The sequence below is a fragment of the Halomonas elongata genome (assembly GCF_029081005.1).
Lineage (GTDB): Bacteria > Pseudomonadota > Gammaproteobacteria > Pseudomonadales > Halomonadaceae > Halomonas > Halomonas elongata_B.
The window spans coordinates 1-57,671 of sequence record NZ_JAJQTQ010000001.1; the positions used below are offsets into that span (position 1 = coordinate 1).

Annotated in this window: 47 protein-coding genes (1 of these 47 running past the window's edge); 12 read left to right on the plus strand and 35 right to left on the minus strand. The window is 63.6% G+C overall.

Going from position 1 to position 57,671, the window contains the following annotated elements:
* From LU493_RS00005 to LU493_RS00025, 5 genes are all read right to left on the minus strand, one after another.
* Positions 1–1,640, minus strand: a 1,640-nt coding sequence (locus LU493_RS00005; RefSeq protein WP_428994504.1) for an Ig-like domain-containing protein, incomplete at its 3' end; no start/stop codon positions are given.
* A gap of 585 nt (positions 1,641–2,225) precedes the next feature.
* The gene (gene yghU, locus LU493_RS00010; RefSeq protein WP_275285722.1) at positions 2,226–3,101 is read right to left on the minus strand and encodes a glutathione-dependent disulfide-bond oxidoreductase; all 876 of its coding nucleotides are present in this window, start codon (positions 3,099–3,101) and stop codon (positions 2,226–2,228) included.
* Between the two features lie 191 nt (positions 3,102–3,292).
* Positions 3,293–4,567, minus strand: a complete 1,275-nt coding sequence (locus LU493_RS00015; RefSeq protein ID WP_275285723.1) for a dicarboxylate/amino acid:cation symporter — start codon at positions 4,565–4,567, stop codon at positions 3,293–3,295.
* A 74-nt stretch (positions 4,568–4,641) separates the two neighbouring features.
* Entirely contained in the window at positions 4,642–6,654 is a 2,013-nt protein-coding gene (locus LU493_RS00020) for a pyridoxamine 5'-phosphate oxidase family protein (RefSeq protein ID WP_275285724.1), read from the minus strand.
* Between the two features lie 17 nt (positions 6,655–6,671).
* The gene (locus LU493_RS00025; protein ID WP_275285725.1) at positions 6,672–7,502 is read right to left on the minus strand and encodes a glutathione S-transferase family protein; all 831 of its coding nucleotides are present in this window, start codon (positions 7,500–7,502) and stop codon (positions 6,672–6,674) included.
* On the opposite strand from LU493_RS00025, the gene LU493_RS00030 reads away from it, so the two are divergent.
* Positions 7,480–8,394 carry a LysR family transcriptional regulator gene (locus LU493_RS00030; RefSeq protein ID WP_275285726.1) on the plus strand — a complete coding sequence of 305 codons (915 nt, stop codon included), beginning with the start codon at positions 7,480–7,482 and terminating at the stop codon, positions 8,392–8,394. The two genes, LU493_RS00025 and LU493_RS00030, sit on opposite strands and share 23 nt — an antisense overlap.
* Positions 8,395–8,516: 122 nt before the next feature.
* On the opposite strand, the gene LU493_RS00035 is transcribed toward LU493_RS00030, so the two are convergent.
* The 4 genes from LU493_RS00035 to LU493_RS00050 all read right to left on the minus strand — a co-directional run bounded on the left by LU493_RS00035 (position 8,517) and on the right by LU493_RS00050 (position 12,236).
* Positions 8,517–9,386 (minus strand): putative RNA methyltransferase, encoded by an 870-nt coding sequence (locus tag LU493_RS00035; RefSeq protein ID WP_275285727.1) that lies wholly within the window; start codon positions 9,384–9,386, stop codon positions 8,517–8,519.
* 118 nt (positions 9,387–9,504) lie between these two features.
* On the minus strand, positions 9,505–10,410 hold the full coding sequence (gene bla / locus LU493_RS00040; RefSeq protein ID WP_275285728.1) for a class A beta-lactamase: 906 nt from the start codon (positions 10,408–10,410) through the stop codon (positions 9,505–9,507).
* Between the two features lie 184 nt (positions 10,411–10,594).
* Entirely contained in the window at positions 10,595–11,542 is a 948-nt protein-coding gene (locus tag LU493_RS00045; protein WP_275285729.1) for a DUF808 domain-containing protein, read from the minus strand.
* A gap of 490 nt (positions 11,543–12,032) precedes the next feature.
* The gene (locus LU493_RS00050) at positions 12,033–12,236 is read right to left on the minus strand and encodes a cold-shock protein (RefSeq protein ID WP_275285730.1); all 204 of its coding nucleotides are present in this window, start codon (positions 12,234–12,236) and stop codon (positions 12,033–12,035) included.
* 492 nt (positions 12,237–12,728) lie between these two features.
* Between LU493_RS00050 and LU493_RS00055 the strand changes: the two genes are divergently transcribed.
* Both LU493_RS00055 and LU493_RS00060 read left to right on the plus strand, forming a co-directional pair.
* Positions 12,729–12,983 carry a transposase gene (locus LU493_RS00055; protein WP_275285731.1) on the plus strand — a complete coding sequence of 85 codons (255 nt, stop codon included), beginning with the start codon at positions 12,729–12,731 and terminating at the stop codon, positions 12,981–12,983.
* 5 nt (positions 12,984–12,988) lie between these two features.
* A complete protein-coding gene (locus LU493_RS00060) occupies positions 12,989–13,798 on the plus strand; it encodes an IS3 family transposase (protein WP_275286010.1) in 810 nt (269 codons plus the stop codon).
* Between the two features lie 74 nt (positions 13,799–13,872).
* Here LU493_RS00060 and guaA read toward each other — a convergent pair whose 3' ends face one another.
* Positions 13,873–15,450, minus strand: coding sequence for a glutamine-hydrolyzing GMP synthase (guaA, locus tag LU493_RS00065; protein ID WP_275285732.1), 1,578 nt, complete (start codon positions 15,448–15,450; stop codon positions 13,873–13,875).
* Positions 15,451–15,648: 198 nt separating this feature from the next.
* Positions 15,649–17,118, minus strand: a complete 1,470-nt coding sequence (gene guaB / locus LU493_RS00070; RefSeq protein WP_275285733.1) for an IMP dehydrogenase — start codon at positions 17,116–17,118, stop codon at positions 15,649–15,651.
* 201 nt (positions 17,119–17,319) lie between these two features.
* On the opposite strand from guaB, the gene LU493_RS00075 reads away from it, so the two are divergent.
* Positions 17,320–18,387, plus strand: a complete 1,068-nt coding sequence (locus LU493_RS00075; protein WP_275285734.1) for an AbrB family transcriptional regulator — start codon at positions 17,320–17,322, stop codon at positions 18,385–18,387.
* A 39-nt stretch (positions 18,388–18,426) separates the two neighbouring features.
* Here LU493_RS00075 and LU493_RS00080 read toward each other — a convergent pair whose 3' ends face one another.
* The 4 genes from LU493_RS00080 to LU493_RS00095 form a co-directional block, all read right to left on the minus strand.
* On the minus strand, positions 18,427–19,527 hold the full coding sequence (locus LU493_RS00080; RefSeq protein ID WP_275285735.1) for an alpha/beta fold hydrolase: 1,101 nt from the start codon (positions 19,525–19,527) through the stop codon (positions 18,427–18,429).
* 316 nt (positions 19,528–19,843) lie between these two features.
* Positions 19,844–21,418, minus strand: coding sequence for a GMC oxidoreductase (locus tag LU493_RS00085; protein WP_275285736.1), 1,575 nt, complete (start codon positions 21,416–21,418; stop codon positions 19,844–19,846).
* Entirely contained in the window at positions 21,415–22,017 is a 603-nt protein-coding gene (locus tag LU493_RS00090; RefSeq protein WP_275285737.1) for a hypothetical protein, read from the minus strand. The genes LU493_RS00085 and LU493_RS00090 overlap by 4 nt, the downstream gene beginning before the upstream one ends.
* 12 nt (positions 22,018–22,029) lie before the next feature.
* The gene (locus LU493_RS00095; RefSeq protein ID WP_275285738.1) at positions 22,030–23,760 is read right to left on the minus strand and encodes an alkaline phosphatase D family protein; all 1,731 of its coding nucleotides are present in this window, start codon (positions 23,758–23,760) and stop codon (positions 22,030–22,032) included.
* Between the two features lie 135 nt (positions 23,761–23,895).
* Between LU493_RS00095 and xseA the strand changes: the two genes are divergently transcribed.
* Complete coding sequence (gene xseA / locus LU493_RS00100) at positions 23,896–25,260, plus strand: exodeoxyribonuclease VII large subunit (protein WP_275285739.1); 1,365 nt, start codon at positions 23,896–23,898, stop codon at positions 25,258–25,260.
* Positions 25,261–25,516: 256 nt separating this feature from the next.
* On the opposite strand, the gene glrR is transcribed toward xseA, so the two are convergent.
* From glrR to LU493_RS00130, 6 genes are all read right to left on the minus strand, one after another.
* Complete coding sequence (gene glrR, locus LU493_RS00105; RefSeq protein ID WP_275285740.1) at positions 25,517–26,908, minus strand: two-component system response regulator GlrR; 1,392 nt, start codon at positions 26,906–26,908, stop codon at positions 25,517–25,519.
* A gap of 14 nt (positions 26,909–26,922) precedes the next feature.
* The gene (locus LU493_RS00110) at positions 26,923–27,468 is read right to left on the minus strand and encodes a hypothetical protein (protein ID WP_275285741.1); all 546 of its coding nucleotides are present in this window, start codon (positions 27,466–27,468) and stop codon (positions 26,923–26,925) included.
* A 1-nt stretch (position 27,469) separates the two neighbouring features.
* Positions 27,470–28,954: a sensor histidine kinase gene (locus LU493_RS00115; RefSeq protein WP_275285742.1), complete on the minus strand. Its 1,485-nt coding sequence runs from the start codon at positions 28,952–28,954 to the stop codon at positions 27,470–27,472.
* Between the two features lie 804 nt (positions 28,955–29,758).
* Positions 29,759–31,072, minus strand: a complete 1,314-nt coding sequence (argA, locus tag LU493_RS00120; RefSeq protein ID WP_275285743.1) for an amino-acid N-acetyltransferase — start codon at positions 31,070–31,072, stop codon at positions 29,759–29,761.
* Positions 31,073–31,369: 297 nt separating this feature from the next.
* Positions 31,370–32,635 (minus strand): inorganic phosphate transporter, encoded by a 1,266-nt coding sequence (locus LU493_RS00125; protein ID WP_275285744.1) that lies wholly within the window; start codon positions 32,633–32,635, stop codon positions 31,370–31,372.
* A gap of 55 nt (positions 32,636–32,690) precedes the next feature.
* Positions 32,691–33,371, minus strand: coding sequence for a TIGR00153 family protein (locus LU493_RS00130; protein ID WP_275285745.1), 681 nt, complete (start codon positions 33,369–33,371; stop codon positions 32,691–32,693).
* Between the two features lie 108 nt (positions 33,372–33,479).
* Between LU493_RS00130 and LU493_RS00135 the strand changes: the two genes are divergently transcribed.
* Positions 33,480–34,346 (plus strand): inorganic triphosphatase, encoded by an 867-nt coding sequence (locus LU493_RS00135; protein WP_275285746.1) that lies wholly within the window; start codon positions 33,480–33,482, stop codon positions 34,344–34,346.
* Between the two features lie 30 nt (positions 34,347–34,376).
* Positions 34,377–35,261, plus strand: coding sequence for an ion transporter (locus LU493_RS00140; RefSeq protein WP_275285747.1), 885 nt, complete (start codon positions 34,377–34,379; stop codon positions 35,259–35,261).
* A 237-nt stretch (positions 35,262–35,498) separates the two neighbouring features.
* Here the strand turns inward: LU493_RS00140 and LU493_RS00145 are convergent, their stop codons facing one another.
* The 3 genes from LU493_RS00145 to LU493_RS00155 form a co-directional block, all read right to left on the minus strand.
* Positions 35,499–36,272 (minus strand): 5'-nucleotidase, lipoprotein e(P4) family, encoded by a 774-nt coding sequence (locus LU493_RS00145; protein WP_428994505.1) that lies wholly within the window; start codon positions 36,270–36,272, stop codon positions 35,499–35,501.
* A gap of 268 nt (positions 36,273–36,540) precedes the next feature.
* Positions 36,541–37,047 carry a DUF192 domain-containing protein gene (locus LU493_RS00150; protein WP_275285749.1) on the minus strand — a complete coding sequence of 169 codons (507 nt, stop codon included), beginning with the start codon at positions 37,045–37,047 and terminating at the stop codon, positions 36,541–36,543.
* 383 nt (positions 37,048–37,430) lie between these two features.
* A complete protein-coding gene (locus tag LU493_RS00155; protein ID WP_275285750.1) occupies positions 37,431–38,324 on the minus strand; it encodes a LysR substrate-binding domain-containing protein in 894 nt (297 codons plus the stop codon).
* 122 nt (positions 38,325–38,446) lie between these two features.
* Between LU493_RS00155 and LU493_RS00160 the strand changes: the two genes are divergently transcribed.
* The gene (locus LU493_RS00160) at positions 38,447–39,148 is read left to right on the plus strand and encodes an FMN-dependent NADH-azoreductase (RefSeq protein WP_275285751.1); all 702 of its coding nucleotides are present in this window, start codon (positions 38,447–38,449) and stop codon (positions 39,146–39,148) included.
* Between the two features lie 219 nt (positions 39,149–39,367).
* Here the strand turns inward: LU493_RS00160 and LU493_RS00165 are convergent, their stop codons facing one another.
* From LU493_RS00165 to LU493_RS00200, 8 genes are all read right to left on the minus strand, one after another.
* Positions 39,368–40,099, minus strand: a complete 732-nt coding sequence (locus tag LU493_RS00165; RefSeq protein WP_275285752.1) for a GntR family transcriptional regulator — start codon at positions 40,097–40,099, stop codon at positions 39,368–39,370.
* 94 nt (positions 40,100–40,193) lie between these two features.
* Positions 40,194–41,681: a pyruvate kinase gene (gene pyk, locus LU493_RS00170; protein ID WP_275285753.1), complete on the minus strand. Its 1,488-nt coding sequence runs from the start codon at positions 41,679–41,681 to the stop codon at positions 40,194–40,196.
* Positions 41,678–42,988 carry a glycerate kinase type-2 family protein gene (locus LU493_RS00175; protein ID WP_275285754.1) on the minus strand — a complete coding sequence of 437 codons (1,311 nt, stop codon included), beginning with the start codon at positions 42,986–42,988 and terminating at the stop codon, positions 41,678–41,680. The genes pyk and LU493_RS00175 overlap by 4 nt, the downstream gene beginning before the upstream one ends.
* A 290-nt stretch (positions 42,989–43,278) precedes the next feature.
* Entirely contained in the window at positions 43,279–44,166 is an 888-nt protein-coding gene (locus LU493_RS00180; RefSeq protein ID WP_275285755.1) for a 2-hydroxy-3-oxopropionate reductase, read from the minus strand.
* A gap of 247 nt (positions 44,167–44,413) precedes the next feature.
* Positions 44,414–45,190 (minus strand): hydroxypyruvate isomerase, encoded by a 777-nt coding sequence (gene hyi / locus LU493_RS00185; protein WP_275285756.1) that lies wholly within the window; start codon positions 45,188–45,190, stop codon positions 44,414–44,416.
* Between the two features lie 91 nt (positions 45,191–45,281).
* The gene (gene gcl / locus LU493_RS00190) at positions 45,282–47,060 is read right to left on the minus strand and encodes a glyoxylate carboligase (protein ID WP_275285757.1); all 1,779 of its coding nucleotides are present in this window, start codon (positions 47,058–47,060) and stop codon (positions 45,282–45,284) included.
* Between the two features lie 352 nt (positions 47,061–47,412).
* Positions 47,413–48,249, minus strand: a complete 837-nt coding sequence (locus LU493_RS00195) for a bifunctional allantoicase/(S)-ureidoglycine aminohydrolase (RefSeq protein ID WP_275285758.1) — start codon at positions 48,247–48,249, stop codon at positions 47,413–47,415.
* Complete coding sequence (locus LU493_RS00200) at positions 48,246–48,779, minus strand: ureidoglycolate lyase (RefSeq protein ID WP_275285759.1); 534 nt, start codon at positions 48,777–48,779, stop codon at positions 48,246–48,248. Before LU493_RS00200 ends, LU493_RS00195 begins: the two co-directional genes overlap by 4 nt.
* Before the next feature lie 379 nt (positions 48,780–49,158).
* Here LU493_RS00200 and LU493_RS00205 point away from each other — a divergent pair, with 379 nt between their 5' ends.
* Positions 49,159–50,607: a YfcC family protein gene (locus LU493_RS00205; RefSeq protein WP_275285760.1), complete on the plus strand. Its 1,449-nt coding sequence runs from the start codon at positions 49,159–49,161 to the stop codon at positions 50,605–50,607.
* Between the two features lie 149 nt (positions 50,608–50,756).
* Here the strand turns inward: LU493_RS00205 and puuE are convergent, their stop codons facing one another.
* The gene (puuE, locus tag LU493_RS00210; RefSeq protein WP_275285761.1) at positions 50,757–51,692 is read right to left on the minus strand and encodes an allantoinase PuuE; all 936 of its coding nucleotides are present in this window, start codon (positions 51,690–51,692) and stop codon (positions 50,757–50,759) included.
* Positions 51,693–52,291: 599 nt separating this feature from the next.
* Between puuE and LU493_RS00215 the strand changes: the two genes are divergently transcribed.
* The 3 genes from LU493_RS00215 (at position 52,292) to LU493_RS00225 (ending at position 56,053) form a co-directional block, all read left to right on the plus strand.
* Complete coding sequence (locus LU493_RS00215) at positions 52,292–53,032, plus strand: aspartate/glutamate racemase family protein (RefSeq protein ID WP_275285763.1); 741 nt, start codon at positions 52,292–52,294, stop codon at positions 53,030–53,032.
* A 241-nt stretch (positions 53,033–53,273) separates the two neighbouring features.
* Entirely contained in the window at positions 53,274–54,533 is a 1,260-nt protein-coding gene (locus LU493_RS00220) for an NCS1 family transporter (protein WP_428994506.1), read from the plus strand.
* Between the two features lie 74 nt (positions 54,534–54,607).
* The gene (locus tag LU493_RS00225; RefSeq protein ID WP_275285765.1) at positions 54,608–56,053 is read left to right on the plus strand and encodes an NCS1 family nucleobase:cation symporter-1; all 1,446 of its coding nucleotides are present in this window, start codon (positions 54,608–54,610) and stop codon (positions 56,051–56,053) included.
* 333 nt (positions 56,054–56,386) lie between these two features.
* Here LU493_RS00225 and LU493_RS00230 read toward each other — a convergent pair whose 3' ends face one another.
* Positions 56,387–57,127: a GntR family transcriptional regulator gene (locus LU493_RS00230; protein WP_275285766.1), complete on the minus strand. Its 741-nt coding sequence runs from the start codon at positions 57,125–57,127 to the stop codon at positions 56,387–56,389.
* A 123-nt stretch (positions 57,128–57,250) separates the two neighbouring features.
* On the minus strand, positions 57,251–57,671 hold the final stretch of the coding sequence (locus tag LU493_RS00235) for a urate hydroxylase PuuD (protein ID WP_275285767.1). Its footprint extends 866 nt past the window's final position; 421 of the gene's 1,287 nt are visible here — the last part of the coding sequence; its start codon lies beyond the right edge, outside the window — the gene reads right to left on this strand; it ends in the stop codon at positions 57,251–57,253.

The following is a 57,671-nucleotide window of genomic DNA, read 5'->3' on the forward strand; positions in this document are numbered from 1 at the left end:
TCGGCACTCACGAAGCCATCATCGGCTTCGGCAATGGTCAGCGTCGGCGCATCGGTACCGTCATCGCCTCCGGGACTAGAGGCATCCACCGTCACCGCGCCCAGCTCACCGTTGTCGCTGGTATTGCCGGCTTCGTCGGTCTGACGGGCGAGTACGTCGCCCGTGGCATAATCACCCTCCGGCACGGTGAAGCTGCTGCCACTACCGACCGTCCAGGAGCTGCCACCATCGGTGGAATACTCCCAGGTGGCACCGTCTTCCAGGTTCCCTACATTCACGGTGCCATCGCTGGTGATACCGTCACCATCCGTACCGGTATCGTTGGCGAGCACGAGAACCGGTGCCTCGGGAGCGATGGTATCGGTATATTCCACTACAGCGGGATCGCTTTCGTTACCTGCCGCGTCCGTGGCGGTAGCACTGACCTCACCACTCGGCTGAGCACCATCCGAGGTCGCTTCGAAGCTGCCGTCATCTCCCGCCACGACCTCGCCGGTCGTGCCATCCGGGAAGGCCACCGTCACGGTACTGCCAGCCTCGGATTCACCGCTGGCCGTGACCGTTCCGTCGTCATTGGCGACGACGTTCAGCGTCGGGGCCTCGGGGGCGATAGTATCGGCATATTCCGCTACAGCGGGGTCGCTTTCGTTACCTGCCGCGTCCGTGGCGGTGGCGCTGACCTCACCGCTGGACTGAGAGGCCTCGGATGTCGTCTCGAAACTGCCGTCTTCCCCGACCTCGACGTCAGTGGTAGTGCCGTCCGGGAAGGTGACCGTCACGTTGCTGCCAGGCTCTGCTTCGCCGGATGCCGTCACCGTGCCGTCATCATTGGCGGAAAGCGTCAGTGTCGGCATTTCCGGCGCAGTAGTATCCGGCGCGGTGACCGATGTCGGGTCGGATTCGTTGCCCGCACCGTCGGTCAAGGCCACATCCAGGTTTTCGCCATTGCTCTGCGGCTCGTCCAGTTCGAACTCGAAGCTACCATCGTCATTGACGGTGCCGTCGCCAACCACTTCCCCGTCAGGGCCTGTCACGGTCACCGTAGTGCCGGGTTCCCCTCTCCCCTCGATCACTCGGCCTTCGCCACCGAGTGAAACATCGACAGGAGGCTCGGGCGGCGTCTCGTCCGGCCTACCACCTCCACCACTGCCGCCGCCACCAGCGGCGGCGGCCAGGCCAATGGCACCGGCACCACCCAGGATGGCGATCGGCACGAAACTACCACCGCCGCCGCCACCCTCATCCACGGGTTCGGCGCCCATCATCTCGAAGCCCGCCATTTCTCCCTGGGGCACATACTGTGCCTGGACCAGGCCATCCGCACCGGCAGAAGATAACGAGACTTTCAGGAGCTCGCCCTCTTCATCGACCAGATAGAGTTCGTTTTGCACAGGGGTTTGCCCAGACGCCTGCCCGTCGCCAGTTTCACCAGTGTTGGCGTAAAAGTCCGAAAGTTTGAACGTCCGCCCATCCACGGTTTCGATGACAAGATCATTCCCTTCTCTTGTCATCGTCAAAACTTCTTCCGGCGTGAGTTGGATCGCCACCTTCCTCGGGGACGTCAGCACGAGTTCATCTTGAGCGTCCCAACCAGAAAACTGGGAAACCTCGTCATTCAAACTTGAAGTCTTGACAATCATGTCTACACCCCCTGCAAAAATCCCGTGCCACTGGGGTGACACTGGGAAAGCCGCAACCCATGAGATACCGAGAACATGGCAAGCATCACGCACAACACACTATTTTATATGTTAACTTTTGTGTATCGCGCCACGTCATGTCTTATATAGAAGCCGTCGACCCCCTCCTTCCTTGCATCAGCCTAAAGGCTATCCCCTCCATTCCTTTTAAAACTAGCCCTAAATCACCAATACTCAAAAAATTAAAAGTTACTGAATGTAAGCATCAACAAAATACCAAAAAACAACACCTTAAGACCACCTAAAAACTTAATTATAATTAACCAAAAATATTCAGGATTTGTATTTATAAAAAAACGATGACATATCCATTTTTATTCTCAAGACAAAGGCTGGACACTTATCCATATCATGTGATCAGAATGGAAAGGCTCGCGTGACCGATACTAAATAACAGAACGATATACCCTAGTACCGTTCTCGAATCGGCTGACGATGACCGCGCATCGGGAACCAAGACACGTAATGAAAAAAGCCGGCGTGGGGAACGCCGGCCTTGCGGAAAACGGAAGTCAGGTGACCCGATCATGGCTGGGGAGCGAGTTTATCCTGCGTCTTGTGCTCGAAATCGCTGGCATCGTGGCGCTCGTGAAGCTGCAGCTCAGGCTCGCCGAAGGTTCGGTTGACCATACGGCCCCGCTGAACCGCCGGACGAGCATCGATCTCCCGCGCCCAGCGCACCACATGCTCGTAGGTGTGGACCTGCAGGAACTCGGCCGCCTCATAGAGACGGCCCAGCACCAGCTGACCATACCAGGCCCAATTGGCCATGTCGGCGATGCTGTACTCGTCGCCCGCCAGGTAGCGATGCTCCGCCAGGTGGCGATCGAGAACATCGAGCTGACGCTTGGTCTCCATGGCATAGCGGTCGATGGGGTACTCGAGCTTCACCGGCGCATAGGCGTAAAAGTGACCGAAGCCGCCGCCCAGGAAAGGCGCGCTGCCCATCTGCCAGAATAGCCAGTTGAGCGCCTCGGTTCGGGCCTTGAAGTCCGCCGGCAGGAACGCACCGAACTTCTCGGCCAGGTAGAGCAGGATCGCGCCCGACTCGAAGACCCGGGTCGGTTCTTCGGTACCGTGATCCATCAGCGCCGGAATCTTGGAGTTCGGGTTCACCTCGACGAACCCGCTGCCGAACTGATCGCCGTCGCCGATCTTGATCGGCCAGGCATCGTATTCCGCGCCTTCGTGGCCCTGCGCCAGCAGCTCCTCGAACATCACCGTGACCTTGACGCCATTGGGAGTGGCCAGCGAATAAAGCTGGAAGGGATGCTGGCCGACCGGCAGCTCTTTATCGTGGGTCGGCCCGGCGATGGGGCGATTGATGCTGGCGAACTGACCACCGCTCTCCTGGCGCCAGGTCCAGACCTTCGGCGGGGTGTACTCGGTATCTTGGCTCATGGGAATTCCTGTACGAGTGCGTTGCGGGCGCGACGATGCGTTCGGTCCACATCGCCGATCACCTCTGACAGGGAAAAGATAGCCTGTTAAAGGTTACCTTTCGACCCCTCGACACAAACAACGCCCACTCACTCATCGCATCCTCGGCGGCAGAGGATCGGGCCCTCGAAAAGACAGCCCGTACATGCCAGTCAGGACTTGCAAGCCGAACCGGTATCCGCGCTTCTCGGCTCGCCGATACGCTCTCCCTCGCTGCGGCCGATCAGCGCGGTGCCGACCAGATCGCCCGTCACGTTGAGCGCCGTGCAACCCATGCCGACCAGGGCATCGATGGCGGTGAGCAGTGCCACGGCCTGGATGGGCAATCCCACCTGGGAGAACACCGTGGCGATCATCACGATGCCGGCACCGGGCACCCCGGCGGTGCCCACCGAGATCAGCGTGCCGACCACCACGATCTGCAGCATGCTCGCAAAGTCCAGCGGCGCGCCTGCCACGTTGGCAGCGAACACCGCCGAGATGGCAATGCGGATCGCCGCACCATCCATGTTGAGGGTCGCGCCCAGCGGCAGACTGAAGCCATAGAGGCCACGCGACAGGCCAAGACGGCGAGCGGCGTCCAGCGTCAGCGGCAGAGTCCCGGAACTGCTCTGAGTGGCGAAGGCCGTCGCCATGGGCGTGCGTGCTTCGCGGAAGAAGGCTCGCACCGGCACGCCGAAGCCCTTCAACAGACCGATATAGACCAGCAAGTGCACGCCCAGTGCCACATAGAGCACCACGACCATGTCGCCGAGCGACAGCAGGGTGCCGATGCCCTGCTCGGCGACGGTCCCGGTAACGATGGCGAACACCCCGACCGGCACGACGTGCAGGATGCCGCCCATCACCTTGAGGGTCACGGCATTGAGCGCCTCGATCAGGCCGGCCAGTCGCTCGCCCAGTTCACCGTGCGTCTCGGACTGGCGCAGCCGGGCCACCGCGAGGCCGAATACCATGGCAGTGAAGATGATCCCGAGCAGATCCTGCCCGGCGAAGGCGCCGACGATGTTGGTCGGCACGATGCCGAGCACCACCGAGAGGATGCCGGGGTTCTCGGGCACCGACACCGAGGCGGCCCCTTCCAGCGACATCCCCTCCCCCGGCGACAGCAGACTGGCGACCGTCAGCCCGACGATGATCGCCAGTCCCGAGGTCACCAGATAGTAGAGGAACACCTTGCGGCCGATCCGCCCCAGGCTCCCGGCTCGGCCCTGATTGATGCCGGCCATCAGGGTGAACAGCACGATGGGCAGGATGATGAATTTCAGAAGCCGCATCAGCAGCTCGCCCAGCGGCGCCAGCGCCTCGCCGACAGCCGGCCCGCCGACCAGGCCGACCACGGCGCCCAGCACCAGGGCAATCGTGACCCGCAGGATCAGCGAGGCATCGCGATAGCCGCGCCACAGGGATGTCAAAGGCGTGGACATGGGGTCTCCTCAAAATGAACAGGCGCCGCGAACCATAGGCCCGCGGCGCCTTTCATGCAACGGATGCGCTCACCTCACAGGTCGACCTCGACCCGTCCATTCATGGGAACCGCGCAGCAGGTCAGCACATGGTCCTCGCCCGGGTTGACCAGCGGCCTGCGCGTATAATGCACGTCTCCAGAAAGCAGTCGTGTGGCACAAGTACCGCACTTGCCCGAGCGGCAGTTGTGGGAGGGGCTCAGACCGGCCGCCTCGGCGGTTTCCAGCAACGTGCCACTCTGCTCGGTCCATTCAGCCTGGGTCCCGGAATGGACGAAGGAAACCGTGGCACGCGTCGGCAGCACCACGGCCGAGGCCACCTCTTCAGGCTCATCGAGCTCGCCCGCACCGAAGAATTCATGGTGGATATGAGAACGATCGACCCCCACGTCGCGCAATCCCTTGTAAAGCGCTCGCATGAAGCCTTCGGGGCCGCACAGGTAAAACTGGTAACCGCCGAAGGGAAGCAGTTCAGCGAGAACCTCCATGCTCAGCCGCGCCTCGGTATCGTGCGTGTCGCCCAGCCTATCTCCCGCCCCCGGGGCCGAAAAGGCAGTGAAGAGATGCAGCCAGTCATGCTCGCGAGCGAGGGTCTCCAGATCGCCGCGAAACGCCCGGCTGGCGCTGTTCCGGGTGGCATGAATGAAATACACCTCGCGCCGAGGCGCACCGTTGCCCACCGCAGCCACTAGCCCATCGAGCATGGCCATCATCGGCGTGATGCCGACACCGCCGGAGAGCATGACGATAGGCTGAGTGCTGTCGTCCAGGACAAAATCGCCCGCGGGTGAGCCGATCTCGATGACATCCCCCTTGGCGAACCGGTCGTGCAATCGCCGGGATACCAGGCCGCCTTCTTCCCGCTTGATGGACAAGCGATAATCGCGCCCATTCGGACCCTGGGAGATCGTGTAGCTGCGCAGGATCGGACCGTCCTCGCCCCACAGCCGGAGCGGCAGGAACTGACCCGCAATATGCGGTTCGAGCGGCCCTCCGTCCGCAGGAGTCAGATAGAAGGAAGTAATGTCGTCGCTTTCCTGCTGTTTCGATGCGACCTGAAAACGGCGATATCCGTCGTTCTTGAGAGCAGCCAACTGCGCTTCATCCCAGGTGCCGGTATCCTCGAGCGCGGGCCACGGCTCGGCAAGTGGGGCGGTTACCGGCAAGGTGTCGGTCGCATGCTGGACCTCTTCCGGCACCACATCGACGATGCGTTCGGCCCCTTTGAAAGCGCTGGTGCGCCCCGGGCTCCAGTCGATGGTGGCTCGGCCGGTCAGCACGACCGCTTCACCGCTGACAAAGTCCGCGATGAAGAGCCCTACGCGACCATCGCTTTCGATGTTGCCAAGCGTGTTGAAGAAACGATTGCCGGAGAAATCCGGGAAGGAAAGCGAGCCGTCCTCGTTGATGCCGAGAAACCCCGGCCGCCCACCTCGGTGCGACGCGTCGAGTCCGGCGCTTCCCCCCTCGAGCGGACCGGCAGTACGGGACGCGATAAAGAAAGTATCGGCGGATTCGACGATGCGCCGAACCGCCGGGTCGTCCATGTTGCTGCACCGACTGGTGGCTACCGAGGGCTCGTCCCCGGCAGAGTCCATGGAGCGGACCTGAATGTATTGCGGGCAGTTCCCGAAGCTCTGGTCGACCGCGATGGTCATGGCGTCATCCGAGGCCTGTCGTACCCGGCCATTCAACCGATTGCGGCGCCGGTTGGACAGATTGACCCCCACGATACCCACGCTCGCTCCGGGCCCCCACTCCAGATTCAGCTCGTCCGATAGAATCGGGACACGTTGCAATGCCAGCGTATCCGGTGAGGGGGACGTCGAGTAGCCAGGCGGGCCGAAGACGGGAACGCACCAGGGACGCCCCGCCGAATCGAGCAGCCCGAGAAACAGCATCGGCAGGCTCTCGAAGAAATCGCGATGCTGCTGCGGCATCTCCGAACGCACGAAACCTTCCACCTTCTCGAGCCAGTCGCCGGGCACCTCGGCACGCGCCTGCACGGCTCGCTCGCCGGCATGAAAGACTGGACCGTCCTGTGCCATGACAGCGTTCCTCTCGATCAGCTGGTTTCGGGAAGAGGCGTACGCGCCATGCCGACAAAGCCCGGCTGCGCCTCGATTCGTGTCAGCCACGCCCGAATCGACGGGTAAGCATCGAGACCGACACCGCCCTCGGGCGCATGGGCGATGTAGCTGTAGCCGGCCACATCGGCGATCGTGATCGTTGATCCGGTCAGGAAATCGCGGCTTTCCAGAATCGGTTCCATGATCGCAAGCAACCGGTGCGACGCCGCCTTGGTCCCCTCGTGATCCAGTGGCGCATCAAAGACCGTCACCAATCGTGCCGCGCAGGGGCCATGAGCGATCTCGCCGGCGGCCACCGACAACCAGCGCTGCACTTCGGCGGCGGTCTCGGGATGTTCGGGCAGCCAGCCATGGCCGGTAGGGTAGGATTTCACCAGATAGATCAGAATGGCGTTGGAATCCGACAACGTCACGCCATTGTCATCAATGGCGGGGACCTGCCCGAAAGGACTGATAGCAAGAAACTCGGGCGTCTTGTGTTCGCCGTTCGGGACATCGAGATCGATCGGCTCATAGGGCAGATCAAGCAGCGCCATCATGAGTTCGACGCGATGGCAATGGCCGGATTTCGGGTGCCGATACAGCTTGATCGGGGTGGCGTGAGTCGGGAAATGCGAATTCATGCTTGAGCTCCTGTGTACGGGGGCTGAACACTCTCGCTTGACACGGAGAGCTGTCATCGAGGGTAAGGTGTTCCAGAAACACGCAGAAGATGGCAAAGTTGGAATCCTGGCTTCCATTTTACGGAAGCCCTGTTCCTTATCCGCGATTCCCTGGTGGTCCATGCCCGACAGACTCAAGACCATGGCCATGCTCGTCCGAGTCATCGACGAGGGCAGTATCACGGCCGGCGCCCGAGCCCTGGGAATGCCCACCGCAACCGTGAGCCGCCGAATTTCCGAGCTGGAAGCCGGCCTGAACGCCGAACTGGTCATGCGCTCGCCCAGGGGGCTGACCTTGACCGAGGCAGGAACGGCTTACGTGGCGGCTTGCCGACGCATTCTGGAAGAGGTCAACGAAGCCGAACGGAGCGCTTCGGGCGAATTTTCATCGCCACGCGGCACCCTGACCCTGACGGCACCGATCGTCTTCGGGCGCCTGCATGTGCTGCCGGTCGTCACGGCGTTTCTGCAATGCCATCCCGACGTCAATGTTCGGCTGCAACTCGTCGACCGCCTGGTGAGCCTCGGTGAAGAGCATATCGACATGGCCGTCCGTATCGGCCCACTACCGGATAGCGGCCTGATCGCCCGCCAGGTCGGTGAAATACGTCAGGTGGTCTGTGCCAGTCGCGCCTACCTCGACGAACACGGCAGACCCGACACGCCGCACGAGCTCAAGGACGCCTCTTGCATCACCCACGATCAATTTCTGGCCGATCAAGACTGGCATTTCGAAGCGGAGGGAACGTCTCTGCGGATTCCTGTTCATCCGCGCCTGTCAGTGAACACGGCCGAAGCGGCTCTGGATGCAGCGGAGGCGGGTATCGGCTTCACCCGCGTGCTCTCCTATCAGGCCGCGCCCGGAATCCAGGCCGGCCGCCTGGAAACAGTGCTGGAGGCGTGGGAACCAGCGCCCTGGCCGATTCATCTAGTTTACGAACGCCGGATGCTGATCCCGCAGAAGTTGCGAGCCTTCATCGACTTCGCCGTGCCCTGCATCGAGCACCGCGCCGCATCAATGTGGCGCACGCCATGACGGTGCCACTGGCGTAGACGGTGATTCGCTACGTACAGCGCGCCCAGACTGCTGTGATTGAAAACAGTCTCCAGCAGATTAGGACAGCGTCACCCACCGAGCGGCCATGACGTCGATGTTCTTCACGATCCGACGGACACAGCATCGCGATACAGACGCGTCAGCCGCACGTCCAGGGTGAGAGAAAGCGACGTCAGCGCCGCGGCCTTCTCGCGCCCCTCGGCGCTGGCGCGGTGCAGGTGCGGGGTCATGGCCAACAGGTCGGCGATGGGCTCGGCGCCCTCGAGCTCGATGGTATAGCGCAGCGTCTCGCCGGGCCGCCGCGTGAACCCCTCGGGCACAGCATCGTCGCCCTCACGTGACGGCCTCAGGGAAGGATAGATAATCTCGCGCAGCTCACGCAGGTGATCGGGACCAGCCTCGACCATCAGCAGCTCGCCGCCCGGCTTCAGCACACGCGCGAACTCCGAGTAGACGGGAAAGCCGAACAGGCACAACACGCGATCCAGGCTGTTTGCCTGTACCGGCAGGTGGGCGTTGGTGCCCACCACCCAAGTGGCGGCCTTCTGGCGCTTGGCGGCGGCGAGCACCGCCCACTTGGAGATATCCACGCCCAGCAAGGCCAGCGTCGACGCCCCGCCCTTCCCTTCGGCGGCCTCGGCCAGTTCGCGCAGATAGTAGCCTTCGCCGCAGCCGGCATCGAGGCAGCTCAGCGTGCCGCCGGCGGGCGCCTCGGCCAGCACGGAGCGGCTCACCGCCTCGGCGATGGGCCGATAGTGGCCGGCCTCGAGGAAGCGCCGCCGCGCCGCCACCATCGCCTTGCTGTCGCCGGGATCGCGAGAGCGCTTGTTCTGCACCGGCAGCAGGTGCACATAGCCCTGGCGGGCGATATCGAAGCTGTGCCCGGCCGCACAGCGCCAGGCGCCGTCATGTCGCTGAAGCGGGTCGCCATCCAGCGGGCAGGCGAGCGCCTCGAATGGTGTGGTGCTCATGGGGCGGCCATCCCCTTCCGTTCCTGCATTCGTTCCGCGATTCATGACGCTCTCATGCCGCTGCTGTGTTCATGGCCGAACCAACGGGCCACGCCCGAGGCCGCACCGTGGAACGACATTATACATCGGCGGCCAGCCGCCCGACGGCGGCGATGGTCTCGTCGCGCTGCTCCCCGGTCGCACTGGGCATCAAGGTATAGGCGACGGCGATCACCGCGCCGCGGTCGCCCGGCCAGCCGATGCCGATATCGCTGGCGTTGCCCTCGCCGTTGGTGCCGGTCTTCTCGCCGACCAACCACGACGACGGCATGCCGGCGCGCAGCCGGGCGTCGCCGACCTTGCCCTCGATCATCCAGGACGCGAGCTGGTGCCGCGAAGACGGCGTCAGGGCATCGCCGAGCATCAGGGTGCGTAGTGTCGACATCATGGCCAGCGGGGTCGTGGTGTCGCGCTCGTCCCCTTCGTGATCGTGAGTGTTCAGGTCGGGCTCGACGCGGTCCATCCGGGTGGTGTCGTCGCCGATGGAACGCAGAAAGGCGGTGACCGTCTCGGGACCGCCGACGCTCTCGATCAGCGCGTTCGCCGCCGCGTTGTCGCTCCAGGCCACCGCCGCCTGGCACAACTCGGCGATGGTCAGGCCGGGCTCGCCCAGCCGCTTCTCGGTGATCGGCGTCCAGCCAACGAGATCGCCCTCCTCGATCACGATGCGGCGATCCAGCGTCTCGCTGCCCTCGTCCACTCGGGCCAGAACCGCCGCGGCGATGAAGAACTTGCCGGTGCTGTTGAACAGGAACCGCTCATTGCCGCGATGGCTCGCTACCGCACCGGTGGCGACGTTCATCAGCGCCACGCCCACGCGGTCGTCATCCGAGCGCTCCAGTTCCGCCAACCGCTGATCGAGGTTGGAAGTGGCGGCGGAAGCGGTTGAGGTCGAGGTGGCGGCGAACGCCGGCTGGCCCGCGGCGAGCATGGCACCGGCGGCGGTCATGGTCCCGAGGACCTGGCGGCGTGAGAGGTTAGGCATGGGAGGCTCCTGAACAAGATAAGCAGAATCGGATCAAGCAGAGTAGCCGGGAGGGAACGCCGGCGCAAAAAAGAACCCGCCGTATGTACTGCACCCCGAAGGTTGGATTGGGTGTCCAACTTTCGGGGTGCAGTTCACTGATGGCGGGCTCTGAGAGGTCTGATACGTACTTCGCGGTTCGTACCTATTCGGCCTGCGCCTTCTTGGAGGGAATGAAGTGCAACACGCCCACAACGACCGAGCCCACCAAAAAGCCAATCAACGCAGAGCACAGCGTATTGAAGCTCCAGCCCAGCATGCCACCCAGGCCACCGGTTGCCTCGCCGATGCCCTGCTCGACATGGTGTACCCACGCATAGGGCGCGTTGAACCAGCCCGTGCCATCGGCCCCCAGGTTGACCAGTAGGATATGCCCACCCACCCAGAGCATGGCGACGGTACCCACGACCGAGATGGCCGTTAGCACCTTGGGCATGGCAGTCACCAGGCTTCGGCCCAGCTTCTTCATTCCCGAACTATCCCGCTGGGCGAGCTTCAGGCCGAGATCATCCATCCTGATCAACAGGGCCACCACGCCATACACCAGAATGGTGATGAAAAACGCGACCACCACCAGGCTCGCCAGCTGTGACCAGAATCCCTGATGGGAGACGGCGGAAAGCGCAATCACCATGATCTCGGCGGACAGAATCAGGTCGGTCCGAATGGCACCACTGACGATCTTTTTCTCGGCCTCCGGCCCCTTTTCTACCGACGGCTTTTCGTCATCATGCCTGCCGGAGAGCTTGTGCCAGACCTTCTCCGCGCCCTCAAAGGCCAGGTAGGTTCCCCCCACCATCAGGATGATCGGCAATAGCGCGGGCAAGAAGTGATTCAGCAGCAAGGCCACCGGCAGGATAAAAATCAGCTTGTTACGGATCGACCCCATCGCGATCTTCTTCACGAGCGAGAGTTCTCGCTCCGCCGTCACTCCCTGCAAGTACTGCGGGGTCACCGCCGCATCATCGACCACCACCCCGACCGCCTTCGCCGTCGCACGCCCAGCGGCGGCACTCACATCATCCAGTGATGCTGCGGACAACTTCGCCAACGCGGCGATGTCATCCAGTAGTCCTATCAAGCCGCCGATCATGGAAGCCTCCTGCATCAATAAAAGGTAAAGATAGTAAAGCACACGACTGCCGCCGAGGAGGATTACCACTTTTGCCCCAAGGGCACCGCCGACAATTTCTCACCGGCGGTTTCATCATCAAGGCACCTGAGTAATTGCGCTAGCCAGTATCAGCAGGGGCCTGGCTCCCACTCAATCGTGGCGAGCGGTCATGAAGTCGAAGGTTTCGACGGCACGCTTTAGGTCGAACGCCGCGCGCCGCACACGCGCCTTTGCGCATGACGGGCTTCGCCGGGGGTCTCAGGGACGTTAATACCGCATGGCCTGGCGTTAGGGAAGAAAGTTCATAATGTGCGGTGGAAGGTGGGTGTGGCAGGTAGTAAATATCGATGCTGGAAACTCAACACCAGGCGAAATCTCACGTTTTTGGCACGCAGAAACACCAAAGCCCGCCGAAGCGGGCTTTGGTGCTCGAAGCCTTGTGGCTCGAAAGCGCAGACTAACCCAGAGGTTAGGCAGCCTGGACGCTTGAAGCCTGAAGGCCTTTCTTGCCCTGAGTCACGTCAAACGAGACTTGTTGACCATCCTGCAGGGATTTAAAGCCGTCAGCTTGAATTTCGGAGAAATGGACGAATAGATCGTCACCACCATCGGCGGGAGAAATGAAGCCAAAACCTTTAGCGTCGTTAAACCACTTAACTGTACCAGTTGCCATGTTCGAATTCCTTAGCGCGAAAGCGCTTTTACTACGATTGCCGGGTACTACCCCAGATGAAGTGGGAAAAACAAGGGGATATAACCAGACTACCGAATGATTCGAGTACAACTGACATATGCGACTTGCTAACCAACTGAATGCATCGTGTCATGTTAGCCATGGGATAGTCAATGGGGTTATCGCTATAAAGCCCCACGAGGCGATATGGCATGTTACAGCCTTGGATAACCTGGAGGCAGCAATCACTCACTCAACCATCGCGGGCAGCTTCCTACTCATCATATTCACAATCGAGAGTTCACGCTCCGCTGCCCCCTGCAAGTATACGGCGTCACCGCCGTATCATCGACCACTACCCCAGCCGCCTTCACCGTCGTGAAGTGCCCCCTCCATAGCTGCACAGGTTATAGTGCAGTCATCAGGAAGACAGGATGAGCGGCGACAACCCCATCAAACGATGGACCGCGAAACGCAAGGCGCGCCGTGGTCATGGACATCTTCAAGGGCAAGACCACGACGGCTGAAGTGGCTCGCCAGTACGATCTCACTGTCTCTGAGGTCGAGGGCTGGATCGATGAGGCCCAGCGCAGCATGGAAAACGGGCTCAAGGCCCGCCCCAAGGATATCCGTGAGCAGTATGAGTCCGAGCTCCGAGAGACCAAGGAGGCACTGGGCGAGGCTCATCTGCAGATCTATGCACTAAAAAAATTCAAGCGCCTGCTCGACGAGGACGAGAACTCGTAAGGTCGCTGCAGGCGCAACTGGCCGAGGAAGGCCATGTGGTATCGCTCGTCAAGCTCTGCCACTGGCTGGGGTTCCCCCGGCGCAGCCTGTATTACCGGCCCAAGTCGCGGAAGCGGGTCATCAATGCCGACTTGGCGGTGCGGGTGAAACTGGCCCTGGAGCGGTTCCCCACCTATGGCTATCGCCGCCTGGCGTGCGTCCTGGGAGAGAACCGCAAGCCGATCCAGCGCATCCTGCAAATGAAAGGCTGGCAGGTGCGCAAGCGGCCACAAGGCTTCCGACCGCGTGCCAGGAGCTTACCGTCAGTCACGTCACGGCCTGATGAACGCTGGGCGACGGATCTCACCCACGTGTGGTGTGGAAAGGATCGGCGAGCCAGCCTGGCGGTGATCATCGACTGCTGCACACGAGAGATTCTTGGTTGGCGATTATCGGACAATGGCAGCAGCAAGACAGCGGAGGCCGCGCAGGAGGAAGCACTGATCTATCGGCTGGGAGCGCTGGGACGTGTTCAGCAACCGTTGGCCCTTCGGTCAGATAACGGGCTCGTTTTCAGCAGTCGCCACTACACCGGCACGGTGAAGGCCTATGGCCTCACGCAGGAGTTCACGACGCCGTATACCCCGGAACAGAACGGGCTTGTTGAGCGCTTTTTCCGGTCCTTGAAGGAAGAGTGCATCTGGCTCCATCGCTTCGAGTCGCTGGGCCAAGCCAGGATCGTGATCGATCGCTGGATTCGGTACTACAACGAAGAACGGCCACATCAGTCTCTGGACTATGTGACACCCCGAGCACACCCTGCATTAGCTGCGTAGGGTGTGCAGAAACCAGGGGGTCACTACATTGGCGGGTTTTTTTCAGCTTTATGTAGGAAATAACTTACAAGCCATCACTCCCACTCGATGGTAGCAGGCGGCTTGCTGCTGACGTCGTAGGTGACGCGGGAGACACCGGAGAGCTCGTTGATGATGCGGTTGGAGACGGTTTCCAGCAGCTCGTAGGGCAGGTGCGCCCAGCGGGCGGTCATGAAGTCGATGGTCTCCACGGCACGCAGGGCGATGACCCATTCGTAGCGGCGGCCGTCACCGACCACGCCAACCGACTTGACCGGCAGGAAGACGGCGAAGGCCTGGCTGGTCTTGTGGTACCAGTCGGCCTTGTGCAGTTCCTCGATGAAGATGGCGTCGGCCTCGCGCAGGATGTCGGCGTATTCCTTCTTCACCTCGCCGAGGATGCGCACCCCGAGGCCCGGCCCCGGGAAGGGGTGGCGATAGACCATGTCGTAGGGCAGGCCGAGTTCGACGCCGAGCTTGCGCACCTCGTCCTTGAACAGCTCGCGCAGGGGCTCGACGAGCTGGAGCTTCATGGTCTCGGGCAGGCCGCCCACGTTGTGGTGGGACTTGATGACGTGCGCCTTGCCGGTCTTGGCGGCGGCGGATTCGATCACGTCCGGGTAGATGGTGCCCTGGGCGAGGAATTCCACCCCCTCGATCTTGGCCGCCTCGGCATCGAAGACGTCGATGAAGGTATTGCCGATGATCTTGCGCTTGGCCTCGGGGTCGTGCACGTCTTCGAGGCGCGACAGGAACTGCTCCTCGGCGTCGACGCGGATCACCCGCACGCCCTTGTGGCTGGCGAAGGTCTTCATCACCTGGTCGCCTTCATCCTTGCGCAGCAGGCCGTTGTCGACGAACACGCAGGTCAGCTGGTCGCCGATGGCCTTGTGCAGCAGCGCGGCCACTACCGAGGAGTCGACACCACCGGACAGGCCCAGCAGCACATGACGATCGCCCACCTGTTCGCGCACCCGGGCGACCTGGTCCTCGATGATCTGCGCCGGTGTCCACCAGCGTTCCGCCTGGCAGATGCCCAGCACGAAGTGTTCGAGGATGCGCTGGCCCTGCAGGGTATGCGTCACCTCGGGGTGGAATTGAACGCCGTAGAAGCGCTTCTCTTCCCAGGCCATGGCGGCGATCGGGCAGCTCTCGGTGGAGGCAATCACGCTGAAGGCGTCCGGTACCCGGGCGACCTTGTCACCATGGCTCATCCACACATCGAGCAGGCGCTTGCCGCTCTCGGCCTCGATGTGGTCGGCGATGTCCTCGAACAGGGCGTTCTCACCGTCCAGGCGGATCTGCGCATAGCCGAATTCACGCTTCTGCGAGCCTTCCACGCCACCGCCGAGCTGCTCGGCCATGGTCTGCATGCCGTAGCAGATGCCGAGCACCGGCAGGCCCATCTCGAAGACGCACTGCGGCGCACGGGGAGAATCGAGCTCGGTGACGGACTCCGGCCCCCCGGCGAGAATGATGCCGTTGGGGTTGTAGTCGCGAATCTCGTCTTCGGTGATATCGAAGGCGCGGATCTCGGAATAGACCCCGATGTCGCGGACCCGACGGGCGATCAGTTGGGTGTACTGGGAGCCGAAATCGAGGATCAGGATCTTGTGGGCGTGAATGTCGGTCATCGGGTGCTCTCTAAATAAGCAACGGCGCTTCATCAGCGCCGCTGAACAACGGTGTCCCTCGAACGGGGCGATTCGCTCGAGAATCTTTCGAGCAACACTCAGGCGAGGCGAATCGTGGCGAGACAGCGGAGTTTACATGCCGGTAAATGAGCACGTTGAGCCACGATTCAACACTGCCTGAGCGAGCGCAGATGATTCTTACCCTGCCCGGTAGTTGGGGGCTTCCTTGGTGATCTGCACGTCATGGACGTGGGATTCGTTGAAGCCGGCGCCAGTGATCTTCACGAACTCCGGCTTGGTGCGCATCTCCTCGATGTCGCGGCAGCCGGTGTAGCCCATGGAGGCCCGCAGCCCGCCCATCATCTGGTGCACGATGGCACCCATCACGCCCTTGTAGGGTACGCGGCCTTCGATGCCTTCCGGCACGAGCTTCTCGACGCCTTCGCTCTTGTCCTGGAAGTAACGGTCGCTGGAGCCCTGGGTCTGCGACATCGCGCCCATGGAGCCCATGCCGCGATAGGCCTTGTAGGTCCGGCCCTGGTAGAGCTCGACCTCGCCCGGGGCTTCCTCGGTGCCGGCCAGCAGGCCACCTACCATCACGCAGCTGGCACCGGCGGCCACGGCCTTGGCCAGGTCGCCCGAGAAGCGCACGCCGCCATCGGCGATCAGCGGCACGTCATAGGGCTTGAGTGCCTCGGCCACGTTGGAAACGGCGGTGATCTGCGGCACGCCGACGCCGGCCACCACGCGAGTGGTGCAGATCGAGCCCGGGCCGATGCCTACCTTGACGCCGTCGGCGCCCGCCTCGGCCAGCGCCTTCGCCGCCTCCGCCGTGGCGATGTTGCCGCCGACCACCTGAATCTGCGGATAGTGTTCCTTCACCCAGGCCACCCGGTCGATCACGCCCCTGGAGTGGCCATGGGCCGTATCGACGATGACCGCATCGACACCGGCCTCGGCCAGTGCGGCAATACGATCCGGCGTCTCGGGGCCGGTGCCCACGGCGGCGCCGACCAGCAGGCGACCGTCGCTGTCCTTGGCGGCGTAGGGGAAGGTGCGCGCCTTTTCGATGTCCTGGAAGGTGATCAGGCCACGCAGCCGGAAGTCGTCATCCACCGCCAGCATCTTCTCGACGCGGTGCTCCTGCATCTTGCCCTTGATGACGGACAGCTCGGTGCCTTCGGCCACGGTGACCAGCTTCTCGCGGGGCGTCATGATATCGGCCACGCTGTCGCCGTGATTGGGCTGGAAGCGCATATCGCGCTCGGTGACGATGCCGACCAGGGTTTCTCCCTCCACCACCGGGAAGCCCGAGAAGCCGTATTCCTTGGCCATGGCCAGCAGGTCGGCCAGCTTGGCCTTGGGTCCGACGGTCACTGGATCCTTGACGATCACGCTCTCGTGTTTCTTGACCTTGCGCACCTCGGCGGCCTGCTGCGCGATGGACATGCTCTTGTGGATGATCCCGATACCGCCTTCCTGCGCCATGGCGATGGCCAGGCGGGCTTCGGTCACGGTGTCCATGGCGGCGGAAACGAGCGGGATATTCAGGAAGAGGTTGCGAGTCAGGCGAGTCCTGAGGCTGACGTCCTTGGGCAAGACATCGGAGTAGCCGGGTAGGAGTAATACGTCATCGAACGTAAGAGCTTCTTGGGCCATACGTAACATAGTCGGCAACACCCAGTGAGCTGTGGAGGAGGGAGTGAAGTTAATCCACCATTATAACGCGGGCCACCGAATTCGGGCAATGTGAGTCGCGACCGGCGCTGCTGGGCAGCCCCATGTCGCTCGAGCGGGACAAGGCCGGTATACTTAGCCCCCTCACGACTCTCGTCGTTCCGTCGGGTCGGCAACACTACAGGAGCCTCCTTGCCCCCCATCATCGCTTCCCTGCTTCGCTTCCTGCCCACCCTGGCACTGGGGCTGGCCGGCGGTGCGGCGGCCTTCGCCGTGAACCTGCCGCTGCCCTGGCTGCTCGGCGCCATGATCGCCACCACCGTGGCGAGCCTTTGCGGCGCGCGTCTGCGTTCTCCGGGACGCGGCCGCAAGGGCGTGCTGGTAGTGATCGGGGTGATGCTGGGCTCGGCCTTCACCCCGCAGATGTCCGGCGACCTGGGGCTGTGGAGCCTGAGCCTGGCGGTGATGCTGGTGGCCACGGCGGCGATGATGGCCTTCTCGGTGTGGTTCTCGCAGCGCATCGCCGGCCACTCGCGGGAGACCGCGCTGTATGCCGGGGTGCCGGGCGGCGTCTCCACGATCACGGTGATGGCGATGGCCTCCGGCGCCGACCTGCGAGTGGTGGGCATGACCCATGCGGTGCGCATCCTGGTGCTGCTGGTGGCGATACCACCGGTGCTCCAGGCGATCGGCCACGTCGACCTGGCCGGCGCCACACCGGATCCGTCGCGCTGGCTGTGGCTGCCCGGCCCGGTGGATGCAGCCTGGCTCGTTGCCGCAGGGCTCGGTGGCCTGTGGCTGGCACGCCTGCTGCGCCTGCCCAACGCCCTGCTGTTCGGCCCGGCGCTGATCTCGGCGGCCCTGCACCTGACTGGCATCACCCACGCCGCGGTGCCACCGACGCTGCTTGCCTTGGCCCAGGTGCTGATCGGCGTCTCGGTGGGCGTGCGCTTCGCCGGCACCTCGCTGGCCCGGGTGGGCCACGCCCTGGTCATGGCCGCCGCCCAGGCACTGGTACTGCTGGCGATTGCCGTGCTCGCCGCCTGGTTCGGCCATCTGCTGACCGGTTATTCGGCCGCCGCGGCACTGCTCGCCTACATGCCCGGCGGCGCCCCCGAACTGAGTCTGGTGGCGCTGACGCTGGGCATCGACCCGGCCTTCGTGACCACCCACCACCTGCTGCGCATCAGCGTGCTGGTGTTGATCCTGCCGGCGCTGCTGCGCCGACTGGTGCCCAACGGGCGGCCGCCTCGGCACTGAAGGAGTTGATTCGGGAGACGATCTGATACCGCCACATGACTACCCGGCGTTTTCCATGAGGAAGCGTTTCAAACGCGGGAAGATATCTTCGTGGATCCGGTTGCCCATGAACACGTCCTGGTGGCCGTAGTCCTCGAAGATCGCCAGTTGGTGGCGCCCCGGTACCACTTCCTCCAGGGCCCGGTGGCAATGAAGGTTGCTGTCGGTGAAGACCCGGTTGGCGTCGCCGGTCATGAACAGGCAGGGCGTCTCGATGGCTTCCGCCCCGGCGATATAGTCGTCGGGCAGGTTGGCGTAGCGGGGATCGTCGGGCTTCATGCGCACCGTGCGGTGGCCGCGCCCCAGCATCTTCAGCACGTGCTTGTGGTAGTTGAGCCCCACCGGGCCATAGAGATCGCCGCCCCGGCGGTGGGTGATCTCGGCGAGGTTCTCGTGGCGGTAGAGCGCCGGCCAGCCGGTGCCCCACATCAGCGACAGCATGTGGCAGGCGGGCACGTCGCACTCGCGATGGAACAGCGACACTAGCTTCGACAGCAGCTTGCCGATGGTCAACCGCGGATCTTCGCTCCAGCGCGGACTGACATAGGGCTGCTGGAGGATGCGCTCGATGATGAAGGGGAAGACGAGTCCCTTGATCCGCGACCAGGTGGGCACGTGCGGCGTCAGCGCCACGCTGTTGGCGATGCACGAGCGGATGCCGGTGACGGTGCCGGCGAACAGCGCCATGGTGAAGCTCATGGCCCCCAGGCAGTGGCAGATGACGTGGAGGTTGACGTCGTCGCCGGACACCTCGCGGACCTTGGCCACGGCCGCGGGATGGTCGAAGAGCGCGCAATCGTCCATCGACCAGTCGCTGGGCTGGAGGTTGTAGGCATGGCGGTTGCTCATGCGGAAGTCCAGGGTCCAGACATCGGTGAAGCCGGCATCCAGCAGGCAGGAGACCAGGTTGTCGTGCTCGGGCTGGATGAACATGTCCGAGGAGGTGGTCAGGCCATGGATGATCATTACCACGTCACGGCACGGCGCCCGGCAGAAGCGCAGCAACGACAGCCCCAGGCCATCCTCGGTGGTGAAGTGATGAGTGCTGGTCTCGGCGTTCTGAACGCCTTCCAGGGTGTAGAGCGGTATCTCCCGACTCATGGTGCCCTCCTTGATCGGTATGTCGCGGCCCCCCTGACTTGGTGCTTCTTGCGCAACCAGGCCAGAAAGATGAGCTTTTCCGGCGACAAGCCTGCGCGAGGGCGCTGTGACCCCCTCCTTGGGCGCTACCTTTGCCCTGCGGCGCTTTAACATCCTGCGCCGCTTGCAGGGCCTGGGTTGGCCATCCATGGCCAACCCGCTCGGCGGGAAGAACATCCACCGGATGTTCTTCTCCTTCCGCCTCGCCCATGGCAAAGGACCCTCGCTCCGCCTTGTCCCCGGAGCCCATCATCACCGGGCTTAGGGGAACGAGCTCTTAATCGAGGATCTCGGCCATGGCCCGCTCGGCCAGGGCAGCGATGGTGCGAGAGGGATTGAGCCCCAGGGCCCGGGGCACGATGGCGCCGTCCAGCACGTGCAGGCCCGGGTAGCCGAACACCTCGCCCTTGTGATCCACCACGCCGTCCTCGGCGCTGGTGCCCATGTTGCAGCCGCCCAGCGGGTGCGGGGTCAGCAGGTAGTCGAACAATGACCAGGAGGGCGGCTCCAGCGCCAGCCCGCCGGTAGCCGAGGAGAGGCGCTTGTGGCGCTCGATAAGCGCCTGGACGACGGGCCGCGAGCGGCGCACGTCGTAGTCGAGTTCGAGCGCCAGGTCGCGATCGAACCAGCCACGCTCCAGACGCATCACCCCGTCACTGACGTCCACGCCCTGGCCGAACCAGGGCATCAGGTGGGCATGGGCGTCGCGACCACGCAGCAAGCCGTCGAGCAGCAGCCGCCAGCCTTCGAAGAGCCGCTCGCCGTTGACGTGGCGTTCGAGGGCGGCGCGCAGGGCGTTGCCGACCATGTCGGGAAAGCCACCGTCCTCGACGAAATAGCGCGCACCGCCATCCATGCCGTCCAGATAGTCGATGGCGCAGGTGATGGTCGGCCCCCGGGTCGGCGAGACCTCGCGTTCGGCGTAGAGCGCCGGGGTCAGGAAGTCGCCGTTGGCGCACCAGCCATGGCCGAGCCGGGGAGACAGCGCCGGCAGCGTGCGGTACTGGTCGCGACAGCGCAGCAGCAGCTCGGTGGAGCCCAGCGAGCCCGCGGCCACGACCACCCGGCGGGCGCTTTCGCTGGCCTCGTCGCCGCCGTCCAGGCGCCGGTAGCGCACGCGGTAGCCGTCTCCTTCCGGCTCGATGGCGAATACCTGGCACAACGGCCGAATCTCGGCGCCGCGGTCCTCGGCCCGTGCCAGATAGTTGAGGTCCAGGGTGTTGCGGGCCCCCACCGGACAGCCCAGGTCGCACTCGCCACAATGCACGCAGGTCCCCTGGGCGCGGCCGGCGACATTGGTCTCGGAACGGCTGTGGCGCGGATCGAGGGGATCATCAAGGCCGTAGTGCCAGGCGTTGTCGAAGCGTACCGCCAGCGGCAGATCACGGAAGCGATCGGCGGCGTCGGTGGCCTCGGCGGCCTCGTGCATCAGTCGATGGCGCGCGGTGCGCTGGCCCTCGGGCAGGGTCTGGACTTCGAGCATGCGACCGGCGGTGGCGTAGTGCGGCGCCAGCGCCTCGGCATCGATCTGCTCGGGCCAGCCATGATCGAAGACGAAGCGCTCGGCCTCGACGAAGACGTTGGCGTAGATCAGCGAGCCGCCACCGACGCCCGCGCCCTGGGCCACGCCGACCCCGGGAAAGAGCCGCAGGTCTAGCCAGCCATGGTGGCGCTGCGGGTCCTGCGCATCGAAGACCCAGTCGTCGTCGGGGCCACGGGGAAGGTCCTCGGTGCTCCAGCGCCGACCACGCTCGAGCACCAAGACCCGCTCGCCGGCCTCGGCCATCCGGCAGGCCGAGACCGCGCCGCCAAAGCCGGAGCCGATGACGATGGCATCGAAGCTCGCGCTCATGGCCGACCTCCCCGGGCCAGGGGGGCATAGAGGTTCCAGAGTTCACCGAAGAAGAAGCCGCCGAAGGTGGCCAGGGTGCGGGCGTCACCGTCGCCGGTGACACGCAGCGTCGAGAGCAGCGCCGTCAACTGGGGCACGCCGAGCTCGAGAATACCGGCGCCGACCACCTCGCCGTCGGCGTCCTCGCCCCGGTGCAATCGGGTATAGAGGGTGGTGGTGTCACGCCACAGATCGGGCCCCGGATCGTCGAACACTCGTTTCTCCCCGGCCAGGTAGTAGGCAGTGCCATCGACCGTGAACCCCAGCTCATAGACCATGCGCCGGCCCGTGCCGTCGCCCCCGGCCGGCGAGAACAGCCGGAAGGCGCCGTCGGGCGCCACCAGATCGACGCCGAGCGGCGGAAAGTCGAGTCGTCCGCTCAGCCGCCCCGAATGCTCGGGGTCGGCCAGGAAGGCCGCCAGGTCGTCGATGGCCACCCCGGCATGCATGGCCAGCCGGGTGCCGTCCCGGCGTCCTGCCTCGGCGCCGACGGCCGGATCGGTCTCGCCCAGGGCGAAGCCGCCCAGCATAGTTTCCTCGAAGACAATGCCCGCCGTCATGGCCATCCTCCGTCAGTCCCAGGGCGCCAGTGGCAGGTCGTTGGCCTGCACCGGCCGGCCCTCGGAATCGGTGACCTTCACCGGTTCGCCCCGGTCGTCAAGCACCCGCACGCGCAACCGATGACGGGCCTTGTCGAGTTCGAGCCGGCAGAAGTTGTCCTCCTGGCTGAACCCCCAGGCGCGGTAATGCATCACCGGCCCGCGGCGATCATTCTCCCCGCCATCCAGGGGAAAGCCATCGTACTGCTCGTCCTCTCGGGAATCGTGCACGAAGCCGTTGGGATCGCCATCGGCGAACGGGAAAGGCCAGTAGAGCGCCGACGAGGTGACGTCATAGGCGACCAGGTCACTCTCCCCCTGCTCGTGCTCGAAGCTGAGCCGGGCGATATTGGCACAGTGCACATCGCCGCTCAGGAAGACCACGTTCTGGATCCTGTTATCGAAGATGTGCTGGAGGATCGCCAGACGGGTACGCGGATAGGCCGGCCAGGCGTCGCTGGCCTCGCGCTTTTCGAGATTGGCCTCCAGGCGCTGCCTCTCGGGCTCGTCACGGAGCTCGTTGCCGAGGCGTTCGTCGATGGGGCTGGGAGCGAAGACGCTGGCGGTGACCAGGAACTTGGGCACGTTGCCGTGCTCGCGCTGCTGCTCGCTCAGCCACTCGAGCAGCCGGTCGAGCTGACTGAAATGCTTGGGATCGGCATCGAGGCTGGGGCGGCCCAGCAGGTGATTGTCGTGGAGGCCCGCCCGCTGGCGATGGCGCTGGGTGCGGGTATCGACCACGAAGAACGGATAGCCGGCGCAGGTGAAGCGATAATAGAGCCGCCGGCCGAAATTGCGCGGGCCATGGCTCCACTGATAGCTCATGTAGGCGCCGATGGCGATGTTGAAGAGGTGGTGATTGTCGCGCAGCCGGTCCTGGCTCCAGTTGTCCTCGATCTCGTGGTCGTCGAGGATCATGTAGACCGGCGAGCGACGCAGCAGGCGACGCATGTTGGGAGCGCCGAAAGCCTCATGGTAGCGCGACTGCATTTCCTCGAAGGTGTCGGCCCGGCCGAGCGGCAGGTGGCGGTTGAATTTGTCGGCATAGATCTGGTCGCCCATCAACAATGTGAAGCGCGCCGGCCGTCGCCCGCCCTGTCGCTGAAACTGCGCCGCCATGGGCGCGAAGATGCGGTCTGCCTCCTTGATCTTCCACAACAGGCCCGGGTAGCGGCAGGAGCCGATCAGGAAGCTCAGCTCGTCCGCCGGACCGGCATCGGGATCGGGGAAGGTCCGGAAACGTGCCTCGCAGTCCGCCGAGTCGAAGCCCTCGAGCAGCTCCCCCATGGTGGCGAGCGGCGGCAGGCGTTCGGCCAGATCAGCATCGGCCAGGGATTCGGCATCCGGCAGCGGATCGTCCACGGTGAGCGTCGCCAGGCGCACCCGATACTCGGTGTCCGGTTCCAACGGAAAGAGGCCGGGACCATCCTCGCCGCCAAGGCTCGTCTCCTGGCCGAGCACGAAGGTGCCGGTACGGTCGAACTCGCGATGCAGGCGGAAATAGTAGCCCCAGGGCCGGCCCGCCTCGTCGGTTCGCAGCCGGCCTCGCTCGTCGACGACCCCCAACAGCCCTACCGTGCGCATCTCCGCACCGAGATGGGCGCCTTCGTCCCGGGGCGCGCAGCCACGGATCCAGAGCCGGCAACGATCATGGGAGGTATGCCCGACGATGGGCCCGAGCTGAGGCGCACGCAGTCCCGACATGATGGGCCTCCTCCGTTTGCATGATGTTCGGGGGGATGCGCCGGCATGACGATGGCGCCCCTGGATAAGCGTAGTCGCGCCTCATGCAATCACGCTACAGTACGGAGCGCCGCACACCCCCGACGAGGATGCCCCATGCCCAGCGCCGACGACACTGCCCTTTCCGTCAGCGAGCTCAACCGCGACGCTCGCCAGCTTCTCGAGAGCGGGATCGGCGAGGTCTGGGTGGAGGCCGAGCTTTCCGGTGTCTCGCGGCCGGCCTCGGGGCATGTCTACTTCACGCTCAAGGACGAACGCGCCCAGTTGCGCTGTGCACTGTTCCGCAATCGCGCACGTTTCGTGACCGCGCCGATGCGCGATGGCGACCGGGTCAAGGTGCGCGGCCGGGTATCACTGTTCGAACCTCGCGGCGACTTCCAGCTCATCGCCGAGGCCGTGCAACCAGCCGGCGAAGGGGAACTCCTGGCGGCCTTCGAGCGGCTCAAGGCCAAGCTGGACGCCGAGGGCGTGTTCACCAATGCCCGCGCCCTGCCCTTTCCGCCTCGGCACCTGCTGGTACTCACCTCGCCCACCGGCGCGGCGATTCGCGATGTGCTCGCGGTGCTTGCCGCACGCTGGCCAATGTCTCAGGTCACGCTGATTCCGGTGCCGGTCCAGGGCCGGGAGGCGGCCCCGGCACTTATCGCCGCACTCGGGCTGCTCAACCGCCAGTCGACCCTGGAGCCGGAACGCGATGCCATCCTGGTCACTCGAGGAGGCGGTAGCCTCGAGGATCTCTGGGCCTTCAACGATGAGCACCTGGCCCGGGCCATTTTCCACTCTCGTCTGCCGGTCATGTCGGCGGTGGGTCATGAAGTCGACGTCACCCTGGCGGATTTCGCCGCCGACAGTCGTGCGCCCACCCCATCGGCGGCCGCCGAACGATTGGTACCGGATGCCGCCGCCCTGCGCCAGCGTCTGGTCCAGCTCGAGGAACGCCTGACACGCTCGCAGCGGGCTCGCCTGGACACCCAGGGCCAGCGGCTCGACCACTTGAGGGCCAGACTGCGACACCCGGGTGAAGTGCTCGCCTACCGCCGACGCCAGCTCGAACAGCTGCAAGGCCGGCTGCGTCGTGCCATGAACGCTCGACTGGCCGAACGACGGGAGGGGGAGCGCCATCTTCGACAACGCCTGACGCTGCGTTCGCCGCAATGGCAGGTGGAGCAGGCCGAACAGCGCCTGACGCTGGCCGCCCGGCGACTGCGTCGGAGCATGCCCCGCTCGCTGGCCCGTCACCGCGAACGCCTTGCCGCCGTGTCGCGGGAACTCCAGGCGGTCAGCCCCCTGGCGATACTGGGCCGCGGCTACTCGATTCTCGAGACGTCCGAAGGGCACGTGGTCAAGCGTGCCGACGATACTCGCCCAGGCGAACGGCTGGCGGCCAGGCTAGGTGAGGGACATCTGACACTCGAGGTGCTGTCCCCCGTCACCGATCCCTCGGCGCCCGACCACAACTGATAACAAATATTATTTACATTTCTACCGATTTCGTTACCATACCGCCCTGCATGGCAGGCTGACGGTGCCGATCGGCGAGTGGCCTCCACGACGCGACAGCACTGTAGGCATCATCCAATGTTCGCCTTGTCTGCGCCCGCCTCGGGCGCAGACTTTTATCGACCGAGACGAATTCGCGAATCACTCGTCGGGGGGGCGGGACATCGCACAGAACCCTCGACATCCCCTACCGATCCATTCCCTGGAACAGCGCGTCTCAAGCCCGATTTGAGTGGGCAACGTTGGGCTTGAAGGTCGAAGGCTCGAGTTCGTGACGGGCCAGCAACTTGTAGAAATCCGTTCGGTTGCGGCCGGCGATCCGCGCCGCCTGAGTGACATTGCCCTCGGTGATCTTGAGGACCTTGATCAGATAGCTGCGCTCGAACCCCGCCCGGGCGTCGTTGAAGGTCGGCAGGGCGTTTTCCTCGGCCACCAGTGCCTGAGCCACCAGCGCCTCGGGAATGATCGGTGAACTGGTCAGGGCCACGCATTGCTCCACCACATTGACCAGCTGACGCACATTGCCCGGCCAGGCGCTCGAGGCCAGCAGGTTGATGGCCTCCTTGGAGAAGCCCTTGACGAAGGGCTTGTGGCGTTCGGCGGCCTGGGTCACCAGATACTTGGCGAGCAGCGGTACGTCCTCGGCACGCTCCTTGAGCGGCGGCAGCTTCAGGTTCACCACATTGAGGCGATAGAAGAGGTCCTCACGGAACTCCCCATCGTGCATGGCCTGGCCCAGATCACGATGCGTCGCCGAGATCAGACGCACATCCACGGATACCGAAGCGGTCGATCCGAGGGGACGAATCTGACGCTCCTGCAAGGCACGCAGCAGCTTGACCTGCAGGGCCAGCGGCATGTCACCGATCTCGTCGAGAAACAGGGTGCCCCCATCGGCAGCCTGGAACAGGCCCCGGTGATCACTGATCGCCCCGGTGAAGGCTCCCTTGGCGTGGCCGAACAGTTCGCTCTCGAGGAGTTGCTCGGGCAAGGCGCCACAATTGATGGCGATGAAAGGCTTGTCGGCACGCCGGCTGGCCTTGTGGATGGCGCCGGCCAGCAGTTCCTTGCCGGAGCCGGAGGCCCCGGTCACCAGAACGCTGACATCGGAGCTCGCCACCATCCTGGCCTGCTCGAGGATGCGTTCCATTTCCGGACTACGGGTAATGATCGCCTCGCGCCAGCTGTCATCCTCGCCGGCCGCCGCCGAGGTATGGGCCAGGGCATCGTCGATGGTAGTGAACAGCTCGTCCCGATCCACCGGCTTGGTGAGAAAGCCGAAGACCCCCTGGCGCGTGGCGCTGACGGCATCGGGGATCGAGCCATGGGCGGTGAGGATGATGACCGGCAACCCCGGCAGGCGTCGCTGGATTTCCTGGAACAACGCCAGGCCATCCATCTCGTCCATGCGCATGTCGGACAGCACCAGATCCGGGCGCCCGGTATCCAGATGCTTGAGGGCCTCCCGGCCGCTCTCGGCAGTGGTCACGCGGTAGCCACGGCTCTCCAGCCGCATTCCCAGCAGCTTCAACAGGCTGACGTCATCGTCCACCAGCAGGATGTGGGCCGTCTGATCGGCATTGGCTCGGGAGTGTCCGCTCGGGGTCATGTCGTGTCTCCGCGTCATTCGGTACGCTGTCGCGAATTGATGTTTCGCTCGATGTCGGTCAAGGCATCGAGCTTTTCGGTCAGTGCCTCCTTCTCCTCCGCCAGGGCACCACGTGCCTGCTCACTGCTGACCAGGCGGTGCTGCTGATCGCGACGTCGCTCGATCTCGTTGAGCCAGTAGCGCAACAAGGGTTGCAAGCGCGGCGGCGCCGCGTGCAGGTCGGCCTTGAACAATTCGGACGCCTGCTTCCATTGCGATGGCGGCCCCCAGGCCAGCACCACGGCCCTGGCCAGACGTGTCTCGGTCTGGGTGCCGACGAGACGCTCCCGCATGCGTTCACGCCATTCGCCATCGCCACGCTGAGACGCCAGGCCGAAGGCCACCCAGTCACGCAACAGGCAGGTTTCGTCAGCGAAGCCGGGCACTTCGGCGTAGCAGTTCGGCGTCTCGACCTTGGCCACCGTGGTCTCCGCCACGTCATCCCGGGATTGCGCGGGCAACCACTGGCAACCGGCCAGCCAGGCGGCGGCCAGGCAGACCATCAGGGCTCGTGCGTTCATATCATCCGCTCCTTGCGTGCGTTCCCGCCAGTGCGGGTAATGTTTCTATTGCGTCGTCATCCATGACGGGCGCCGGCAGCGTCAGGCGGAAACACACCGACAGCCGATCCTCGACCAATTCCAGTGTACCCTGCTGCAGGCGCGCGCAGTCGGCGGCCACCGAGAGGCCGATGCCCGACCCCTTCAGCGCCCCCTTGCGGCGTATACGGCCCTGGTAGAAGGCCTCGAAGAGATGATCGCGGTCCTCATCGGGAATCGACTCTCCGCTGTTGGCGACCTCGATTACCAACGATGTCGAGGTGGTACGGGCACGGATATCCAGTTCTCCCCCGTCCTCGCCATAGGCGACGGCGTTGGAAATGAGGTTATCGAGGATGCGCCCCGTCGCGGTGCGGTCGATCCGCCAGGTCACGGGACCATCGAAACATGCGATCCGCATCTCCTTCTGCTGCAGCGCCAGCCGATGCTTGGCCAGCACCTCCTTGGCCACCGTTGCCAGATCCAGACATTCGAGCTCGAGGCGTCGGTTGTGCTGCAGCAGGTTATAGTCGAGCAACTGTTCGATGAGCTGCTGCAATTCACTGCCACTGGCATCGATCAGCTCGAGTATCTCGCGCTGGTGCTCGGTGATCTCGCCAGCCACGCCATCGGTGAGCAGCGCCGACCCCTCGCGCACGCTGGCCAACGGTGTCTTCAGTTCATGGGACATGTGGCGCAGGAATTGCTGTTTCTGCTCCTCCAGCTCGTCGAGCCGTGAAGAGAGCCAGTCCAGTCGTTCATCCAGCCGGACCAGTTCGGCGGGGCCCTGGACGGGCGTCACGCTCTGCTGTTGGCTACCGCTACCGATGCCCAGGATATGCCGTTCGAGCTGGCGGATCGGACGGATGATCAGGCGCGTGAACAACAACATCAGCAGCAGACTGGCCGATACCAGCGCCGCCGTCTGCCACCATAGTCGCGTCTGCACCGATTCGGCCCGGGCGCGAATATCATCGAGCCGCTCATCGATGCGCCGATTGGTGGCCTGCCGCATGGCCTCGGTATGCCGGGCAAACGGCAGGAAGGCCGACAGGCTATCCCGAAACGCCTCGACCGGCAGGTCCGGCAGCTCGGCGAGCTCGTCCAGCTGTTCGCTGAGCGCTGCGACATCCGGATCATCGGGCAACAGCTCGCGTTGCCTGGCCAGCAACTGGCGGAATTCCACCAGGCGCTCATCGTAGATATCGAGCAGACTCTCCTGCTCGACCACCGCGTACTGACGGGCCGAACGTTCCAGCTCCAGGGCCAGGGCCCCCAGGGTCCGGGCTCGCCGGGTCTCCTCCACCGCCTGACGGGCACTGACATCGGCCAGGCGCGACAGTTCGGAGAGCGCCTGGCCGGCCTGGAACATCAGTACGGCCAGCGGCAACATCACCATGAGAAAGGCCAGCAACACCAGCTGCAGCAAGGAGCGTGGGCGCCAGCGACGGGAAACGGCTGAAGTCATGGCCAGCGTTCTATCGAAAAAATTGAAAGGAAGCACCATCGCTCTTGCTCGAGAATACCAGAGTTTCGCCGGCCAGCCTGCAAACCATCGTGCACGAGAATGTGCAGCAAAAAAAAAGGCCGGCAGGGCCGGCCCAATACGCAGGGAACTGAAGGGTTGGAAAGCCGCTCGATCGACTGGCCTGGTCCCGTCCGTCGATCGACTCTCCATGGGCCTGAAAAGGCCCTCGAAGCCACCCGAAGCCGTCTGCCACCAGGGGCCGGACTCGAGTGTCGGGTGGCGAACCACCCTTGCTTCGATCCTGGCAACGTCGCCTCTCGAGGCGCCGCTGCGCGATTCGTCCCCCGTCTCGGGGGAGAGGCATCCTTGCCAGAGCATCCTTGCCCTTTTCGGTACACGTCCTTGACGTCGTCGGTACCGTCTCATCGCAACCTAAAGTCACACATCGCTGGAGCAGACATTGGTCGCTTCGAGGCCGGGCACACAGGGCAGTGATGTCGCATGCCCCGCAGCGACCGGAGAACGATTCGAGCCGTATGAATCGTTTTCCGTTTGCTCACCCTTAACTGCTGCCATATGCATGCCATAAAAACAAAAGTCGATTATTATCAGGTAATTAAAAACCGGCCTTGTGACCAAATCTCCCCAGCCCGGACACAATCGCCTCATTGAACGCCAAAAAACGTCGCTATATCGAGACGCCTATCGAACGAAGAAAGAAAAGCGCTTTTATAACAACAAGATAAAATGTCGCCCTTGGGCGACATTTTAGATCTCGATGAACAAGGAAAAGCGCCGAGACTCTCAGGAAATCGACTTGACCAGCACCTTCGACTGCCTGGCGTGATTGTAGGTATCGCGCTTGAGAGGCGGCAGATCGGCAAGTTCAGCGGTACCGAAGCCATGCTCGAAGAACCAGTGCGCCGTATGAGTCGTCAAGGCAAACAACGAGTCCAGTCCCAGCCGACGGGCACGGCGCTCGACTTCACCCAGCAACAGGTCGCCCCGGGCGCCGCCACGATAATCGACATGTACCGCCACACAGGCGAGCTCGCCCATGCTGGCTTCGGGGAAGGTATGCAGGGCGGCACAGCCGATGACCATGCCATCGCGCTCGATGACCACATAATCATCGATCTCGTACTCCAGCCGTTCCCTGGAGCGCGGCACCAGCATGCCACGCCGCTCCAACGGCTCGAGCAATTCCAGCAGGCCCCCGACGTCCGCGACCTGGGCGGCGCGCAACTGTTCGTAGCGGTGGCGGGAAATCATGGTGCCCACGCCATCGCGGGTGAACAGTTCGCCGAGCAGGGCATCGTGATCGCGCCACGACAGCAGGTGAGTACGCGCCACCCCATGACGAGCGGCGGCACAGGCCGCCCTCAGGTGACGATAGGCTTCGTCGCCGGGGGAGGCGTCATCGAGCCAAGTGCTTGCCTCATCCGGCGTCAACTGGCGTTGCAGCTGCCCCCGGGCATCGCACAGGCCACTGGCCTCGCCGAGCAGGATCAGCTTGTCGGCGGTCAGTGCCGTGGCGACCTTCTGGGCCACCTCGGCGGCATCCAGATCGAAGACCTCACCGGTGCTGGAATACCCCAACGGTGGCAGCAGCACCAACGAGCCTTGTTCCAGCAAGCCGGTGATCGCCGTCTCGCGAACCCGGCGCACTTCGCCGCTCCGCGCGAAATCGACACCATCCCGCACGCCCAGCGGCTTGGCCATCACCAGATTGCCGGACACGGCAGTCATTTCGACACCGTGCAACGGCGAGTTGGGGAGTCCCAGGGAAAGCCGCGACTCCAGCCACAGACGCTGCTCGGCGGCGACCCGCTCGACCCGTGCCATGATCGCCTCATCGGCGACCCAGCGACCATGATGACGGCGTGGCGTGATCGAGGCCGCCTCGAGGGCACCGTTCACCTGGGGGCGGATCCCCAGCACCACCACCAGGCGAACCCCCAGGGTGTGCAACAGCGCCAGATCCTGGATGAGCTGCTCGCCACGCCCCTCGGACACCGCCTCACCCTCGATCAGGATGACGAAGGTTCGCCCTCGATGCGCATTGATATAAGGCGAGGAATTGCGAAACCAGTCGACGAAGGGAAAGCGAGTATCCAAGGCCGCACTCCGGCAGCAGGTGAAAGGGGAAGATGAGCCTTGACTATATCAGACACGCGAGCTGGAAGCTGGAAGCTGGAAGCTGGAAGCTGGAAGCTGGAAGCTGGAAGGCAGCATGAACCCCGACAACATGGGGTCAAGGTTTTTTCTTCCAGCTTCAAGCTTACGACTTCAAGCTCCCGGCGGAGCCGGGGACTTCCAGCTTCAAGCTTACGGCCGCGAAGCGGACGATCTTCCAGCTCCCGGCGGAGCCGGGGACTTCCATGGCTTCAAGCTCCGGGCGAAGCCCGGGCGGGCTCAGCCGAACATGCCCTTGAACATGAAGAAGAACATGATCGCCAGGCCCGCACCCGCCGGTAGCGTGATCAGCCAGGACATCACGATGGTGCCGATCACCCTCAGATTGAGTGCCGCCATGCCGCGCGCCAGGCCCACGCCGAGCACCGCGCCGACCAGGGTATGCGTGGTGGAGATCGGCAGGCCGGTGCCCGAAGCCAGCACCACGGTGGTGGCTGCGGCCAGCGTCGCGGCGAAACCGCGGCTCGGCGTCAACTCGGTGATGCCGGTACCCACGGTCGCGATGACCTTGTGGCCATAGGTCACCAGCCCGATGACGATGCCGCCGCCGCCGAGCACCAGTACCCACCAGGGCACCAGGGCCTCGCCGCCGACAGTGCCGCCACTTTCCACGACGCTGATGACCGCAGCCAGAGGGCCGACGGCGTTGGCCACGTCGTTGGAGCCGTGGGCAAATGCCATGGCACAGGCGGTGAACAGCATCAGCACCCCGAAGACACGTTCCACGCCACCGAAGCCGAAGGCATCGTCCTGGCGCTGCCCGGCGCCCACTCGGCGTTCGCGCACCACGCCCAGTACCATCAGGGCCAGCCCCATCAAGATGGAATACAGGAAACTGCTACCGAAGCCGAGCTCGAGGCCGACGTGCTTGAGTCCCTTGGTAAAGGTCACCATGGCGACAATGAAGCCGACCAGGAAGACATACATCGGGACATAGCGCTTGGCGGCGGCGAAGGGGTCGCGATTTTCGAAGATCAGGTGCTGGACGGACTTGAACAGCATGAAGGCGATGGAGCCGGACATCAGCGGCGAAACCACCCAACTGGCGGCGATCTGACCGACCTTGGTCCAGCCAATGGCATCGAGCCCCAGCCCGGCCATGGCGAAGCCGACGATGGCGCCGACGATGGAGTGGGTCGTGGAGACCGGCCAGCCACGCATCGAGGCGATCAGCAACCAAGTGGCCGCCGCCAGCAAGGCGGCCATCATGCCATAGACCAGCAATTGGGGATCGCCCTGCAGCATGGTCGGGTCGATGATGCCCTTGCGGATGGTGTTGGTGACCTCGCCCCCGGCCAACCAGGCGCCGAGAAACTCGAAGATCACGGCGATGATGATCGCCTGCTTGATGGTGATCGCCTTGGAGCCCACCGAGGTCCCCATGGCATTGGCAACATCGTTGGCCCCGACGCCCCAGGCCATGAAGAGGCCGAAGAGACAAGCGAGGATGATGAAGATGTCGCCATGTTGCGCGATGATCGACATAGGACGGTGTCCTTCTGCGGTCAGAGTGTGGCGGATGGTGTTCGGGAGTTCCCGATCAGTTGGCCGTCATGATCTGAAGGCGACTGCCGACGCGCTCGGCGCGATCGGACAGCTCACCGACCCAGTCGATGATCTTGTAGAGGAACATCACCTCCACCGGCGGCAGGCTGTCTTCCAGCGCGAACAGTTGGCGACGGATCGCGATCTGCTGGCTGTCGGCCTGTTGCTCCAGGGTGTGAAGCTCGCGAATCAGGTTCTGCATGACATCGGAGACGTTGCGTCCGAAGCCGGATTCGAGCAGGTCCTTGAGCTCCTCCAATGCCTGGCGCGCCTGACCCACGCAGGCCACGGAGGTCTGCATATAGTTGCGCATGGGCTCGGCCAGCGCTTCCGGCACCTGCATGCTGCGACCGAGCATGATGCCGGTGATGTCGCGAACCTTGTTGGCGATCTTGTCCTGGACGCTGATCAGGTCCAGCAGATCGGACCGCGACACCGGCAGGAACATGGTATTGGGGAGGTTGAGGCGCAGCTCGGTCTTGAGCTCATCAGCCTCGTGTTCGAGACGCGTGATGGTCTCGCGGTGAACGCCGGCTTCCTGCCAATCGCCGTTGAGCGTGGCCTCGAAGAACGGCAGCAACTGTTCCGCGCAGTCGTTGACCTTGACGATGTGCGCCAGCAACGGCTGGAATGGCGAGCGGCCAAACATCGCGGAGAAAGGGTTGGATGTCACCATGGGCAGCTGAACACTTGGAAAATGGCGGCGTCAGTATAGTGATTGACCATCCCGACGTCATGAAAAATTCATCTATCTTTCATCATCCCCCTACAAGGCAGGCACTTCATGGCAAGTGAAATCGAACTCAAGCTGGCCCTGGGCGAATCGGGGCCGGACGCCCTGCGCCGTCACCCTCGACTCGCCGCCCTGTCCTCTCGGGTCGGCCGACTGGGCAACACCTATTTCGATACCCCAGAGGGCGATCTGGAACGCTCGCGGAGTGCCCTGCGCCTGCGCCGCGATGGCGAGCGATTGCTGCAGACCGTGAAGACCCGGGGCCAGGGCGGTGGCGGCCTCTCGAGCCGTGGCGAATGGGAGTGGCCGGTGGATGGCCCCGGACTGGATTTCGAGGGACTCGCCGACATTCCCCCCATGGCCGCCTTCGGCCGGGACACCCTGTCGCGCCTCGTGCCACGCTTCTCCACCGACTTCACCCGTGAGACCTGGTGGGTGGAGGACGGTGATGCCGTCATCGAGGTGGCACTGGATACCGGGGAGATATACGCCGGCGAGCGCACGGCGACGATCCGCGAGCTGGAGCTCGAGCTCAAGGGCGGCACAGAGAGCGCCTTGCACGACCTCGCCGCCATCCTGGCCGAGCGCGTGCCCTTGCGCCCCGCGGACACCAGCAAGGCCGCCCGAGGCGGTGCCCTGCTCCTCGGACACTGGCACCTCCCCGAAGGCGGCACGCCCGCCGCCTGGCTGCATCGCGCCGGTGTCGCCCTGGATGCCCTGTGCGACACCGGCGACCCGGCCTGGCGTCGCGAGGCACAGGAAGCCTTTCAACACCTGGCAGAACTGGGCGATGATACCGCGAACGACGCCCGTTGGCTGGCTGGAGCCCTGGATGACGCTGCCTGGCTGACCGAGGCCTTCGGCGTACGCGCCCTGTCCCTGTCACGCCATCTGCCCGGGGACGCCGCACTCGGCTGAGCCTCGACAACGACAAGGACGACACTCACCGTGAGCCACCTCAAGCCTGCCACTGGAAATCTGCGTACCCGGATATTCCAGCTCATCTTCGAATCCGATACGCCCTCGGCCAAGGCCTTCGACATCGTCTTGATCGGGGTGATCCTGTTCAGTGTGCTGGTGGTGATGCTGGAGAGTGTCGTGCCGCTGCGCGAGCGCCATGGGGCGCTGTTCCACTGGCTGGAGTGGGGCTTTACCCTGCTCTTCACCTTCGAGCTGGCACTACGCCTCTATTGCCTGGAGCGACCCTGGCAGTATCTGCGCGGCTTCTACGGCGTCATCGATCTGCTGGCCATTCTGCCCACCTGGCTGGCCCTGTTGCTGCCGGGTGCCCAGTCACTGGTGGTGGTGCGCCTGCTGCGTACCCTGCGTATCTTCCGCGTGCTGCGACTGATGGAATTCGTCGGCGAGGGACGCCTGCTGCTCGATGCCCTGAAGCGCAGCGCCCGGCAGATCTTCCTGTTTCTGTTCACCGTCTGCATGCTGATCACCATCTTCGCCTCGGTGGTCTATCTGATCGAGCCCGCCGAGGCCGGTTTCACCAGCATTCCCATGTCGATCTACTGGGCGGCGGTTACCCTGACCACCGTCGGCTACGGCGACATCACGCCGGTGACGCCGCTCGGCCAGGCCATCTCGGTGATGATGATGCTGACCGGCTACTCGATCATCGCCGTGCCCACCGGGGTCTTCTCCGCCGAAGTGATCCGCTCGATCCGCGCCGATCGCTATTCCGACGAAGCCTGTCCCGGCTGCGGGCATGATCGACACGAGAGGCGTGCCAGCTACTGCCTGCACTGCGGCACCTGGCTGGACGAAGAGACCCCGGATCCCAGGGCCGAAAACGACGATGCGCCTCATGTCGATGAGACATGAGGCGCACCTTGGCCGAGATTTCTCGACTGGCGTTTCAGAGGGTGTTTACAAACTACTGCGCTCGACCATGCGGCGTTGAAATCAGCCTCAAAATGCTCATTTACCAGCTCGTAAACTCCGCTTTTTCGGCTGATTTCGCCTGGCCTGGCCGTCGCTCGTAACTTTTGTAAACACCCTCTCAGTCTTGACTGAAACGCCGGCGAGCGCAGCATTCAAGCAGCGCTTCCCGGGTGTGGATCACTCCACCTCGAGCGTCGCCTCCCAGGCGTTGAGTTCGGCCTCGCTCCAGTCGCCATAGCCGGCGTTGGGGAAGACGATCCAGTCGTCGCCGAATCGCTCGGCGTTTTCCTCGACCAGGCGGCGCTGTCCTTCGAGATCCGCGTCGGCGAACTCGCCGGAGAAGTCATGCAGGGAGTCGCCGAGCTGCATCACCAGGGTGTGGTTCTCGACGACCTCGGCCCGACGCTCCGCCTTGGGCGGCCCGAGCAGCATGACGCTGTCCTTCGATACCTGGGGCAGTTCGAGGGCTTCGAGGCTCGCGATGGTATCGGCCTCGTTCTCCTGATAGCGGTCGGAGACATAGAAGATATCCACGCCCTGCTCGTCGGCGAATTCCAGGAAGTCCGCGGCGCCGGGGATCAGGCGCGGCTCGCCCTCGCGTTCCCAGTGCTTCCAGGTATCCCAGGTGGTGTAGTCATGGCATGCCTGCATGTCGCGGGCCAGCAAGGCGCTGTTATCGAGCACCGTCTCGTCCAGGTCGGTGATGATCGCCAGGTTCGCGTTCTCGTCATGATCGGCGATGGCCTGCTCGAGACGCAGGGTGGCCAGCGCATAGCCCTGACGCTGCAAGGCCGCGACTTCGGCGGAACGCTGTTGATAGCGAAGCCCCATGGAATAGGCGGCCTGGGCACAGAGTGCTTCACCATCGGTGCCATCGGTCGCGGCGTTGGCGAACGGCGTCACGCCGGCAAACAGCGCGGCGGCGAGCAGTGTATGGCGGCTGAACGTCATCATGAACATCTCCTGCTTGGTGATCGGAAGGGCACTGCCTGAATGCTCAGGCTCAGCATTTTCTTTGATCACGCTTTGTTATCGAAAATCAGCCATATGATCATATTTTATTTTTATTACACGTTCAAATTAATATCTAGGCCGGGCCGGGTTATCACCATGTCATCTCACGGTAGCGCCGGGACACAGAGCGCCGGGGACAAGGGAAGCGGGGACAAGCCGATGAGACGGGGGCCGAACGTGCCGGCCGTGGGTGGTGCGGAGAAGATTACAGTCGACGGCAGGCACCGTCGTCCTGTTCCGGCCAGCTCAGGCAATCACCGGTCTCGATCCCCTTCGCCTCGAAATAGCCGGCATTGACCTCCAGGGCGGCATGATAGGGCGCCGAGGGGCGCGTCACCGGGCAATCGCTCGGCGACGTCGCTCGGCAGGGCTGCATGCGATGGATGTCGTTGATCCGGCCCTCGGCATCGAGAAAGGCGATATCCAGGGCAATACGCGTGCGGTACATCCAGAAGCCGTTATGGGCGGGCTGGGCGGTCCCATAGAGGAACAGCATGCCGGCATCCTCGGCCAGGGTGTCGCGCTCCATCAGCCCCCGGCTGCGCTCGGCGGCGCTGCGCGCCAGCTCCACCGTCAACCGATGCGGCCCCCGTGCGCTGTGAATCGTCAGCGTCGTGGCAGGCAGCGCCGAGGCCCCGACAGCGGGGCACCACAACGCCAGCAACGGTAACGACGCCATGCCACGGAGCAATCGACGACGGGTCGGGTTCATGAGGGTCCTCTCGATGGCTGGTGATGGGGAAACACTGCTAAAATGCCTGCGCATGCAAATCGCTGCGTTGCGCGGTGCTCGAAAGCTCGCCTAACCCCTCGTTATGTCTCGCTTTCTGTGCTCCGTGCGCCTCGCGTGACCCACATGGATGTGGGAAATGCGATGGCCCGTCGGGAACGGGCCTAGCCTTCACTATGCTCGGCGATTTATTCAGCGTTTCCATAGCCGGGACGAACGCTCGGACAGAACGCCAGTCACTGTCCGCCGGCCCCGAGTGGATCGAGCGATGCAAGGTTCCAGAAAGCATCACAGTAGTCGACGACAAGGCTGCCTGGAAGATATGCCGTCTCTGTCCCTGCGGTCGGCTCCCCTCGCCCGTTCATTCAACACAGGCCGCCCGCCACCTGCATCACCCAGTCGCGAATGGCGAGAATGATCGGGTCATCTCGTCGGCCTTCCGGGTGGACCAGATAGAACGGCTTGCCTTCCAGTTCCGGCCCGAAGGGCTGTACCAGCCGCCCTTCTTCCAGTTCATCGGCAATCAGCGGACGGCTCATCAGCGCGACTCCCTGCCCACCGACGGCAGCGGAGATGGCATGGGTTTCATCGGAAAACACCAGCCCAGCACTGACATCGAGATCCGGTACGACGGCCCGCTTTTGCCAGCCAGCCCAGTTCAGCGGCGCCACCGAGCCTCCCTGGGGACGGAAGTGAATCAGCGAATGGGTGGGCAGTTCCTCCCGGCTCTTCAAGTCCAGGTGCGGACTGCAGGCGGGAATGAAAACATTATCGAAGAGTTTCTCCGCCACCAGCCCCGGCCAATGGCCATCTCCGTAGCGAATGGCCAGGTCTGCCGTGACGCCATCCAGCGCGACGGGATCGTGGGAGGCGTGGATGCGCAAATCGATGTCCGGATGCGAGTCGCGCAGCAGGCATACCCAGGGCAACAGCCAGCGCACCGCCACCGCCGGCGTCGTGGAGAGCGTTACCGCCTGGCGGACAGGCACCGTTTTCAAGCGCTCGACGACACCGCCGATGCTGTCGAACGCGCTCTCCAGTGTCTGGAACAGCTCGTCCCCCTGCCGGGTAAGCACCAGTTGCCGGGGCTTGCGAACGAACAGCGCCACACCGAGCGCGTCTTCCAGGCCGCGGATATGGTGGCTGATGGCCGTGGCGGTCACGGACAGTTCCTCTGCCGCCCGTTTGGCGCTCTCGTGACGGGCGGCCGCTTCAAATGCCCTCAAGGAGGACAGAGAGGGTAATCGGCGAGGACTCATGGCTGAACTCAGCTCATCTCAACACGCAAGAAAAGATCGTTTGTTGCCTATATACCGTGATTCTAGGCTGATCTGGCCACTGAAAGATACCTGAAGCCAACTCACATCATGAGGTAACAATCATGACCCACATCCTGCAACTCGACGCCAGTGCCCGCCCCGGCCGCGCCGGTACCGACGACCACGGTTCCATCAGCCGTCGGTTGACGCACCGCTTCGTCTCCGGCTGGCAGAACCGTCGACCCGACGATAGCGTCACCTACCGGGATATCGGTGGCCATCCCCCCTCCTTCATCGACCAGCCATGGATTCAGGCCGCCTTCACGCCATCGGCGCAGCGGTCCGCCTGGATGACAGACACGCTCGCCGAAAGCGACCAGCTGGTCGACGAGCTGGTCGCCGCGGACATCCTGGTCATCGGTGCACCGCTCTATAACTTCGGCATGCCGGCAACCCTGAAAGCCTGGGTAGATCAGGTGGTACGTCTCGGCCGCACCGTGGATTACGAGCCGAACCAGCCGGAGGACCCGTTCATCACCCTGCTGGCCGACCGCCCCCGCCACGCCATCATTCTGTCGTCCCGGGGCGAATCCGGCCTCGGTCCAGGCGGGCCCATGGCCCACATGAATCACCTGGAGCCCAACCTGACCACGGTGCTGGAATTCGTCGGCATCACCCGGATCCACCGGATTGCCGTTGAACATCAGGAAGAAGGCGGCGCCTTGCTGGCAGCGTCCATCGAGGCGGCGGAACGCGACGTGGACGCACTGATCGCCCACCTCTCGCAGACCGTCCATGCCGTGGAACAGGCAGAGCCCGCCTGACAGCCTCTTGGCCGGAAAGGCACAAGGGTTTGCCTGAAAAGTCGGCGAGCAAAGATCAGGGCTAGGCCCGCTCCCAGCGGGCCAACGCATTTTCCACGTCCATGTAGGTCACAAGGCAAAAATCAGCGACAAATCGTCAGGAGTGACGATTTGGGCAGCTCCGCTGCTCGAAGAGCGAGTGACAAGGATGTCACGAGTCAAAAAGCGGAGTTTAAAAACCTAGGTCTGTTCGGCGGTGCGCCCCAGAATCGACATCAAATCGATGCTGTTCTCGCGGGGGCGCAGGTCGAGCAATGCCTCGAGGCTGTGGAGGTGGTCGTTGACACAGGCGCGGGCGGCCTCGCCGTCGCCCTTGCCGAGCCGGTCGAGCAGACGCGGGTGGTCGTTCTCCAGATAGCAGGAGGCGAGGCTCGGACGCTTGTAGAGGGCGATGACGATGGAGGTACGCAGCACCAGGTCGGTGAGCATCGCGCCCAGCACCCGGTTGGGCGAATGCTCGGCCAGCAGGTGATGGATGGTCAGGGAGTGCTCGATGCGTGCCGGCTCGTCACCACGCTCGTAGGCGTCGGTTTCCAGGCGTGCCTGGGTTTCCAGGGTCGACATGACCTCGGCGTCGAGCCGGCCGGCCAATTGTGCGGCCACCTCGCCCTCGACCAGACGACGCGCCTCGAACGTCTCACGGGTTTCCTCGATGCTCGGTGCACGCACCCGGGCCACCTGGTTGGGCCGCTGATCGACGACATGCTCGGACGCCAGACGCGTCAACGCCTTGCGTACCACCGAGCGACTGACACCGAACACCTCGCCCAGCGTCACTTCCGGCAGCTTGGTATCCGGCGGCAGACGCTGCGTCAATACCGCGCGTCTGACCTTCTCGACGATATCCTGGTCGCTGATGCGACCGCCGGCCTTGACCTCGGCCAGCATCTCCTTGTGCCAGGCGTTATTCATGGACTGTCTCCCCGGGATTGCCTGTCGAGACCTTCGCATGTTTCACGCCTGCTGACCACACTCCAACCCCACTTTGTATACAGTTCTCCATCATTCAATCGATGCGATGGCCATCGCCCACATCGAGGATCTTCAGGGTATTGGTGCCGCCGTGGGCGTTCATGTGATCCCCTCGGGTCAGGATCACGTGGTCGCCCGGCTCGGCGATGCCCTGGGCCACCAGGCGCTCCAGCGCGCGATCGTTGAGCTCGCCGGCCGACATCGCGCTGGTGTCGAAGGGCAGGGATATCACCCCACGATACAACGCCATGCGGCGCTGGGCGACGGGGTTGTGGGCCAGGCCGACGATCGGCAGTCCCGAACGGATCCGCGAGGCGATCAGCGGCGTATAGCCGGTGGCCGTCATGCAGGCGATGGCCGCCACGCCGGAAAGGTGATTGGCGGCGTACATCGCCGACAGGGCGATGGTCTCGTCGATCCGCGAGAAGCCCTCGTGGATGCGGTGCCCGGATTCCTGGGCGATGCGCTCGCGCTCGGCGCCCAGGCAGACCCGTGCCATGGCCTCCACGGTCTCCGTCGGGAAGTCGCCGGCGGCGGTCTCGGCGGAGAGCATCACCGCATCGGTGGCATCGAGCACGGCATTGGCCACGTCGAACACCTCGGCGCGGGTCGGCAGCGGCGACTCGATCATCGACTCCATCATCTGGGTCGCGGTGATCACCGCCCGGTTGTGGCTGCGGGCATGCTTGATGATGCGCTTCTGAGTGCCGATCAGCGCTTCGTCGCCGATTTCCACACCGAGATCGCCGCGGGCCACCATCACCGCCTGGCTGGCCTCGATGATGCCGTCCAGGGTGGCGTCATCGGCCACGGCTTCGGCGCGCTCGAGCTTGGCCACCAGGCCGATCTCGGCGCCGGCCTCGCCGAGCCGCTCGCGGGCCTCGTGCATGTCGGCGGCGCTGCGCGGGAAGGACACCGCCAGGTAGTCGACACCGATGTCGATGGCGGTCTCCAGATCGGCCTTGTCCTTGTCGGTCAGCGCCGGGGCGGAGAGCCCGCCGCCCTGCTTGTTGATGCCCTTGTTGTTGGAGAGCCGGCCGCCCTGCACCACGGTGGTGTGAATCTCGCTGCCGGCCACGCGCACGACGTCGAGCACCAGACGGCCATCGTCGAGCAGCAGGCGATCCCCGGCCACGACATCTTCGGCCAGGGCCTTGTAGTCGCAGCCGACCCGACCGGCGTCGCCGGCCTCGCCGTCCAGGGCGACATCGAGCACGAAGGCCTGGCCTTCCTCGAGGTCCACGACACCGTCGCGGAAGCGGGCGATGCGGATCTTGGGGCCTTGCAGGTCGCCCAGGGCGGCGACGCTGCGGCCGAGGCGCGTGGCGATCTCGCGCACCTCGGTGAGCCGGCGGCGGTGGTCGTCGGGGGCGCCATGGGAGAAGTTGAGGCGTACCACATCGACGCCGGCGGCGATCATCCGTTCGAGCACGCCGGGCCTGTCACTGGCGGGCCCGAGGGTGGCGACGATCTTGGTGCGGCGAATCGGCTCGTGGATCGGAGCATGGGGGGGCAGCGTCATGAAGTCCTCGGTAATACCAGAATGGCACGAAAGTCGTTGACGTTGGTGCGCGTCGGACCGGTCACGATCAGGTCATCCAGCGCATCAAAGAAAGTATAGGCGTCATTACGTGACAGATAGTCGTCGGGATCAAGACCGAGTTCGCGCATGCGCTCCCAGCAGGGTGGCCCGAAGATGGCCCCGGCGTTGTCCTCGGAGCCATCGATGCCGTCGGTGTCGATGGCCAGAGCGTGAATGCCGGGCGCCCCCTTGAGGGTCGTGAAGAGCCCCAGCAGATACTCGACATTACGCCCGCCACGCCCATCGCCACGAACGGTCACACTGGTCTCGCCGCCGGAGAGAATCAGCAAGGGCCGGGACAGATCATCCTGGGCGGACAGCGCCATTCGCCCCTGGGCCCGCCCGAGCTCTCGCGCCTCGCCTTCGAGATCATCGCCCAGCAGACGCACCTCGATCCCCTCGGCCTCGGCGGCTGCGTTGGCTGCGGACAGGGCATCCCGGGCCCGGGCGAGGATCTCGCTCTCGTCCCGGGCGAAGCCTGGATCCTCGGGATGTGGTGCCTCGGTATTGGTCTCGAGGTGATGGCGCACCGACTCGGAAACCTCGATACCGTAACGTTCGAGGATCGCCAGGGCATCGGCCGGCGTGGTGGCATCGGGCAGGGTCGGGCCGGAAGCGATCAAGGAGGCTTCATCGCCGGGCACATCCGAGATGAGCCAGGTCAGCACCCGCGCCGGGTGCGCGGCGGCAGCCAGTCGCCCGCCCTTGATGGCGGACAGATGCCGACGCACCGTGTTGATCTCGCGGATCGGCGCTCCGCAGCGCAACAATGCCTTGTTGAGGGCCTGCTTCTCATCCAGGCCGACGCCAGGCGCCGGCAGCGTCATCAGCGCCGATCCTCCGCCGGACACCAGGGCAATCACCAGGTCGTCCTCGCCCAGCCCCTCGATGGACTCGAGCATGCGGCGGGCAGCACGTTCACTCAGGTCGTCGGGCATCGGGTGGGAGGCCTCGAGTACCTCGATGTCACGACACTCGGCGCCATGGCCATAGCGCGTCACCACCAGGCCCTCGAGGGGCGCATCAGGATGACGGGCCTGCCAGGCACGCTCCAGCGCCGCCGCCATGGCGGCCGCCGCCTTGCCGGCTCCCACCACCAGGGTGCGACCGGCCGGGGGTGTCGGCAACCTGTCGGGCAACAGCGAATCCGGGTGAACGGCCGCCACGGCGGTCTCACCGAGGCGGGTCAGCCAACTGCGCACGGCCTCGGGCCGGTCGGAGGAAAGCAACGGAGAAAGGGCATTCATCGGAAAGTCTCCTTTACGCAGGAAAGTACTGCCTAAATCGGCGAGCTCCTCGCCGTAACCGCTCCGCTCGCGCGGCCTTCACGGTTATCATGCGGGTGGCGCAAGGTACACCGGGATTTACGCAGGACCTCCCCAAAAAAGGGCCCGGTGACGAGGGGTGCTTCAGGGGAAGTTCGTCACCGGGCAATGGCCGTGGAAACGGCCTGGCAGACGACGACCCGACGCCTGCCATTAGGGAGCAGTCACCTCCCTGTCCCCCGCCGGCCGCCACGACGGCCGACGGGAAGGACTCAGCGGCTACCGACTTCGTGGTCGGCGAGCCGTTCGAGGGCACGCAGGATGCCGGCGTGGTCCCAGTCGGCGCCACCATTCGCGGCGCAGGCCTGGAACAGCTGCTGGGCATTGGCGGTACCGGGCAGTGCCAGGTCGAGGCTTCGTGCCCCTTCCAGTGCCAGGTTGAGATCCTTCTGGTGCAGCTTGATCTTGAAACCCGGATCGAAGGTGCGGTCGATCATGCGCTGACCGTGCACGTCGAGGATCTTCGACTGGGCCAGGCCACCGAGCAGCGATTCACGCACCTTGGACACGTCGGCCCCCGCCTTGGAGGCAAACAGCAGCCCCTCGGACACTGCCTCGATGGTCAGCGCCACGACGATCTGGTTGGCCACCTTGCAAGTCTGGCCGGCGCCGTGACCGCCGATGTGGGTAATGGTCTTGCCCATGATCTCGAGCAGCGGGTTGGCACGCTCGAAACCTTCCTGAGTGGCACCGACCATGATGGTCAGGGCAGCATTGATCGCACCGCCCTCACCGCCGGACACCGGAGCATCGACGTACTCACCGCCGGCATCGTGGATGCGCTTGGCGAACTCCTGGGTGGCCAGCGGTGCGATGGAGCTCATGTCGATCACCAGGGTGCCGGGCTTGAGCCCTTCGACGACACCGCCTTCGCCGAACAGCACCTCTTCGACGTCGGGGGTATCCGGCACCATGGTGATGACCACCTCGGAAGCCTCGGCCACCGCCTTGGGATTATCGAGCTCCTTCATGCCCTTGGAGGCCAGGGTCTCGTCCAGGCTGCCACGCTTGACGGTGGTCAGCTCGTGGCCGGCGTCCAGCAGATGGCCCGCCATGGGACGCCCCATGATGCCAAGGCCAATAAAACCGATCTTGCTCATGATATTTCTCCTTGCGGAATACGAGCCCCTTTTCTTGGCCACGCTGATATTGGAGGGACTTGCCCGTCAGCGATGGAGTCTGGAAAACGAGCTCTCTATGTCTTCTGTTATCAATATCCATGTATCGAAACGCGTGACGAGTGATGGCAGGTCGGTCGCCGCCGGAGCGGAGGAGCCGGAATGTACTTGACAGTACATGAGGACTCCGAGCACCGCCGGCGATCGAGATGCCGAGCGCAGTCGCGTTTCAGCGTACGGCATCCAACCAGCCCAGCCCCTCCTGGGTCGACCCGGCCGGCTTGTACTCGCAGCCGATCCAGCCGTCATAACCCAGGCGGTCGAGGTGACCGAACAGGAAGGGATAGTTGATCTCGCCGGTACCCGGCTCGTGACGACCGGGGTTGTCGGCAAGCTGCACATGAGCGATGCGACCGAGATGCTTCTCGATGGTCGGCGCCAGATCCCCTTCCATGATCTGCATGTGATAGATGTCGTACTGCAGCTTCAGGTTGTCGCTGCCCACCTCGTCGAACAGCGCCAGCGCCTGCTCGGTACGGTTGAGGAAGAACCCCGGGATATCGCGAGTGTTGATCGGCTCGGCGATCAACAGGATGCCGGCGGCATCGAGCTTCTCGGCAGCGAAACGCAGGTTCTCGACCAGCGTCTTGCGCGCCTCGTCGTCGCTGACACCCTCGGGCTGGATGCCGGCCAGGCAGTTGACCTGGGTGTTGCCGAGCACCTTGGCGTACTCGATGGCGCGGTCGACGCCGGCGCGGAACTCCTCGACACGGTCCGGGTGACAGGCGATACCGCGCTCGCCGGCGCCCCAGTCACCGGCCGGCAGGTTGAACAGCACCTGGGTCAGGCCGTTGTCGTCGAGACGCTGCTTGATCTCGTCGACACCGAAATCATAGGGAAAGAGGTACTCGACTCCCTTGAACCCCGCCTTGGCGGCGGCCTCGAAGCGATCGAGAAAGTCCACCTCGGTGAACAGCATGCTGAGATTGGCGGCAAACTTGGCCATGTGAATCTCCCCGTGTCTTCTCGTGTATGTCAGCGTACGTCTCGGGCCGCCCGGCCGCCGGTCCCCACCGCTGGCCGAGCGACGACCGTGCTCAGCGCAGAGCGGCGATGGAACTCGGCGCATCCGCTTCGTTCTCGGCCAGCGCCTCGAACTCGTTGACAGTACTCAAGTCCTTGCCGCTCATCGAGATATTGGTGACCCGCTCGAGAATCACCTCCACCACGACCGGCACCTTGTGCTCATCCTTGAGCCGCTTGGCTTGCTCCAGCGCCGGGGCGATTTCCTCGGGATCGGTCACGCGGATCGCCTTGCAACCCAGGCCCTCGACCACGGAGACGTGATCCACGCCGTAGCCGTTGATTTCCGGGCAGTTGATGTTCTCGAACGACAACTGGACCTGATAGTCCATGTCGAAGCCTCGCTGGGCCTGACGGATCAGCCCCAGGTAGGAGTTGTTCACCAGCACGTGGATGTAGGGCAGGTTGAACTGCGCCCCCACCGCCAGTTCTTCGATCATGAACTGGAAGTCATAGTCGCCGGACAGCGCCACGATGTCCGCTTCCGGATCGGCGCGACGCACGCCGAGCGCGGCCGGAACGGTCCAGCCCAGCGGGCCCGCCTGACCACAGTTGATCCAGTGGCGCGGCTTGTAGACGTGCAGAAACTGGGCGCCGGCGATCTGCGACAAGCCGATGGCCGTCACGTAGCGAGTGTTCTTGCCGAACGCCTTGTTCATTTCCTGATAGACGCGCTGGGGCTTGACCGGCGTTTCCTTGAAATCGGTCTTGCGCAGCATGGTGCGCTTGCGCTCCTGGCACTCCTCGGCCCACTGGCTGCGATCCTTCAGCTTGCCTTCGGCCTTCCACTCCTTGGCCACCTCGACGAACAGCTCCAGGGCCGCCTTGGCATCGGAGACGATGCCGAGGTCCGGGCCGAAGATACGGCCGATCTGGAACGGTTCGATATCGACGTGAACGAACTTGCGACCCTCGGTGTAGGTGGCCAGATCACCAGTGTGGCGGTTGGCCCAGCGGTTGCCGATCCCCATCACGAAGTCGGCTTCGAGCATGGTGGCGTTGCCGTAGCGGTGCGAGGTCTGCAGCCCCACCATGCCGGCCATCAGCTGGTGATCGTCGGGAATGGTGCCCCAGCCCATCAGCGTCGGAATGACCGGCACGCCGGTGATCTCGGCAAACTCGGTAAGCAGGTCGCTGGCATCGGCGTTGATGATGCCGCCCCCGGCCACCAGCAGCGGCTTGTCGGCCTCATCGAGCATGCCCAGCGCCTTTTCGACCTGGGCACGGGTCGCAGCGGGCTTGTAGCCCGGCAGCGGCTCGTAGGTGTCCGGATCGAACTCGATCTCGGTCATCTGCACGTCGATCGGCAGATCGAGCAGCACCGGGCCCGGGCGCGAGCTGCGCATGATCTGGAAGGCCTGCTGGAAGGCACGCGGCACCTGGGCCGGCTCACGCACGGTAATCGCCCACTTGGTGACCGGGCCGGCGATGGCCTGGATATCGACCGCCTGGAAGTCCTCCTTGTGCAGCTTGCTGGCCGGTGCCTGGCCGGTGATGCACAGGATCGGGATGGAGTCGGCAGAGGCCGAATACAGGCCGGTGATCATGTCGGTACCGGCCGGGCCGGAGGTGCCGATGCACACACCGATGTTACCCGGCTGGGTGCGAGTGTAGCCCTCGGCCATGTGCGAGGCACCCTCGACGTGACGCGCCAGAACGTGATCCACACCGCCGACCTTGCGCATCGCGGCATAGAAGGGATTGATGGCGGCCCCGGGCAGGCCGAAGGCGACATCGACCCCCTCTTTCTTGAGCACGTGAACGGCAGCTTCCGCAGCGGTCATGCGAGCCATGACGATTCCTCCGGTAACGGGTTTTATTCTTTGGAAATAATTTCTGTATACAGAGACTAGGCTCACCCGCCGGGAGCCGTCAATACGTAGTGAAAAATATTTCCAGCCATTACATCACCGAAAATTCAATAGGTTGCTAAAAATGGAAAAATTTCCCGAAAAATCATGATTAAAGATATCAGCCGTGCTCCGCCACCTCATCAAGCCAGTTCTGGGCGCTGGAGAATTGCATTCTGGATACATGAAAAAGACCCTGCATGGCACAGGTGCCGAACAGGGTCTTGCAGGGATATCGCGGCTGAGTCCGGCGAGGGGCGCCGGATTGCTCGAGCGCCCCGGCAGGCAGCGCCGATCAGCGACGCTTGCTGTAGGGCAGCGCCATGTGCCGATTGACGTCCTTGTACAGCAGGTAGCGGAAGGGACCGGGACCACCCGCATAGCAGGCCTGGGGGCAGAAGGCGCGCAGCCACATGTAGTCCCCGGCCTCGACCTCCACCCACTGCTGATTGAGATGGTAGACCGCCTTGCCCTCGAGCACGTAGAGGCCGTGCTCCATGACGTGGGTCTCGTCGAAGGGGATCACGCCACCAGGCTGGAAGGTGACGATGGTGACGTGCATGTCATGACGCATGTCATCCGGGTCGACGAAGCGCGTGGTGGCCCAGACCTCGTTGCAGTCCGGCATCACCGTCGGTTCGATGTCGTTCTCATTGACCACGAAGGGCTCGGGCACATCGATGCCGTCGACGAACTCGTAGGCCTTGCGGATCCAGTGGAAACGCACCGGCGCATCGGCTTCGTTACGCAGTTGCCAGTCACTGCCCGGTGGGATGAAGGCGTAACCGCCCGGCACCATGCGATGCGCCTCGCCGGCGATGGTCAGCATCATCTCGCCTTCCACCACGAACAGCACGCCTTCGGCCCCCGGGTCGGACTCGGGCCGTTCGCTGCCGCCACCCGGCGAGACTTCCATGATGTACTGGGAGAAGGTCTCCGCGAAGCCGGACAGCGGCCGGGACAGAATCCAGAGCCGGGTATTCTCCCAGTGGGGCAACTTGCTGGTGACGATGTCGCGATAGACGCCCCTGGGGATCACCGCGAAGGCCTCGGTGAACATGGCACGGTCGGTGGTCATGACCTTCTGCCCCGGGTGGCCACCGTGGGGGGCGTAGTACTGTCTCTGGGTCACGGGGTTTCCTCTTGTTCGCGTGGGGACGTGACGGCCTCGCCATGGGGCAGGGTCACGCGGATATCGATCGGATGCTCGTCGCAGTTGTTGCCCTGGCCGCCGCGATCCACCACCAGGAATTCGCCCTCGCGCTCCAGAACGGACTGGATGGCATGCCAGGTACCGGCGCGATAGTTGACCCCCTGGCGGCCATCGGTGACGAAGGCTTGCACGCTCTCGGGGTCGATTTGCTCGCCGGGGGGCGCCACCACGATGATGAAGCGCTCTTCGTGCATCGGCACGAACGCCTGGCTGCCCTGGGGATGTCGCTCCAGGAACGACAGGTCCAGCGGCACGCTGATGGGCTGGCTGACGAAGATGCTGATCAGCGCCCGCGCCTCCTCGCCCAGCGTCTCGACGCGCGCCAGATCATGGTAACGCCGGGTTCGGCCGGCGTTGATATGAAAGTAATCGGAGACTCGCGTATCGATCACCTCGCCGAAGGGAGCGAACGCCTCCGGGGTAAGCGGACGCGCCTCGAGTTCAAGCATATAACCTCCTGCATGAGAGATGGGCCATCTCTCGGACATTACAAACGGCTACGGCACCTCGGGCACCGCCACCCTCTTATCGAGATTTTCGGTTCATCGAGCGTCTGTGGCTGCCATACCTGCGGCCCAGTACCAACGTGACCCTCGGCCTGCGGCAGTCGCCTGAAAAAAATTATGGAAATCTTTTCCAGATTAAGCTTCAATCGAAACCGTGGCAATACCGAGAAGGAGATGACGCTCCTCTCTCGCTTCAGCCACCAGGCAGCAATTCGCCATGTCTTGTTTCAAATCACGCCCATACGCAAGTCTCAAGCCTTCGAGCGTACCTGTCCCAAGCAAGGCACCCGTGCCACATCTCAACAACAACCCGAGGTACTGCATGTCCCAACAGCCTCAGACCACTGATAGCCGAGCATCCCGAAAAAGCCATAAAAGCTCGTTTCAGATACCCCATATCTATGTGATTCTCTTCATTTTTATCGCTCTCGCCTCGGTTGCCACGTACTTCGTGCCGGCAGGCACTTACGAGCGTATTCCCGGGCCAGACGGTCGCACCACCATCGATGCGGCGTCCTTCCAGTTCGTCGAATCGACCCCTGTCAGTCCGGTCGACTTCATGCTGGCGATTCCCAATGGGCTGATGAGCGCCGGTCAGGTCGTGTTCTTCACCTTCATGATCGGCGGCATGTTCATGGTGCTGCGACGAACCGGCATCATCGAGATCGGGGTCGACAAGCTGAGCCGACGCTTCGCCAACCGAAGCTTGCTGATGATTCCGGTTCTCATGACCACCTTTGCCGTGGTGGCCACACTGATCGGTACGCAAGAACTGTCGCTGGTCTATGTGCCGGTCATCCTGCCATTGATGATCGCCCTGCGCTTTGACTCGGTGACCGCCGCCGCCGTGGCGCTCTGCGCCACGACAGCAGGTTTCACCACGGGCGTGCTCAATCCCATCAACACCGGACTGGGCCAGCAGCTCGCCGGACTGCCGCTCTATTCGGGCTTCGTACTGCGCGCGATCATTTTCGTCATCATCTTGTGCGTCGGCATCTTTTTCGTCATGCGCTATGCGCGCAAGGTCCACAACGACCCTTCGCTGAGCCTGATGGCCGACGATGAAGCCGAGGCGGAGAAGCGCGCCTCCTACCAGCACGCCACCGACGAAGGTGCCCTGGTCGCCAATTCCCGCCAGAAGCTCGCCGCTCTTGCCGCCTTCGGCTTCTTCGCCCTGTTGGTGTACGGCGTACTCGCTCAGGGCTGGTTCATGATGGAAATGGCCGGCCTGTTCATCATCATGGGGATCGTCGTCGGCCTGATAGCCGGACTGAACGGCGAAGAAATCTGTGAAGGATTCAACCAGGGCTTTCGGGATGTCCTGGTTGGCGCCATGATCGCCGGTATCGCCCGAGGTGTCGCCGTGGTGCTCGAGGATGGCCAGATAATGGACACGCTGGTCTATGGTCTGGGCAACCTGGTCGGGGAGCTCCCCAGCCTGCTGTCGGCCATCGGCATGTACCTCGCCCAGCTCGGCTTCAATTTCGTGGTGCCTTCCGGCAGTGGCCAAGCCCTGGTCACCATGCCGATCATGGCGCCATTGGCCGACCTCATCGGCGTTACCCGACAGACCGCCGTCCTCGCCTATCAACTCGGCGACGGTATCGGCAACATCCTCTACCCCACCTCCGGCTACTTCATGGCGACCCTGGCATTGGCGGGTGTGCCCTGGCAGAAATGGATCAAGTTCTTCTTCCCGCTGTTCTGCACCTGGGTCCTGATCTCGCTGTGTCTGCTGACCTTTGCACAGGCCACTCAGTGGACCGGCTAAGCCTTTCCGCAACTGACTGGCACCTGTCAGCCTGACACTGTCAATCCGCCACGACTCGCCCCATCGCAGCACCTGATTCTCGAGGCCATATCGAGGATCAGGTGCTGCAACGCTTTTCACCATGGAATCGAGACGCTGCATCGAGCGAGTTACCCGCGTGCCGGGTGACGCTCGGCCCAGTGCCGGGCGATATCCACGCGCCGGGTGACCCAGACGCGGTCATGAGCTTCGATGTGGTCGAGGAACCGCTGCAGGGCGCGGAAGCGCCCGGGGCGACCGATCAGGCGGCAGTGCAGCCCCACCGACAGCATCTTCGGTGTTTCCTCGCCCTCGGCATAGAGGACGTCGAAGGCATCACGCAGATAGGTGAAGAAGTGGTCCGCGGTGTTGAACCCCTGGGGAGCAGCGAAACGCATGTCGTTGCTGTCCAGGGTGTAGGGCACCACCAGATGGTCGTGCTCGCGGCCCTGGCTGTCGGCCTCGCGCGTCCAGAACGGCAGGTCGTCGCCATAATAGTCGCTGTCGTAGAGGAAGCTTCCCTCGTCGAGTACCAGACGACGGGTATTGGGGCTGTCACGACCGGTGTACCAGCCCAGCGGCGTCTCGCCATACAGCGACTGGAAGATCTCGATCGCCTTGCGCATGTGCTCACGCTCGATATGCTCGGGCATTTTCTGGTAATGGATCCAGCGATAGCCGTGACAGGCGACCTCGTGCCCCAGTTCCTTGAAGGCCTGCGCCACATCGGGGTTGCGTTCCAGGGCCATCGCCACGCCGAAGACGGTCAACGGCAGGCCGCGGCGCTCGAACTCGCGCAGCACTCGCCAGACGCCTGCCCGTGACCCGTACTCGTAGATCGATTCCATGCTCAGATGGCGGTCCGGGTAGGACTCGGCACCGATGATCTCGGACAGGAATTGCTCCGAACCGCTGTCACCGTGCAACACGCAGTTCTCGCCGCCTTCCTCGTAGTTGAGCACGAACTGGACGGCGATGCGTGCCCGGCCCGGCCAGTCGGCATGAGGCGGCGTGCGACCATAGCCGATCAGATCCCGGGGATAGTCGCGTCGAGTCGATGATGTCATGACGAAGCTTCCTTCTTGTTTTCGCGACGCTCGTGTTGCGGCCCGGCATCATCGCCACGAGCCTCGGCGCATGGCGGCCGCATTTTGAGCGACATTAAATGTATACAATAAAATACTAGTGTGTACCCACTGCGGATGCAAGTCCCGTTGCCTTGCCCACACCGGCGCAAGCGCCTCCCGCAAAGGGGCATCTTCGTCGGCGGACGAATTTTCAGGCTCCACTTTTGTATACAAAAAATCAAGTCCGGTATCCCGGCCTTGCCGTCGTTCTCGATTTCCGCTCCTCGGCCTTGCCTCATCCACACGCGAGCATACCCGGCATCAGCCCGCTTCAGGGGGGCGGACCGATCGGCCAATAAAGGAGTATACAGATAAGAAAGGCGCAGTCAGTCCAGGATGGAAAGGCAATTGGACACAAAAATTGTACACACCAGTTGGACACAACAACACTATCGGAATAGTGCAGTAACTCATTGTTTATCAATGATAAATATCGCCTACCGAGAGAAGGAAAAACTCCTTGCCTTCGGTATTATTCAATCCTATTTTGTGTACAACACTTCAATATTTTGTTCACAAAAACAACACCGGGAGCCGCCATGCGCCTCAATGTCATCAATCCCAACACGACCCGCGGCATGACCGACACCATCGCTGCCGCCGCACAGCGCATTGCCGCCTCGGACACACGCATCATGGCCACCCAGCCGGCACATGGCCCGGTTTCCATCGAGAGCCACTTCGACGAGGCGATCAGTGCCGTGGGTGTGCTCGAAGAGGTGGCAGCCGGTGACCGTGAAGGCGCCGATGCCCATATCATTGCCTGCTTCGGCGATCCCGGTCTGCTGGCGGCGCGCGAACTGACACGCGCACCGGTGATCGGCATCGCCGAAGCCGCCTTCCATATGGCCACCCTGATCAGCACACGCTTCTCGGTCGTCACCACCCTGGGACGCACCGGCATCATCGCCGAGCACCTGCTCGAACAATATGGCTTTCGCCATCACTGCCGTCGAGTACGCGCCGCCGAAATTCCTGTTCTCGATCTCGAGAACGATGGCGATGCCGCCCTGGTGCGAATCATCGAGGAATGCCGACAAGCGCGCGATGAGGATGGCGTCGGCGCCATCGTGCTGGGATGCGGCGGCATGGCCGACCTCACCGACGAGATTGCCGAAGCGGTCGGACTACCGGTGGTCGAGGGCGTGACCGCCGCCGTCAAGCTGGCCGAGGCGCTCGTCGGCCTGGGGCTCGGTACCAGCAAGCATGGCGATCTAGCCTTTCCACGCCCCAAGACCTTCGTCGGTCGTTTTGAGCACCTTTCCAGTTCAACCGAATAATCACGCCAAAGCCACCTGACATCGCGTCAGGACACAGACCGCAAGCCTCACCGTTTTCCCGCAGGAAACCGGCAACAACGACAATCAGCGAACCACTTGCGAGGACACCACCATGGCACCTTCCCCCACGGGCGCCCCGAATGGCGCCAAGACCGCCACCGATCCCACGACACCCCCCACTCCCGAATCCGGCACCAAGGCGGCAGGCAACGAATCCCTGGCGCCACAGAAGACACGCATCATGGGGCGGACTTCCTACCTGCTGGCATGGTTCGGTGGCTGCGTCTCGATCGGCACCTTCACCATGGGCTCCAGCGTCGTCGGAAGCCTCAACCTCATCCAGGCGACCCTGGCCATCGCCATCGGCTGCTTCGTGATCGGCCTTGCCCTGGCCCTGAATGGCGCGCCCGGCTACAAGTACGGCATTCCTTTCATGGTCCAGGCGCGCAGCGCCTTCGGCTTTTCCGGCACCCGCCTGCCGGGCCTCGTGCGCGCCGTGCCCGCCATCGTCTGGTACGGCTTCCAGAGCTGGATCGGCGCCGGGGCCCTGAACATGGTCTCGGCGACCCTGTTCGGTTTCGACAATCTGGTCTTCTTCTTCATCACCTTCCAGCTGCTGCAGATCGCCCTGTCGGTGCTGGGCTTCCAGGGCATCAAGTGGCTGGAGAACATCGGCAGTGCCTTCATCCTGTGCTCGCTGGTCTACATGTTCTACAGCACGGTGCAGCGCTATGGCGACGAGCTCTCCGCCAGCATGCTGACCATGGAAGGTTCCTGGGGCATGCCCTTCTGGGGGGCCACCATGCTGTTCCTGGGCATCTACAGCACCATGATGCTCAACGTCAGCGACTACTCCCGTGAACACAAGGAAGGCACCGGACCAGGCCTGCTGACCACGATCTATGCCATGTCGATCCTGCCCTGCACGATGTTCATGGGACTGATCGGCTACATGGTATCCGAGGCCACCGGCGTGGCGGATCCGATCAAGGTCTTCGCCAACGCCGTGGACAACACCCCGCTGCTGATGACCACCCTGCTGTTCATCGCCTTCGCTCAGGTCACCACCAATGTGCTCAACAATGTGGTGCCGCCGACCTATGTGCTGATGGATGCCTTCAAGCTGAAATTCCGCACGGCCACCGTAATCGTCGGTCTGCTGGCCTTCGCTACCTTCCCCTGGGAGCTGGTCAAGGACGAGTCCGCCGCCGGCCTGCAGATGTTCGTCCAGACCTATTCGGCCTTTCTCGGTCCGATCTTCGCGGTGCTGGTGGTGGACTACTACCTGATTCGCCGCCGCACCCTGGATCTCGGCAAGCTGTACGACGAGAACGGCCCCTATCGCGGCGTCAATGTCGCCGCCCTGGTGGCCACCGCGGTGGGCGTGATCGCCGCCTTCAGCATTTCCACCGTGTCCTGGTACGCCAGCCTGATCCCGGCGGGCCTGACCTATTACCTGCTGATGCGCTACTGGGCCCCCTGCCAGCGCTTTCGTGACTGAGCCTTCCGGCCACCCATGGCCCTCCTGACGGGGAGGGCCTTCGTTCGCCCAACAAGACCAAAAGGCACACCTTCATGACGGACCAAGAACTGGACATCCAGCACCGTGATCCCCGCCTGTACAACGACGACCTTGCGCCAATCACGTCGGAACGGCGTACCTGGGGCTGGTTCGAGATCTTCAATGTCTGGTCGAACGATATCCAGAGCCTGTTCGGCTATACGCTCGCGGCCTCGCTGTTCATCTCCTATGGCCTCAATGGCTGGGCCGTCATGGCAGCGATCATTCTTGCCGGCTTCGTGGTGATGGTACTGGTCAACCTGACCGGCAAGCCGAGCGTCAAGTATGGTATTCCCTTCCCGGTAATGATCCGCGCCAGCATGGGCGTCCACGGCGCCAATTTCCCGGCCATGCTGCGCGCTGTCATCGGCATCTTCTGGTACGGCGTGCAGACCTATTTCGCCTCCACGGCAGTATCGCTGCTGCTTACCTCGCTGTTCGGCGACCCCGGTGGCCAGTGGCTCGGCATGACAGCCCTCGACTGGCTTTCCTTCGTGATCGTCTGGTGCTTCCAGATCGCCCTGTTCTGGCAGGGGATCGAGCGCATCAAGCACTTTCTCAACTGGGCGGGGCCGCTCGTCTATGTGGTAATGATCGCGCTGATGGTCATCGTCTGGTTCAAGGCCGGCAGCGATCTCCTGCCGGCGGTGAGCACCATCTTCAGCGGCGCCAGTGACTACGAGGGCAATGCCCTGACTGCCTTCATGGCGATTACCGGCACCATGATCGCCTACTTCGCCGCGGTGGTGATCAACTTCGGCGACTTCACCCGCTTCGTGAAGAGCGAGAAGCAGATGAAGCTCGGCAACCTGCTGGGCCTGCCCCTCAATGTCGCCTTCTTCTCCTTCATTGCCCTGATCATCACGGCCGGCACCCTGGCCCTGTTCGGCGAAACGCTGACCAACCCCTCGGACATCATCGACCGGGTCGATTCCCTGCCGCTGACCATCGTCGCCGCCATCACCTTCTTCGCCGCCACCGTGGGTATCAATCTGGTCGCCAACTTCATTCCGCCGGCCTATGACCTGGCCAATCTCTTTCCACGCCGCATCAGCTTTCGCATAGGTGGCCTGATCACCGCCGTGATCGCCTTCTTCGTCGGCGCCCTGTGGATGTCGGTCATCAGCAAGATCGGTATCGCCGGCTTCGTCAACGCCCTCGGCGCCGTGGTGGCCCCCTTCTACGGCATCATCGTGGTCGACTACTACCTGCTGAAGCGCCAGCGCCTGAACATCCAGGACATCTTCTCCGCCGACCCGGATGGCGCCTACCACTACATCAAGGGCTGGAACCACCGCGCCCTGATCGCCTTCGCGATGGCCGCGCTGTTTTCGGTGTCATCGGTCTGGGTTCCGGCCCTCGAAGCACTGGGCGGCTATGCCTGGCTGATCGGCGCCGCCCTGGGCGGGCTCTTCCATTACCTGCTGATGCGAGGGCAACACCAGCCCGTTACCGAATAGCGTATCGCGGCACAAGGACGTGCCGCCGCCGGACGGTAGACCGGCGCGAGCCCGCCCACGCCAGCAGATTCCCACATCTGCGCCAGCGTGGAGCGGGCGACAATCAACGGGATCAGGAGGATCGTGTTGATTGCCTTATAAACAGTAGCGCTCAGAGGGTGTTTACAAAAGTCACGAGCGACGGCCAGGCCAGGCGAAATCAGCCGAAAAAGCGGAGTTTACGAGCTGGTAAATGAGCATTTTGAGGCTGATTTCAACGCCGCATGGTCGAGCGCAGTAGTTTGTAAACACCCTCTCAGTTGCCAAAGGCGGTGTCGAAGGAAGGGGCTGCCTTCAGGCAGAGAAGATCTGATACAGATCCGGCGTTTCCTCTTCCTCCTCGTGGATGGAGAGGGACGCCTCGATGGCCTTGAGATGCCGGCCCATGAAGGCCTGGGCACGTTCGCCGTTGCCCTGCTCGAGAAAACTCAGCAGGTCATCGTGATCATGGGATTCGCAGCCCAGATGGCCGGCATTGCCATAGACGGCGAGGATCAGCGAGGAGCGCGAGCAGAGTCGCTCGACGAATTCCGCCAGGGTGGCATTGCCCGACAGACGTGCCAGGCGGCCGTGGAAAGCGGCGGACATCTTGATGGCGGCACTCTGCTCGCCACCCTTGAGCGCCTCGCGTTCGCGGCGCGCCATGTCGCGCAGCTCCTGGGCCGCCTCGGGGGTCATGCGCCGGGCGACCTCCGGCATCAGGCCGCATTCGATCATCTGACGGGCATCGAAGACATCCTTGGCCTCGGCGGCAGTGGGCCGCGTGACACTCGCCCCCCGTCGAGGGGTCAGCGTCACCAACTGCTCCAGGGCCAAGCGTTGCAGGATCTTGCGGATGCCGGTGCGGCTGACGCCGAACACCTCGGACAGGGCATCCTCGCGAAGCCTGGCGCCGGGTTTCAGGCGATGCTCGATGATGGCATCGCTGATGGCATGATAGATCGACTCATGACGTTCGGGACCGTCCCCATTCTTGCCGGGACGCCCCACCCTCTCGTTGGCCTTGCGCTCGGTTGCGGCCCGACGCTGGTTCATGGATCGTTCATCTCCCTGAAAACCCGATACAAGGTCCATTGTATACGTATTCCTGTCGTCAACACGACCGCCGCCCGCCGAATTCGGCGGGCGGCGGTCGGGACATGGTAGCGTCTGTCAGGTTCAGGGCGACCAGTTGGCGATCTCGGTACGCTCCTCGTCGGTCATCTGGGTGACGTTGCCGAGCGGCATGTAGCCACTCGCCACCACCTGCTTGATCTGATCGACCTGGCGCAGTACCTGTTCGGGCGTCTCCAGTGCCACACCGGCCGGTGCTGCCGAGAAGCCCTCGTGGGACGGATTCTCGGCGTGGCACTGGGCACACCGATCGATGACGATCTGCTCGGCGTGTCCGGCCGCCTCGGTACCGGAAGCCGCCACGGACTCGTCCATCTCGGAGGCCTCGGCGTCGGAGGTTTCGGTCTCCGAAACGGCGCTGGACGGCTCGGCGGAAGCGGTCTCGGCGTCGCCGCCACCGCTGCCGGCCGGCGCACCGACCCACACCGCCACCAGGATCAGGACCACCCCGGCGGCCGGATAGGCC

Coding starts and splice junctions, on each gene's coding strand:
- LU493_RS00205 (WP_275285760.1), top strand. CDS start 49,159: ATGTCCCAACAGCCTCAGACCACTGATAGCCGAGCATCCCGAAAAAGC.
- LU493_RS00050 (WP_275285730.1), bottom strand. CDS start 12,236: ATGGCAACTGGTACAGTTAAGTGGTTTAACGACGCTAAAGGTTTTGGC.
- glrR (WP_275285740.1), bottom strand. CDS start 26,908: ATGACCCCGAGCGGACACTCCCGAGCCAATGCCGATCAGACGGCCCAC.
- LU493_RS00160 (WP_275285751.1), top strand. CDS start 38,447: ATGACCCACATCCTGCAACTCGACGCCAGTGCCCGCCCCGGCCGCGCC.
- LU493_RS00145 (WP_428994505.1), bottom strand. CDS start 36,272: ATGACGTTCAGCCGCCATACACTGCTCGCCGCCGCGCTGTTTGCCGGC.
- LU493_RS00155 (WP_275285750.1), bottom strand. CDS start 38,324: ATGAGTCCTCGCCGATTACCCTCTCTGTCCTCCTTGAGGGCATTTGAA.
- LU493_RS00055 (WP_275285731.1), top strand. CDS start 12,729: ATGGACATCTTCAAGGGCAAGACCACGACGGCTGAAGTGGCTCGCCAG.
- guaA (WP_275285732.1), bottom strand. CDS start 15,450: ATGACCGACATTCACGCCCACAAGATCCTGATCCTCGATTTCGGCTCC.
- puuE (WP_275285761.1), bottom strand. CDS start 51,692: ATGACATCATCGACTCGACGCGACTATCCCCGGGATCTGATCGGCTAT.
- gcl (WP_275285757.1), bottom strand. CDS start 47,060: ATGGCTCGCATGACCGCTGCGGAAGCTGCCGTTCACGTGCTCAAGAAA.
- LU493_RS00115 (WP_275285742.1), bottom strand. CDS start 28,954: ATGACTTCAGCCGTTTCCCGTCGCTGGCGCCCACGCTCCTTGCTGCAG.
- LU493_RS00200 (WP_275285759.1), bottom strand. CDS start 48,779: ATGCTTGAACTCGAGGCGCGTCCGCTTACCCCGGAGGCGTTCGCTCCC.
- LU493_RS00020 (WP_275285724.1), bottom strand. CDS start 6,654: ATGGCACAGGACGGTCCAGTCTTTCATGCCGGCGAGCGAGCCGTGCAG.
- yghU (WP_275285722.1), bottom strand. CDS start 3,101: ATGAGCCAAGATACCGAGTACACCCCGCCGAAGGTCTGGACCTGGCGC.
- LU493_RS00175 (WP_275285754.1), bottom strand. CDS start 42,988: ATGAATGCCCTTTCTCCGTTGCTTTCCTCCGACCGGCCCGAGGCCGTG.
- LU493_RS00165 (WP_275285752.1), bottom strand. CDS start 40,099: ATGAATAACGCCTGGCACAAGGAGATGCTGGCCGAGGTCAAGGCCGGC.
- LU493_RS00225 (WP_275285765.1), top strand. CDS start 54,608: ATGACGGACCAAGAACTGGACATCCAGCACCGTGATCCCCGCCTGTAC.
- LU493_RS00230 (WP_275285766.1), bottom strand. CDS start 57,127: ATGAACCAGCGTCGGGCCGCAACCGAGCGCAAGGCCAACGAGAGGGTG.
- LU493_RS00215 (WP_275285763.1), top strand. CDS start 52,292: ATGCGCCTCAATGTCATCAATCCCAACACGACCCGCGGCATGACCGAC.
- LU493_RS00150 (WP_275285749.1), bottom strand. CDS start 37,047: ATGAACCCGACCCGTCGTCGATTGCTCCGTGGCATGGCGTCGTTACCG.
- guaB (WP_275285733.1), bottom strand. CDS start 17,118: ATGTTACGTATGGCCCAAGAAGCTCTTACGTTCGATGACGTATTACTC.
- LU493_RS00220 (WP_428994506.1), top strand. CDS start 53,274: ATGGGGCGGACTTCCTACCTGCTGGCATGGTTCGGTGGCTGCGTCTCG.
- xseA (WP_275285739.1), top strand. CDS start 23,896: ATGCCCAGCGCCGACGACACTGCCCTTTCCGTCAGCGAGCTCAACCGC.
- LU493_RS00095 (WP_275285738.1), bottom strand. CDS start 23,760: ATGTCGGGACTGCGTGCGCCTCAGCTCGGGCCCATCGTCGGGCATACC.
- LU493_RS00130 (WP_275285745.1), bottom strand. CDS start 33,371: ATGGTGACATCCAACCCTTTCTCCGCGATGTTTGGCCGCTCGCCATTC.
- LU493_RS00045 (WP_275285729.1), bottom strand. CDS start 11,542: ATGATCGGCGGCTTGATAGGACTACTGGATGACATCGCCGCGTTGGCG.
- LU493_RS00085 (WP_275285736.1), bottom strand. CDS start 21,418: ATGAGCGCGAGCTTCGATGCCATCGTCATCGGCTCCGGCTTTGGCGGC.
- pyk (WP_275285753.1), bottom strand. CDS start 41,681: ATGACGCTGCCCCCCCATGCTCCGATCCACGAGCCGATTCGCCGCACC.
- LU493_RS00030 (WP_275285726.1), top strand. CDS start 7,480: ATGCCCGACAGACTCAAGACCATGGCCATGCTCGTCCGAGTCATCGAC.
- LU493_RS00135 (WP_275285746.1), top strand. CDS start 33,480: ATGGCAAGTGAAATCGAACTCAAGCTGGCCCTGGGCGAATCGGGGCCG.
- LU493_RS00025 (WP_275285725.1), bottom strand. CDS start 7,502: ATGGTCTTGAGTCTGTCGGGCATGGACCACCAGGGAATCGCGGATAAG.
- LU493_RS00080 (WP_275285735.1), bottom strand. CDS start 19,527: ATGAGTCGGGAGATACCGCTCTACACCCTGGAAGGCGTTCAGAACGCC.
- LU493_RS00015 (WP_275285723.1), bottom strand. CDS start 4,567: ATGTCCACGCCTTTGACATCCCTGTGGCGCGGCTATCGCGATGCCTCG.
- LU493_RS00125 (WP_275285744.1), bottom strand. CDS start 32,635: ATGTCGATCATCGCGCAACATGGCGACATCTTCATCATCCTCGCTTGT.
- hyi (WP_275285756.1), bottom strand. CDS start 45,190: ATGGCCAAGTTTGCCGCCAATCTCAGCATGCTGTTCACCGAGGTGGAC.
- LU493_RS00180 (WP_275285755.1), bottom strand. CDS start 44,166: ATGAGCAAGATCGGTTTTATTGGCCTTGGCATCATGGGGCGTCCCATG.
- LU493_RS00090 (WP_275285737.1), bottom strand. CDS start 22,017: ATGACGGCGGGCATTGTCTTCGAGGAAACTATGCTGGGCGGCTTCGCC.
- LU493_RS00035 (WP_275285727.1), bottom strand. CDS start 9,386: ATGAGCACCACACCATTCGAGGCGCTCGCCTGCCCGCTGGATGGCGAC.
- LU493_RS00110 (WP_275285741.1), bottom strand. CDS start 27,468: ATGAACGCACGAGCCCTGATGGTCTGCCTGGCCGCCGCCTGGCTGGCC.
- bla (WP_275285728.1), bottom strand. CDS start 10,410: ATGCCTAACCTCTCACGCCGCCAGGTCCTCGGGACCATGACCGCCGCC.